37 protein-coding genes (2 of these 37 cut by a window edge) are annotated in these 57,671 nt (G+C 41.1%); 17 read left to right on the top strand and 20 right to left on the bottom strand.

The features are described 5' to 3' along the window. The 13 genes from HC965_RS20925 to HC965_RS20865 form a co-directional block, all read left to right on the top strand. Positions 1-424, top strand: the 3' end of a protein-coding gene (locus HC965_RS20925; protein WP_223854968.1) for a hypothetical protein. 794 nt of this gene lie to the left of the window's left edge; 424 of the gene's 1,218 nt are visible here — the last part of the coding sequence; the start codon falls outside the window, past its left edge; it ends in the stop codon at positions 422-424. 39 nt (positions 425-463) lie between these two features. Beyond that, positions 464-1,012, top strand: a complete 549-nt coding sequence (locus HC965_RS20920) for a hypothetical protein (RefSeq protein ID WP_191033278.1) — start codon at positions 464-466, stop codon at positions 1,010-1,012. Between the two features lie 366 nt (positions 1,013-1,378). Next, the gene (locus tag HC965_RS20915; RefSeq protein ID WP_191033277.1) at positions 1,379-2,590 is read left to right on the top strand and encodes a radical SAM peptide maturase, CXXX-repeat target family; all 1,212 of its coding nucleotides are present in this window, start codon (positions 1,379-1,381) and stop codon (positions 2,588-2,590) included. A 4-nt stretch (positions 2,591-2,594) separates the two neighbouring features. Continuing rightward, on the top strand, positions 2,595-3,536 hold the full coding sequence (locus tag HC965_RS20910; RefSeq protein WP_191033276.1) for a CXXX repeat peptide maturase: 942 nt from the start codon (positions 2,595-2,597) through the stop codon (positions 3,534-3,536). Next, positions 3,533-3,805: a CXXX repeat peptide modification system protein gene (locus HC965_RS20905; RefSeq protein ID WP_191033275.1), complete on the top strand. Its 273-nt coding sequence runs from the start codon at positions 3,533-3,535 to the stop codon at positions 3,803-3,805. The genes HC965_RS20910 and HC965_RS20905 overlap by 4 nt, the downstream gene beginning before the upstream one ends. Before the next feature lie 68 nt (positions 3,806-3,873). After that, complete coding sequence (locus tag HC965_RS20900) at positions 3,874-4,347, top strand: lipocalin family protein (RefSeq protein ID WP_223854967.1); 474 nt, start codon at positions 3,874-3,876, stop codon at positions 4,345-4,347. Positions 4,348-4,592: 245 nt separating this feature from the next. Beyond that, the gene (locus HC965_RS20895; RefSeq protein ID WP_191033274.1) at positions 4,593-5,120 is read left to right on the top strand and encodes a hypothetical protein; all 528 of its coding nucleotides are present in this window, start codon (positions 4,593-4,595) and stop codon (positions 5,118-5,120) included. Between the two features lie 22 nt (positions 5,121-5,142). Beyond that, positions 5,143-6,093: a DUF6175 family protein gene (locus HC965_RS20890; protein ID WP_191033273.1), complete on the top strand. Its 951-nt coding sequence runs from the start codon at positions 5,143-5,145 to the stop codon at positions 6,091-6,093. A 12-nt stretch (positions 6,094-6,105) separates the two neighbouring features. Next, entirely contained in the window at positions 6,106-7,026 is a 921-nt protein-coding gene (locus HC965_RS20885; RefSeq protein WP_191033272.1) for a hypothetical protein, read from the top strand. Positions 7,027-7,061: 35 nt separating this feature from the next. Beyond that, complete coding sequence (locus HC965_RS20880; RefSeq protein WP_191033271.1) at positions 7,062-9,125, top strand: WG repeat-containing protein; 2,064 nt, start codon at positions 7,062-7,064, stop codon at positions 9,123-9,125. 63 nt (positions 9,126-9,188) lie between these two features. Then, complete coding sequence (locus HC965_RS20875; RefSeq protein ID WP_223854966.1) at positions 9,189-10,406, top strand: hypothetical protein; 1,218 nt, start codon at positions 9,189-9,191, stop codon at positions 10,404-10,406. A 509-nt stretch (positions 10,407-10,915) separates the two neighbouring features. Further along, positions 10,916-14,056 carry a TonB-dependent receptor gene (locus HC965_RS20870; protein ID WP_191033270.1) on the top strand — a complete coding sequence of 1,047 codons (3,141 nt, stop codon included), beginning with the start codon at positions 10,916-10,918 and terminating at the stop codon, positions 14,054-14,056. 13 nt (positions 14,057-14,069) lie between these two features. Beyond that, positions 14,070-15,593 (top strand): RagB/SusD family nutrient uptake outer membrane protein, encoded by a 1,524-nt coding sequence (locus tag HC965_RS20865; protein ID WP_191033269.1) that lies wholly within the window; start codon positions 14,070-14,072, stop codon positions 15,591-15,593. A gap of 83 nt (positions 15,594-15,676) precedes the next feature. Here HC965_RS20865 and HC965_RS20860 read toward each other — a convergent pair whose 3' ends face one another. The 17 genes from HC965_RS20860 to HC965_RS20780 form a co-directional block, all read right to left on the bottom strand. Continuing rightward, positions 15,677-18,295, bottom strand: a complete 2,619-nt coding sequence (locus tag HC965_RS20860; RefSeq protein WP_191033268.1) for a DUF4962 domain-containing protein — start codon at positions 18,293-18,295, stop codon at positions 15,677-15,679. A 2-nt stretch (positions 18,296-18,297) separates the two neighbouring features. Beyond that, positions 18,298-19,566 carry a sugar MFS transporter gene (locus tag HC965_RS20855; protein ID WP_191033267.1) on the bottom strand — a complete coding sequence of 423 codons (1,269 nt, stop codon included), beginning with the start codon at positions 19,564-19,566 and terminating at the stop codon, positions 18,298-18,300. Continuing rightward, entirely contained in the window at positions 19,563-20,534 is a 972-nt protein-coding gene (locus HC965_RS20850; RefSeq protein WP_191033266.1) for an ROK family protein, read from the bottom strand. The genes HC965_RS20855 and HC965_RS20850 overlap by 4 nt, the downstream gene beginning before the upstream one ends. 29 nt (positions 20,535-20,563) lie before the next feature. Further along, the gene (locus HC965_RS20845) at positions 20,564-22,192 is read right to left on the bottom strand and encodes a Tat pathway signal sequence (RefSeq protein ID WP_191033265.1); all 1,629 of its coding nucleotides are present in this window, start codon (positions 22,190-22,192) and stop codon (positions 20,564-20,566) included. Positions 22,193-22,294: 102 nt separating this feature from the next. Next, entirely contained in the window at positions 22,295-23,905 is a 1,611-nt protein-coding gene (locus HC965_RS20840) for a sulfatase (protein ID WP_191033264.1), read from the bottom strand. Between the two features lie 161 nt (positions 23,906-24,066). Continuing rightward, complete coding sequence (hepC, locus tag HC965_RS20835; RefSeq protein WP_191033263.1) at positions 24,067-26,067, bottom strand: heparin-sulfate lyase HepC; 2,001 nt, start codon at positions 26,065-26,067, stop codon at positions 24,067-24,069. A gap of 28 nt (positions 26,068-26,095) precedes the next feature. Next, positions 26,096-27,382 (bottom strand): DUF4995 domain-containing protein, encoded by a 1,287-nt coding sequence (locus HC965_RS20830; RefSeq protein WP_191033262.1) that lies wholly within the window; start codon positions 27,380-27,382, stop codon positions 26,096-26,098. A 230-nt stretch (positions 27,383-27,612) separates the two neighbouring features. Then, positions 27,613-29,295 (bottom strand): RagB/SusD family nutrient uptake outer membrane protein, encoded by a 1,683-nt coding sequence (locus tag HC965_RS20825; RefSeq protein ID WP_191033261.1) that lies wholly within the window; start codon positions 29,293-29,295, stop codon positions 27,613-27,615. Positions 29,296-29,313: 18 nt separating this feature from the next. After that, complete coding sequence (locus tag HC965_RS20820; protein ID WP_191033260.1) at positions 29,314-32,466, bottom strand: TonB-dependent receptor; 3,153 nt, start codon at positions 32,464-32,466, stop codon at positions 29,314-29,316. Positions 32,467-32,497: 31 nt separating this feature from the next. Continuing rightward, on the bottom strand, positions 32,498-34,597 hold the full coding sequence (locus HC965_RS20815; protein ID WP_191033259.1) for a surface glycan-binding family protein: 2,100 nt from the start codon (positions 34,595-34,597) through the stop codon (positions 32,498-32,500). Positions 34,598-34,613: 16 nt separating this feature from the next. Further along, positions 34,614-36,752, bottom strand: a complete 2,139-nt coding sequence (gene hepC / locus HC965_RS20810) for a heparin-sulfate lyase HepC (protein WP_191033258.1) — start codon at positions 36,750-36,752, stop codon at positions 34,614-34,616. Positions 36,753-37,042: 290 nt separating this feature from the next. Then, positions 37,043-39,181: a heparin-sulfate lyase HepC gene (gene hepC, locus HC965_RS20805; protein WP_191033257.1), complete on the bottom strand. Its 2,139-nt coding sequence runs from the start codon at positions 39,179-39,181 to the stop codon at positions 37,043-37,045. Positions 39,182-39,785: 604 nt separating this feature from the next. Continuing rightward, entirely contained in the window at positions 39,786-43,847 is a 4,062-nt protein-coding gene (locus HC965_RS20800) for a two-component regulator propeller domain-containing protein (protein WP_191033256.1), read from the bottom strand. 98 nt (positions 43,848-43,945) lie between these two features. Next, positions 43,946-44,353 carry an ATP-binding protein gene (locus HC965_RS20795; protein ID WP_191033255.1) on the bottom strand — a complete coding sequence of 136 codons (408 nt, stop codon included), beginning with the start codon at positions 44,351-44,353 and terminating at the stop codon, positions 43,946-43,948. Positions 44,354-44,362: 9 nt separating this feature from the next. Next, positions 44,363-46,294, bottom strand: coding sequence for a SpoIIE family protein phosphatase (locus tag HC965_RS20790; protein WP_191033254.1), 1,932 nt, complete (start codon positions 46,292-46,294; stop codon positions 44,363-44,365). 9 nt (positions 46,295-46,303) lie between these two features. Then, entirely contained in the window at positions 46,304-47,251 is a 948-nt protein-coding gene (locus tag HC965_RS20785; RefSeq protein WP_191033253.1) for an ABC transporter substrate-binding protein, read from the bottom strand. 10 nt (positions 47,252-47,261) lie between these two features. Then, entirely contained in the window at positions 47,262-47,996 is a 735-nt protein-coding gene (locus HC965_RS20780) for an anti-sigma factor antagonist (RefSeq protein WP_223854965.1), read from the bottom strand. A 210-nt stretch (positions 47,997-48,206) separates the two neighbouring features. Here HC965_RS20780 and HC965_RS20775 point away from each other — a divergent pair, with 210 nt between their 5' ends. Continuing rightward, the gene (locus HC965_RS20775; RefSeq protein WP_191033251.1) at positions 48,207-49,352 is read left to right on the top strand and encodes an AraC family transcriptional regulator; all 1,146 of its coding nucleotides are present in this window, start codon (positions 48,207-48,209) and stop codon (positions 49,350-49,352) included. Between the two features lie 65 nt (positions 49,353-49,417). Here the strand turns inward: HC965_RS20775 and HC965_RS20770 are convergent, their stop codons facing one another. Beyond that, the gene (locus tag HC965_RS20770; RefSeq protein ID WP_191033250.1) at positions 49,418-50,788 is read right to left on the bottom strand and encodes a TrpB-like pyridoxal phosphate-dependent enzyme; all 1,371 of its coding nucleotides are present in this window, start codon (positions 50,786-50,788) and stop codon (positions 49,418-49,420) included. A 131-nt stretch (positions 50,789-50,919) separates the two neighbouring features. On the opposite strand from HC965_RS20770, the gene HC965_RS20765 reads away from it, so the two are divergent. From HC965_RS20765 to HC965_RS20755, 3 genes are read left to right on the top strand one after another with little or no spacing between them, the layout of a single operon-like run. Beyond that, positions 50,920-52,749 (top strand): TrkH family potassium uptake protein, encoded by a 1,830-nt coding sequence (locus HC965_RS20765; RefSeq protein WP_191033249.1) that lies wholly within the window; start codon positions 50,920-50,922, stop codon positions 52,747-52,749. Positions 52,750-52,753: 4 nt separating this feature from the next. Further along, positions 52,754-53,440, top strand: coding sequence for a TrkA family potassium uptake protein (locus tag HC965_RS20760; RefSeq protein ID WP_191033248.1), 687 nt, complete (start codon positions 52,754-52,756; stop codon positions 53,438-53,440). A gap of 29 nt (positions 53,441-53,469) precedes the next feature. After that, entirely contained in the window at positions 53,470-54,501 is a 1,032-nt protein-coding gene (locus tag HC965_RS20755; RefSeq protein ID WP_191033315.1) for an endonuclease/exonuclease/phosphatase family protein, read from the top strand. A 122-nt stretch (positions 54,502-54,623) separates the two neighbouring features. On the opposite strand, the gene galB is transcribed toward HC965_RS20755, so the two are convergent. Next, positions 54,624-57,074 carry a beta-galactosidase GalB gene (galB, locus tag HC965_RS20750; RefSeq protein WP_191033247.1) on the bottom strand — a complete coding sequence of 817 codons (2,451 nt, stop codon included), beginning with the start codon at positions 57,072-57,074 and terminating at the stop codon, positions 54,624-54,626. 65 nt (positions 57,075-57,139) lie between these two features. Beyond that, positions 57,140-57,671, bottom strand: the 3' portion of a protein-coding gene (locus HC965_RS20745; protein WP_191033246.1) for a glycosyl hydrolase 53 family protein. 551 nt of this gene lie beyond the right edge of the window; only the last 532 of its 1,083 coding nucleotides appear in the window; the start codon falls outside the window, past its right edge; the stop codon is at positions 57,140-57,142.

Here is a 57,671-nt window from a genome sequence, read left to right as displayed (position 1 = left end):
AGTGGAATCCAGCGGTGCTAAAACGTCTTTCTTGGGAATAAAAGAAGAAGAACCCTTACAGATGATTCGTAAAGCCTGCCAACGGGCTATTGATGAAAATGTGGCAGACTTACAAAAGAAATATGAGCAATTTAAAATAAAAGCCCCAATATTGAATGTAGAACCTGCTATTACTGTGCAGATAGGACAGAAAGAAGGTGTCGGAAAAGATTCCAAATTTGAAGTTCTTGAAGCCAGGGAAGTTGAAGGCAAGATTGAATACAAACGGATGGGTATTATTAAACCTGTTGCTAATAAGATATGGGACAACCGTTATATGGCTGCGGAAGAAGGTGCTTATGGAGCAGATTTGAAAGCTACAACTTTTGTTAAAGTAAGTGGTGGTAATTTTTATCCGGGGATGCTTGTTCGAGAAATCAAATAGGATTTGACTCTCTTTAATATTCACTTAAATTAATTATTTATGAAAAAGAATCAAAAGCTGAGAAGCGGCTTATATAGTCGGTTCTTAAAGAAAGTAGGATTGTTTTGCATCGCGTTGGCTTTATTACCTTCGTTGTGCTACGCAATTGATTGGACACCTAAATATGCAGGAGGAATGCATATTGGTTATGGAACGAGTTCGACAGTGAACGATGCGAAGACCTATTCTGCCCGTGCCATGTTGGGAATGCTACATGGAATTATGTGGGGTGATTATCTTCAAACATCTATTGGTGTAGATGCCCACATGCTGACGCATTATTACAAAGGTCAGGGTTTGCGTTTTGCCATGACGGGTTACGTTGATTTGCGGGGCTTTTATCCTGTGACCTCAGATTTTTCACCATTTCTGGATTTAGCATTGGGTGCAGGACACTCGCTGAAACCGTCAGGTGGTAAAACTTCTTTCTATTGCGAATTCGGGCCGGGAATAAAGTATAAAAAGTTTACTCTTAGTTGCGGCTTACAGAAATTCGGGAAAGACAAAGGTTCTTCTCATTTTTATGTAAAGACAGGTTTTTATTTCTAACATTTAAAGGATTATATTTATGAAAAAGAAAAATAATAACGACGAAATAATTTCTAGAAGACAGTTCTTTAAGAAAGCGGCAGGTTTTGTCCTTCCGGCAATAGCATTAGTTGCATTACCCAATGTTCTTACATCGTGCGAGATTGACGAACCACCTTTGGATGATGTTAATGGTGGCGGAGGTTGTTCTGATTGCAGTGGTAAATGTAAGGATGCCTGTAGCGGATTGTGTACAAGAACTTGTGCGTCTACGTGTGTGGCGAATGCTGCGAATGTACCTACTAATTGTAATCATACCTGTAAGGGAAAATGTTTTGTAGGTTGTTCGAACATATGTTTACATACAAGTAAATGATAATTGAACAGATGAAGATAAAGGAACAAGATGCAGGTTGGCAGTCTGGCATGGACAAGAATATCACATTCATTGTAACAAAGGACTGTCAACTAGCTTGTAAATATTGTTATCTCGTAGGTAAGAATACTAAAGAACGTATGCCTTGGGAGATAGCCAAACAGGCTATTGACTATATTTTGGAACGGGAAGATGAATTCCGGGAAGAATCCGTTGTATGGGATTTTATCGGAGGAGAGCCTTTTCTGGAGATAGACTTGATAGATAGGATTTGCGACTATATTAAGATAGAAATGTTTCGACGGAATCATCATTGGTTCAACTCTTACCGTTTCTCATTTTCAACTAATGGGATTAACTATCATGAAACGAAAGTACAGAATTTCATAAAGAAAAATAGAGAGCATTTAAGTATTGGCATTACTATAGACGGTACGGAGATGAAGCATGATTTGAATCGAGTTTATAAAATAACGGGTAGAGGTTCTTACGCTGATGTGGTGCGTAATATCCCATTATGGCTGAAACAATTTCCTAATGCAGGAACGAAAGTTACTATCAGTAGTGCGGATATTCCTTATATAAAAGAAAGTGTACTCCACTTATATAGTCTTGGCATTCATGAAGTTAATATTAACTGTGTTTTCGAGACTGTTTGGAAGCCGGGAGATGAGCATCTTTTTGAAGAGCAGCTTATACAATTGGCTGATACGATTATAGATGAAGGATATTATCAAGATTATGCGTGTTCATTTTTTACAGAACATATAGGTAAACCTATGGATTGTGTATTGGACAATCAGAATTGGTGTGGAGCCGGCATGATGCTTGCTGTGGATGCTGCCGGTAACTTCTATCCCTGTACTCGTTTTGCCCAATACTCTTTACGTAATAAGAAAGCATGGATTATCGGAAATGTTCATGAAGGCATTGATAAGAACAAACTTCGTCCATTCTTGACTCTTGACCGTTGTACACAAAGTACACAGGAGTGTATTGATTGTGAGGTGGCTAACGGCTGTGCATGGTGTCAAGGAGAAAACTATGATGCTGCTGATACGCCAACTATTTATCAGCGAAGTACAGCTATCTGCAAAATGCATAAAGCACGCGTTCGCGCCAATAATTATTATTGGAACAAGCTCTTCCGTAAGTTAGAGCTAGAAAGTGGGTGTGATGTGGAAGAAAAAAAGCATAAGAAGTCAAACAATGTAATCTGTTGAGACTATGATTCAATACTTGATTATACAATTAGATGACACGAGTGTCTCCTTTTGTCATTACGCTAATTCTAGAAGAATATGCAAGCTGATTGCTTTGGATGATTTGAAAGCTGGTATTCTTTTTGCCATGAAAGAAAATCTGTCGATTCAGTTTGTGTATCCTGATTATGCGCTGCCCGATGAGTATAAAAAGACAATAGGAACGATAGATCATAGTAAAATTGTTCCTGCTGGTTACCAAGGGGAAGCGGACGTGGTTGTTTTCGAGGACTGGACAAGCTTTGTGAACTATAATTTTAGTTTGACTCAGACTTATGTACTTCGAACATCGAAGAGTGCTCTCTTTAACAATTATTCTTCTTTAGCTGATATTTTGGTAAAGATATATCGTTTAAATATCGTTTTTACTGATATTGCTGATTTTACTGAAGAGGATTTCAATGTTTATGCGCAAGTGTTACAATCCATTTCGAAAATGATCGATGTATGTTTTCAACAAGGTAAGAGCCCGCAGCTAAATTTATTGACTGACCGCATGATGCTGGATAGGATGAATAACTGCAATGCCGGATGGGAAAATATAACGTTAGCTCCTGATGGGAAGTTCTATATTTGCCCGGCTTTCTATTTGGAAGATGGAGTAACTGCTGTAGGGGATTTGCAAACCGGACTTGACATCAAGAATCCACAACTTTACCGTTTGGATCATGCTCCTTTGTGTCGTATCTGTGATGCTTATCAATGTAAACGTTGTATTTATTTAAATAGGAAATCTACATTGGAAGTAAATACTCCTTCACATGAACAATGTACCATTTCGCATATAGAACGAAATGCAGCCCGTTCATTATTGGCTGTTATCCGTCAAACTGAGAATACTTACATGAAAAATGTAGAAATAAAAGAAATAACATACATGGATCCTTTTGATATAAGAAAGAAATGAAAAAAGTAATTGGAAAAGTGACGGAGGAAGAGAAGTGTGAAGTTCAACAACTCTTTGAACGTCAGAATGGCTTGAATGAATTGGCTAAAATTGTATCTGTTGATAATGAAGCTTTATATGAGAAATTGGTAAAAGACTTAGGTGAGACTGGAGTCAAATTTCAAGACTGGTGGAATCGTATGGCGGATTATTATCAGTGGGAGAACCGAGAAGGCGCTCATTGGGAAGTTGATTTTGTGACTAATGATATTTATTTAGTTTATGAATGAGGTCTTCTTGAATTAATATTGGGAATGAGTGATTATTTAGTATAAACAATTAGTAAAATTAATGTGTTATGAGAAAAGTTTTATGGAAAGTGGCCACATGTATGGCTGTAGTGCTATTATCGTTTGGTGTATGTTCTTGTGGCGATGACGACGAAGATTCGGTTGGCTCACGTGATTTGTTAATCGGAACTTGGAATGGAGTGTACTATCTAGATCAGGAATGGGAAGATGGCGAAATGGTGAATAACCATAAAGAGGATTTTGTAAACGGTACCAACCGCTATTCTATTGAATTCAAAGAAGATGGAACTTACGTAGAGAAAGATGTTTATAATCTTTCAGGTGGTACTAACTATTATCATGGTACATGGACATATTCAGGTAATAAGCTTACCATTATTGATACCGACGACGAAGGATATACAGAAGTTTGGACAGTGACCAAGATGACTGAAGCGGAGTTAGTTTATGAACTTCGTGAAAAAGAAAAGGAAGATGGAAGTGTGTACGAATATTATGAGCAGCATGCTTTTGTGAGATAATTTTTACTCGGAAAAGGTGCTCTTTGCATTCTTATAGGAGGAAAATAGGGGAGTGATGATAAGCTCCCCTATTTTGATGCTAAAAAAACATATCATTATAATCACTATTTTTTAATGTTTAAACACACATTTATACAGTTTATGTTCAAACTCGGATTTTGTGTACTTTTTTGTTTAAACAAATTGGATACCTTTGCCATATAGCAAAAGGTGCAAAACAAGAATACAAGCTAAATTTGAATATTATGAAGAAAGTATTATTAAAACCGGTTCATTACGCAACCGAAGTCTTACCATTATTAATTGTCGTATTTTTTTCTTTTCTTTCCACTTCACTATGTGCACAGAATGTGGAGCAAAATATAGATAGACGATATGATGTAATTTGTGAAGGAAATGGAGTCGAAGGCACTTATTTAGTTCGTGTCTGGGTGTATGCAAACAAACAGAATCTTAAGCCGGAACAGATACGGAAATATGCTATTCATGGAGTTATTTTCAAGGGTATTACAGGCAGTTCGAAATGTAATGGGCAGAAACCGTTGGCTAAGAGTCTGTCTGTAGAAGAAGAGAACGAGAAGTATTTCGATGAGTTTTTTGAAAAGAAAAATGCCTATCTCAATTTTGCCACTATTGTTGAAGGTACATTTGAACGGGTGAAAGTTACCAAACGTCAATATAAAATAGGTGCCGTTGTTTCTGTTTCTAAAGATCAACTACGTAAGCAACTGGAAACAGATGGTGTTATCAGAGGGTTGTCTACTGGTTTTTAATATGTGATAAAACTATTGGAATATGAAAAAGATATGTTATGTTCTTGTTTTGCTGATTTATTCGATTAGTATGTTCGGGCAAGCTAAGAAGCCTGAATTAATGGTTGTTCCAAGCCTGCCATGGTGTAATGAAAGAGGGTATGTGATGGAAATGAACGCTGATTTGGGTAGTGAAATTCTGCCGGATTATAAAAAGGCGCTTGCACAAGATAAAGATTTGATGAATGTTATTTCCAAAATTGGCATTTTAATGGCTGATAAGGGATTTCCATTGAAAGATCTTTCTGCTTCAATAAAAAATATGGAGATAATCAATGCACAGAATACTATGACATTGAGTAAGAATTCCGGCGCAACATTGGTAGAAAGCGCTCTCGATATGTTGAAACGGACAGCTAAATGCGATATTATTTTGGAAGTCGATTGGAGCGTTAATACGATGGGGCCGAAAAAGTCTGTTACGTACAATCTTCGTGGAATTGATGCTTATACTAGTATGCAGGTAGCTGGTGCGCAGGGAACAGGCACACCTTCTTTTTCCGCAGAAGTTCCGGTATTGGTGGAAGAAGCAATTTTGGCTAACATGGATAACTTTACATCACAGTTGCAGACTCATTTTGATAATCTTTTTGAGAATGGCAGAGAAGTAGCTATTGATATAAATGTGTTTGATACTGGACAAGGTATTGATTTAGAAACAGAATATGGAGATAACGAACTGATAGACGTGATAGAAGACTGGTTGGAGAAACATTGTGTGAAAGGACGTTTCAGTAAAGCGGAAGGATCGGAGAATTTCGCAATGTTCAATCAGGTCAGAATACCGATGATGAGCGAAAGCGGGAAAGCAATGGATACCGAGGATTTTGTGAAAGAACTTAGGAAAGTATTACGGAAACCTCCTTATAATCTAACTTGTAAAGTTGTTCCTCGCGGATTGGGAAGATGTCAACTGATAATAGGTGATAAATAAAAAAGAAGAATCATGAAAAGATTTATAAGCATATTAATTGTATCGCTGATATTTTTTAAAGGAATGTCTGCGCAAGAATGCGATACTCCCATAACTGTAGTGATGCCTGAACATATTGAAGGATTAAATGAGGCGCAAATAGACTATTTACGTTCTAAGATGGAGCAACTGGTTGTTTCGCAAGGAGTTTCTGCTGACTTTTCTTATACTCAGTTTGTTTTGACGGCTGATGTGGCGGGTATGCAGAAAGAAGTCGTACCTACCGTACCTGCTAGTGTAACTTGCCAATATGATGTTATTATCAAATTGATTGATAGGGCAGGGGCGAAAACGATGGCAATCCAGACCGTGAATGCGAGAGGGGCCGGTAATACAGAAGCGAAAGCTATGCAGAATGCCCTGCGACTTGTCAATCCTCAAAACAGGAATTTGATTGATTTTATAAAGGGAGCAAAGAACAAGGTACTCACATATTATAATGAACATGCAACACAAATTGTATCTCAAGCACGTCGATTGGCTAACCTTGAAAAATATGAAGAAGCATTTAATTTATTGGCTTCTGTTCCTGAATGTTGCAACAAGTACAATGAGGTGACTCGTGAGATAATAGCCATCTATCCGAAAGCACGGGATAAGGTCGGTGAAAAGTTCTTGAAGGAGGCACGGCGGATATGGACCGTAGATCAGACGGGTGCAGCAGCGGAAGAGGCTTGTTATTGGTTGTCGTTGATTGATCCGAAATCTTCTGCTTATGCTGGTGGAGAAAGGCTTTATGCAGAAATCAAAGACAGAGTGAAGGTGGAAGTACAACATCAGATGAAGATTTATGATGATAAGGTTGATCTGATAAAACAACAGATAAATGCTGCGAAGGAAATAGGAATGGCTTATGGCAAAGGGCAGCAAACAGAAATTAATGTGATAAAATAAACAAGGATTCATTGAACTAAAACATTTATGACGAAATGAAGAAAAGCGTATTGATAGGTTTGATAACTCTCATCATTATGGGAGGAACGGGTTCTCTATCTGCTCAGGATTTAACGCTTCAGCGGGATAAGAAAGGTAAGGTAGGGCTTGTGGACGCAAAAGGCAAATTTGTGGTTAAGCCTAAGTATGATGAGATAGGTAATTTTGAAGGCGGACTGGCGAAAGTGCGTATTAAAGATAAATTTGGATTTATCAATGAAAAAGGAGGAATTGTACTGAAATTGCAATACTCGGTGATTGAGGACTTTGTAGATGGTGTAGCCAAAATCTGTATCGGCGCAAAATATAATAAGAAAACAGATGATCTGGAAGGTGGTAAATGGGGATATGTGAAAGATAATGGCGAAATCCTCATAAAGCCGGTGTACGATGATATAGAGTATTTTAATAAGTTTAATATCGCTAAGACCAAGAAGGGAAAAGTGTATGGCTGGGTTTCCAGATATGGAAAAGAGTTGATTAAACCGGAATATACAGAAATAGGAGAGTTGATTGACGGTATGGCACGTGTTTGCAAAGGTGGCAAAATCGGCAAGAGTGGACAATTGGAAAATGGTAAGTGGGGATTTGTAGATGATGGTGGGCGTATCGTCATAAAAGTTAAATATCGTTCTGCCGGAGAATTCTGTGAGGGAGTGGCATGGGTAGGAACAGGACCTACGCAATATAGCTATATCAACAAGCAAGGGATGGTGATAAGTGAAGATTCTTATACTAATCACGATGCCCATAATGGCATTATTATTCAGCAGAAAATGCTGAAGAAAAAAGAAAGCAAAACTGGAAAGCGCGGGATATTCTATGGTATTTTGGACACGAGAGGAATGGTACTGGAAGATTTTGTTTATAATGCTATTGCTATGAACCAGTATAACTGGGCATCTGTTATGGATATGAGTACTGAAAAAACTTATTATTTGCATAATGAGAATGGTAAGATCGTTAAGCTGGAAGCGGGTACTTTGGACTTTAATTTTAATAATGAAATAGAAAGATATGTTATCGGTGACAAATCCGGCTATGTACGACGGGATGGAAAGATAATGATTGAGCCTAAGTATAAGCAATTGGGGGATTATTCCGATTACACTATTGCTTCGGAAAATGGTTCTAGCTTTGGATATTTGTCTAAAACCGGTGATGTTTTGATTCCCTTTGAATATACCAAAATTTCGGCTTTTAACGATGGATATGCATCAGTTTGCAAGCAAAATAAATGGTACGTTATTGATTCGAAGAATAATGTAGCTCTTACTACCGATATGGATTATCTGGGTATTTACTCTGAGGGATTGATTCCCGCAATGAAAGGTAGTAAAGCCGGATTTATCTCATTGGATGGAAAAGAAGCTATGCCTTTCGATTATGAAATGGTGTCATCCGTGCATAAAGGAAAATTCAATTTCAGGGAGAATGGCAAGTGGGGAGTTAAAGATGTCAAGGGAGCGGTCTTGTTGGCTCCGGTTTACGAGGATCTCTCAAACTTCTATGATGAATTAGGTAATAAAGTATTGGTGAATGCCGGGAAGTTCGGATTACTAAATTTTGAAGAAAAGGAAATCTTGTCTCCTACATTCGATTTTCTAGGACTGGATAGCCAGAATGGTATCTATATCGTTTCTCAAAAGATTGATCAGAGTAACTGTAAGAAAGCTGCTGATATTATGAAAGAATACATAATGAGTGAATCTCAAAAAGGCTTGCTTGATTCTAATTTGTTTGCTAATTTGGGAGTAGATGCTAATAAAGTGAAGAACAAAGTAGCGAAGAAAATGCAAAAGGATGGTGATTTTGCACCTGAAAAATTTATCGGTCAGTTTCTTTGGGGAGCTGTATCAAAAGAGGGAAAAGTTATTATCGAACCTTATTGTCCGATCTCTCCATTATCAGCCTATCAGGTTGTCATTGGACAGTATGGACAGAAAAAGGTATCTGCCGATGACATTGAATATCTGATGAAGCATCCGGATTATTATATTGTAAATTACAATCGGTTCAAAGTAAGTGAAGTTATCCCTGAAGAATTGTGGGATTTTTAAATGAGATAGCAGAGAACACAGTAATAAGAATTTTAATTTGTCAATATAAAGAATTAATCGGTTATGAAAAAGAATATATTCATCGTAAGTTGCCTTATGCTGTTGGTTAGCTCTACGATCGGAGCGCAAGAACAAAATGATGAGCAGACAGCTAAATATAGACGGAGTTCCATTTATTCGATGCTCGTGCGGCATACTGAAAAGACGTTTGGTAACGAAATTATGGAAGAATATCTAAAATTGCCTGTTCCGGACAAATATGATAATCATAATTTGAATGTGCGGTTGGTTGAAACAACAGATGAAAAGCAACAAGAGGAGGAGATTACCCGTTTTCTAGAACAGAATCAGGTTGCTAAAAGATTAGTAGCCAAGTGGTTTGAACGGAATAAAGAAACAGGAGTTTGCGATATGAAACTCATTTCGGAGAGGGGGCAGTATAATGCAACTGATCTGGATGTACGTTTGGCACGGAAGACAGCAAGAGGAGTGGCGACTCTTTCGGATGCCGGTGAAGAATTAATTGCTAATACGTTTATCATGGTGAATGATATTCGATATGTGGATAAAGAGAATACTTCGAAAGCATTTGGTATGGGGATACGTTTGTTAGGTAGTGTCGCTACTATTGCTACTGGAGTCAATTTCTCTGATATGGGTGATAATGTGGCTGCTTTGGCGGAAAGTATCAAAGGATTTAAGGTAATTGTAAACTCTTATCTCTATAAATTGGAATGGAATGACGATATCGCTAATAAATTCTATGCGCAATATTATTTGGATGGACCTGACAAGGTGAAAGCTGAAGAATTCTTGAAAGATAATGGGACTTTCAAACTTAAGTTTATAGGGAAGCAGTCGGTACGTTCTAATAAAACAACGATGTCCAGTAATTATGAACCGGCTGATATGATTCGCAAGGTGGTTTGTCGTGCATTGGATGAATCTGTATTGGAGCTTCAGCGTAGTTTTGATGTCTTTAAAGTTAAAACTCCACTTTATGGCGTTAATGGGAAAGAAATTTATGCTCAGGTAGGATTGAAAGAAGGGGTCAGTCAGGAATCAAAATATGAGGTGTTGGAGAAGAATCTGGATGAAAGTACAGGAAAGACAACCTATAAAAGAGTAGGAGTGATAGAACCAGTATCCGGAAAAATTTGGGATAACCGGTATATGGCTGCCGAAGATCAGACGCTTAATTCAAAATTAAAATATACCACTTTCAAGAAGGTTAGTGGTAGCGATTTTTTCGAGGGCATGTTGATTAGGGAAATAAAGTAGAGGGGAACTTAGTAGTTGAAAGGAAAGGTGCCAAAAGTCTGATGAAATGAAATCGACTTTTGGCACACTTTTTTTGTTATTATGTTTATATATAAAGTCTTGGAAAAATTATATAGCAGAAAAGAAACAAGAAAAGTAAAATAAAGTTTGTTGTTCTTAATCTAACTATTTATATTTGCAAAATCCAGCTAGCCCCAGAGGGGGCGGCGGGGTTATTTTTATTTAAGAAAGGCGTTTACCAAACGTTATCTTCTGAACTCAAATCTCGCAAATTTGAAATCTACAAGAAGATAAGGCAACGGAAGCGTCCACTTAGGATGTGTTATCAAACATTATGTTATGCATAGTGTTCTGTATATCTCATCTGGGCGTGGGCTAGCTGTGTTGCTTATCCTTGTAGATGGGCAATGCGAGAGCCTGAGTTCGGGATAAGCAGAAGTACAGACTCCCATGCCTTTTTTTTATTACCGCTCAATCCGGGGAGGCTATAAGCTATAAATAACACGCAAATGAATTACAATGCTCCCAATTCTTTATTTTATTGTCTGAATGTAGTCCCTATTAAGATTCTCGGTTCTTTATGTGCTCTTTTCTTGTGCGTGGCTACATATGCTCAAGATGTCACTGTGCGGGGTAAGGTCACTGCTCATGGAGAGGGAATGGCCGGTGTGACTGTGGTTGTGAAAAGTAGTAACGGACGATTGGGAACAATTACCTCAATCGATGGTAATTACTCATTAAAAGTAGACGGGAAAGCTACTCTTGCCTTTTCGTATATCGGTTATGAAACCATGGAAGTTCCGGTAAAAGGACGTGCGACCATCAATGTAGAGATGAAAGAAACTTCTCTGGCTGTTGACGAAGTAGTCATTACCGTACCTTATGGTACTACTAAAAAATCCACCTTCACAGGTTCGGCCGGAGTGGTTGATAAGAAGTTGATTGCATCGTCTCAGGTTAGTAGTGTATCAAAAGCTCTGCAAGGTAGTGTAGCAGGCTTACAATCGTTTTCAACGAGCGGACAACCCGGCGAAGATGCCAGTATCTATATTCGTGGTATCGGTTCGGCCAATGCATCTACTACGCCACTTTACGTAGTGGACGGTGTTCCTTACGATGGTGCTTTGTCCTCCATCTCTTCACAGGATATTGCTTCTATTACTGTGTTGAAAGATGCTGCGGCTGCTACGTTGTATGGATCACGCGCTGCAAACGGTGTAATTATGATTACCACCAAACAAGGTGTTGATTCTGCTCCGGTTATTGAACTGTCTGCCAAGTATGGTTTTTCAAGTCGTGCGGTAAGAGATTATGACCAGTTGGGTACCAATGATTATTTCATGCTGCAATGGGAGGCTATGCGCAATAAGTATATGGATGACGGTCATTCGGCAGAAGATGCTGCGCAAAGATCTTCATCCGAGTTGATCTCTACTATCGGTATCAATCCTTATGGAAGCAAATATGGACAGCCGGTGGGTATAGACGGCAAACTGGTGGCAGGAGCTACGCCCTTGTGGGACGATAGCTGGGAGGACGCTTTAACGCAAGACGCCCACTATACGGATTTAAGCGCCCGAATCTCAGGTGGAAGTAAGAAGACGAAATATTATTTCTCGTTGGGGTATCTGGATGATCAGGGGGCATATATCTGTTCAGGTTTCAAACGTTATACATTGCGTACTAATATTACTTCCGATTTGCGCGGCTGGTTACAGGTCGGCTTGAATGTTTCGGGAACTCATTCTATTCAGGATTATCCGAAGCAGAATGATACCGCAATCGGTAACATCGTATTGGCAGCACGTTCATTACCTTCCTTTTATCCGGTATATGAACGGAACGCTGATACAGGCGAATATTTGCGGGATGACGATGGAAATAAAATCTATGACTACGGGAATTATCGTAAGAGTTCTTATCGCGGGTATAATTTTGCCCAATCCATGCCTTATGACAAAAATGAAATAAAGAGAGATGCGGCTTCGGTACGCGGATATTTGCAGGTAGCTCCACTTAAGGGGTTGACTTATAAGATGTCCTTGAGTATAGATTACAATAGTAAGTTTTCGCATGATTATACAAATCCCACTTATGGAAAAGAACCTTTGGTAGGCTCGGTGAGTAAGCGTAATTACCGGACTACAGGTATGACATTCAATAATGTGGTAAACTGGGAGCGTAATTTTAAGGAACTTCACAATATTCGTTTGATGGCAGGTCAAGAGTATTATGAATACAACACCTCCAACTTCGGAGGATCACGTTCTGGTGTCATTACTGATGGCTTTTTTGAGCCGGACGCAGCTTCTACATTGACAGGTTTCAGTGGAAATAGCGATCAGTATAAATTGCTCAGTTATTTCGGTAGTGCCGAATATTCTTTTAACCAGCGTTACTTTTTATCGGCATCCATGCGTACTGACGGTTCATCCCGTTTTCATCCCGACAACCGTTGGGGAACATTCTGGTCGTTCGGTGCTTCCTGGAAAATCCATCAGGAATCTTTTATGAAAAATGTCGCCGACAGATGGTTGTCAAATTTAAGCCTTCGTGCCAGTTATGGTGCTCAGGGCAATGATAATGTGGGTTATTATGCTTATCAGGAATTATACAGTATCGGTAGCTTTCTGGGTGAGACTACTCTTCACACTTCCCGTCTGGCAACTCCTGATTTGTCATGGGAAACGAACTTGAACTTTAATATCGGTTTGGACTTCGGTTTCCTGAATAACCGTATCAATGGTACGATTGAATATTTTAACCGTGCGTCTAAAGATTTGCTGTTCAGCCGTGATTTAGTACCTTCTTCCGGTTTTAGTTCCATTGACGCCAATATTGGTAAATTGAAAAATTACGGTTGGGAATTTACAGTGAATGCTACGCCAGTATTGACCCGCGACTGGACATGGCGGTTGTCGGTAAATATGACGACTTATAAAAACAAAATAGTGCAGCTACCTACGGAAGTAATGTGGCAAGGTAGTAAGAAATGGGTGCAAGGCGGTTCATTGTATGACTTCTGGCTGTATGAATGGGGTGGCGTAGATTCTGAGACAGGAAGTGCACAATGGGCTTATTATGACGCTGACGGTACAAGGCATTTGACCGATGACTATTCGGCCCTGACTTCTGATAAGAAAGTGAAAGCGGGTAGCTCTTTGCCGAAATTGAGTGGCGGTTTCCAGTCAGACCTTACATGGAAAGACCTGTCATTATCTATGTTGTTCTCTTATGGTATCGGTGGAAAAATCTATAATAATGATATAACGATGCTGATGAGGGTAAACGGCGGCAACGGGGATAGCATGAGTAAAGAACTCCTGAACCGCTGGACACCGGAAAATACAAATACAGATATTCCCCGGTTGACACAGGATGGTACAAGCAAGTTCACTTCCTCGTCTACACGTTGGTTGGTAGATCGTTCTTTCCTTCGTTTAAAGACAATAACACTCAACTATAACTTACCGAAGAAATGGTTGCACCCGCTGACTTTGAAGGATGCAAGCGTGTTTGTTCAAGGTGAAAACATGCTGACATTCAGTAAACAGCAGGGACTTGATCCGGAACAGCCGGTCAGTGGTATGGCTTCTTTCCGTTATCCGGCTATGAAGACAATTTCATTTGGTATCAATGTAAAACTTTAAAATGAATACAACAATGAAGATAAACCTTAAAAATGTATGTGGAGTTATTTTGATGGTATGTGCGGTAGTATCATGTGATTTGAATACTACTCCTACCACTTCATTAGACGCTCCGAATGTATATAAAGATACGAAGAATGCGGAACGTGTGTTGAGGGGTGCGTGGAACTATATTTTTAATTCGGGTTCCACTTATGCGTCTATTGGCATGGGTTCCATAATGCTGAATGATGATTTTGCCGGTTCGGATGCTGTAAGGACAAGAAGCTACGGTTTCTCTGGAAGTTATAACCTGACAAACGGATATTCGCGCGGCGAATATAATGGTGTGCTTTGGGATTTGATGTATGATCCGATTAATAATTGTAACGGTATATTGAAGTACATAGACGATGTGGCGGGTACTAAAGAAGATAAGGCTAGAATCAAAGGACAGGCTTTTGCTACCCGTGGTTATGCATATATGATTTTGGCCACTCATTATTCTTTTGCTATTGATAAAGACCCGAATGCAGTTTGCGTTCCAATATATACAGAACCAACAGATAACGAAGTCGCCTTGACAGGAAAACCGGCTTCCAGTGTATCTGAAGTATTTGCCCAGGCTTTGAGTGATTTGGAAGATGCCTTGTCGCTTATTCCGGAGAATTATTCACACGGAAATGATGCAAATGCTCAATATCAGATTGATTATTCTGTGGCGTTGGGTTTGTTGGCACGTACTCATTTGTATGCTCGTAATTGGCAGAAAGCTTATGACTATGCTTCAGATGCTTTGGCTATCAATTCTTATTTGATGAATGAGAATGAATATAAAAGTGGTTTCAATGATTATACTAATAAGGAGTGGATGTGGGGTTTATCGTGTACGATTGATGACAATATGCCCTGTTATCTGTTTTATTTCAAAGACTGTACATCCGATGCTTATACAAGCCTCAATGCCGATCCGTATTTCAAGGAAGAGTTTGAGGAGGGGGACTACCGTAAAGATTTGTTCGATTGGGGACAGACGGCTTATGGAGACTGGGCTATGTTGAATAAGAAGTTCATATTTAAAGACCTCGACAATATGTTGGCGGATTTAGTCTTGATGCGTACTTCGGAGATGTATCTGATTAAAGCTGAAGCGGCTGCTCATCTGGCAGGTAAGGAAGGTGAAGCACAACAGTTATTGCAGACTTTGCGCAATGCACGTATGAAAGAGGGTAAAACAGCATCGGTAGTTACAGAAACCGGTGATGCATTGATACTGGAAATATGGAAAGAACGTCGTAAAGAATTATGGGGTGAAGGTTTTGCGTTGACTGACCTCATCCGTAACCAGCAATCGGTAGAACGTAAGGAATATGACGGAAAGATTACAGTAGGGGGGAAAGAAATATCTGTTAAGGGACATACTATTATCAGTCTGCCGGATAATACTCCCTTTGTCCCGAATAGTAAATATTACTTGTTCCGTATTCCTGAAAAGGAAGAGTTGCAGAATACCGGACTTTATTCTAAATATCCGAGATTGTCTATTTATGATTTATAAAATCATCTATCTATAGAATTGTCCCATTATTCTTTTACTGTCAAAAGAATAATGGGACAATTTTTTGGTTTAAAGGATGTTGATTATATCTCAAAATCAGGCAAATAGTCTGTCAGAACCTTACTGACTTGTTTACCTTTCACTTGGTCAGTTACAATCGTTGCACCTTCCTTCTTACCGGCATCATAATTCAAGGAAACTTTCTCTGCTTTATTGGTGACATTGATAGCGGCTTTCCCTTTGTCTGTCAGATTACACGTGATAATCCAGTCGCCCACCTGCACAGTATTACCTTTACGAATAACTTTCATATCGGGACGATTATTTCCATGTGTATCCATAACCGTTAAGAAACGGGCAGTCTTGCAAGGAACTGTTGTAGAAGAGAAATGCCAGTGGTTTGGATATTTCAGAGCCTTACCTTGGGCATTCGTTACATTTTTCCAGTTGGTAGGAGCACAGAAGAAAGTATCTACAATGGCTTGTTCTGTCTTAGCTGAACTGAACAGATGAGCAACGGATATACCGCCGGCTTTATTCTTTCCGGTAACTTTTACCTCATTAGGTAATTCTTGCATTTCCATAGGAAGTTCTACCGTATGCAGAAGATAACTCCAGGTAACAGCTTCTTTACCTTCCAATTCATCATAGATTACATACACTCCGGTAGTTCCTAATTGAATACTGTGGCGGCGGAACATATCGACTTTGTTCTTATCCCAACCTTTTTCAGGCGTGTATTGAGTGTCGGATAGTTCACCGCGTTTCAGCCACAGGGGAGAAGTCACTTTACCATAAGCATTGGAAGCATCTCCGACCATATATGAAATCTTTTCCCCTTCATACCAGCGTGGAATCCATCCGTATCCTTCTGTCCCGATTTTCTGTGTCATTCCGTTGACTAGGATACTATTATGTGCACGTGTGTTACGATAGGAATACATACAATGATCGTCCGTGAATCCGGTACGGTGTCCGCTGCTGTAGAAGATTGCTTTTCCACCATAGAATGTGTTGAAAGCATTCTGATTGGCAAGCGCATGAGAAGTAGAACCGTAAGGACTGGAGCGGAATGAAAGCATTGCGTTCTTGTCTATATCTCCCAAAGAAGTATGCATCGTTGCAATTCCCGTTTCGTTGAATACTTTTGCCATGGGAAGTTCTGCCAATGAGCGTTCCTCTTTAGGCAAAGACTTCCTGGTAGTACAGCGATACCAGGTAAGGTCACCGGATTTCCCTAAGAATGTTTTCTTCATAATATCAGGTTCTTTTTCCAATATCGCGCGGGCATAAGCGGCTGCCCAAGGATTGTTACATTCACGAGCCAATGCATCTGCATAACCAACACGTGTACCATTCGGCTTCATTTTCGTCTCATGCGAATTACCTTGTCCGGCAGATTTTGAGAATGGTGGCTGCTGATAAATGACATAAAGTGCATTGTTATTGTACCAGGGTTCAGCAAAGAAATCGAACCCGCTGATACGTGAGTAGAAGGCGGGAACTTCGATTAATGTACGGAGATTGACATGGAAATAAGAATCACCGTTGTGCCATCCACCATCCGTGTTAAGTCCCGGCAGCCGGGATACCCATTCATTGTAGCAATAATCTACCCAGGTAGAAGACATCGGGAGTTCGCCATACGTAGCAAAGGCCGCCATATTCAGAATACGGAAAGTCATTTGCCAGACATGATTGTCCGCAATACGATTTTCAAGATGGTTGACATATTCGTGATAGAACTTCTTGCCGTTGTCGCGGATGGTTCTTAAAAGTAGCTTTTTCTCTTCCGGTGTCAGCAGGTTATACCATGCGTCATAAGCCGAAGTACTCATAGACAGGATGGTGGAGCGGTTGAAGTCTCCTGCAAAGTATTTACTGTTCTTCCATGAAAGGATTTCGGAAAGACGTTTGATACCCTCTTTATAATATACCTCATCTTTAGTCAGCAAATAAGCACGTACCATTGCTTCGATATTCGCTTCTTCACGGTCTACAATCTTCCGGCTTTCACGAATCAGAGCGGAACGATACTGCACAATATTTGTCAGTTTGACAACCTGTGTCGTATCAATCTCTTCTTCCAAATGTTTCAGCGGATGATTCAGGCATTTGTTTGCTTTCGTGATATACGCCTGTGCTTCCGGGTTATTCTTATTCCGTTCGATAATGTTATCCCAGTCGTTGGCATCGAGCAGAATACGGGGGTGGGCTTTAGGTAATTTGACCAATACTTCTTGTAGTGAAGGCGGGTTGAAAGTGCGTGTCTGACCATCTACATAGAAATGGTAAACAGGCGACCATTCTTCTTTGCCGTCTTTATCTACATAGGCATGTTGCCAATACCATTTCCCTTCCCCGAACAATTTGAAAGGATTGAAGAAAGCCCACTTCCTTTCGGCAGTAATCACCTCTGACTTAAATTCCGGTTCACGTGCAATACGGATGCGGTAAGTCACTTCCGGTTTGAAATCCTCTTCTTCTACACCGTCAAGTACGGCACCAAGGTGAGGAAATTTGTCCGGCCACATAAAGCGTGGGGGATTGACTGCAATATGCTGTCCATCCAGCGGGGAAGGCGTTTCGCGGACTTCGTGCATCAGTGTCTGTTGACTTAGATGCATGATGCCCTTTTGCGCATATCCGTTTGCAGACAGCAAGAGAGAGAACAAAAGACAAATATAGGTTCGTTGTTTCATAATCATACTTTTTTAAACAGCTCTTTCAATTTCACTGTCTTATTGTTAATCAACGGGCGAGCCCAAAAACCGATAAAGGTAATGTATCCTACAAAAATTAAAATGAACAGCATACCTGTGCGAAGAGAAGTAGCATCCGCTATCGTACTGACAATCATCGGGCCACCGGCTCCGCCTACGATTGCCGAACACAGAATACCGGCAAAGGAACCGTGATGTTGTGATGCTGAATTTAATGCTAATGAGAATACGATGGAATACATCATAGAAATACTGAATCCGACGGCAGGGAAAGCTATTAATGATACCTCTTTACTTCCGAATAGTGCAGAAAGTAACAGTACAATCGTCAATACGCCTGAAATCTGTAACAATCGTTTGCTGTCAATCAGTTTCAGTAACAACATACCTACCAGGCATCCGGCAGTCATCAATCCCCAAAAATAGCTTACTGCCTGTGCGCCGTCAGTTTGAGGATTTACCCCATGATATTGTTCGAGGAACGTACTCATAAAGATAGAAGTTCCCTGTTCCGTACTCACATAGCAGAAGATTCCCAGGAAGAACAGCCATACATATTTCTGCTTGAATAATGCCAGATATGAATCTTTTGAACCGCTTTTCTCGTCTTCTTTCAATTCGATTTTCGGGAAACGGGATGCGCTGACAGCAATCAACATGATTAGCAGAATCAAGGCAAATATCCAGTAAAGAGATACCCAGGGCATTTCTCTTGGAGTGACATCGGCCAGCAAATCAATAAAGAAACCTTTTCCAGCCGTATAAGTTACAGGATCGAGTTCCCGAATCAGGTATGTATATACCAATGGACTCAGAAAGGAAGCGATTCCAAACATGAACTGTGCCAGTTCGGCGACGAACGCATAGTTTTCTTCTCCGCCTACGGTGCGTTGAAGCGGATTCAATACGGTTTGTAGCATAGCCATTCCCAGTCCGATGATGAAAGAAGAAGCGAGTAACATCGGATATGTGTGCATGCAGGCAAAGAGGATAGTTCCGATAAATGGCATCAGGAATCCGCCGAATAGTACAGGCTTTTCACCGAAACGGTCGATCAGCAGTCCGGCAGGGATGGACATGATGGCGTAAGCCAGGAAAAAAGAAGTCGGGATAAATCCCGCCATTGCCAGGTCGCTCAGGTTGAAATTGTGAATAATGTCCGGAATGAGTGGTCCCAGGATATTAGTAATAAATGAAATGGTGAACCAGAACGCCATGATTAGCGCCAGCATTCCTAAATTTCTTTTCATAATCTGATTAAGTTGGGAGCGGAAAATTGAGTAAATACAAGTGAAGCGGCTCCGATACTTCCGGCTTTGTTGCCTAAGGCGGCAGCCATGATTTCCGTATTCACAGCACAGTCGGAAATGGCATAACGATGGGCTTTCTCACTTACTTTCTGAATATAAAAGTCTCCGGCTTCAGAAAGTCCTCCGCCTATCACAATCTTTTGCGGGCTGAAGATATTGATAAATCCGGCAATTCCATGTCCCAGGAAATCGCAATGTTCTTCCAGGGATTCGGTGGCAATCCTGTCGCCCTCTTTGTAAAGACGGACAATCAGTTCTCCGTTGATTTCCTCGTTCGGATAAGAGATACCCACTTCCGCTATTCGTTGGCTGAAACGGCGTACCAAAGCCGAAGTCGAAGCATAATGCTCCAGGCAGCCGACAGAACCGCAGGCACAAGGCTCACCATTGGCAATTAAAGGTACATGTCCCAATTCCGTTCCCCGGTTGGCATAACCGTTGAACAATTTCCCGTCGATAACCACTGCACCGCCGATTCCGGTTCCTACCGTTAAGAAAACAACATGAGTGGCGCCCTGACCGGCTCCGTACATAGTTTCGCCCAATCCCATCAGATTGGCATCATTTCCCAATAAAGCTGGGATTCCGGTTTCAGTTTCAATGCGGTCTGCCAAATGCAGATTTTCCCATCCTTTGATGTTTTCCGCTCCACCCAAAACGATGCGGTTCGTACAATCTACGATACCCGGTGTCCCGATTCCTATACCGTCAATCTTGAACTCTTGCTTTTCAGCAAAAGCCTTCACTTCATTGATGGCAGCAATCAACTGCCCGATGACAGCTTCAGCTGATACATCGGCTTTCGACGGCAACTTCCCTTGAAAATGAAATACGCCTTCATTATCAATAAGGGCGTATTTCACAGAAGTTCCGCCAAGGTCAATTCCTATAGCGTATTCTTTTTCCATATCACTAAGTAATATTTAATACTTGAAAATCACACTCTTTCTGCCCAAATCGGTGAACTCCAAGCCCATTGTCCGTCACGTTGGCGGGCGCGTACATAGTAATAATCCGTATCGCGTTGAGGCTCTTTGTCTTCCATATAGTGCTCTACTGTAAAGCAGCTTTCCGGCATGGCACGGTTGAAGAGGATTGCTTCGCTCAACCAACCTATCATAAAGTGTGAACGTGAACCTTCAAGTAATTCGCCCAATGTATGTTCAAACTTCTTGCCGTTGAATTCAGCAATAATCTTGCCGTCTTTCGGCATTTCCACGTCAAGAATTACAGCTTGCATAGCTGCTGTCGTAGTATTCGGATTCTTGCTGCTGTACATATCCAGTTCGGTTTCCTTGTCGCCAACAGACAATATACGGTTGACGTGTGTGTGGAATTCAGTCTCACCTTCCTGCGGAGAAGTGAAGGCTGCGCCACGGAAACAAGGAGTCACTCCATGTAGCTGTCCTTTGTCTAATGACAATTTACCCTGCCAATGTACGTATTTCTCTTCACGATTCCAACCAAAATCAACTTTAACTTTGCAACGTACCGTATCACCTTCCGGAGCAACCGGAGTCAACGGTCCGTTCATACGAGCTAAAATCTGACCGTTCTTTACAATATCTACATAGTCGATGCAGCTTTCACCTGTTACGTTCAGATAGATACGACGGCTGTTTCCACGAACTACATCTCCCATAAGAGCGTCATTCAGACGGAAATCTATAAGAATCTTATCACCCGTTGCGGCACATACGTGGCGGTTACGGAGAGCTTCCCAAAGAGCGTCGCGAGTCAATGACGGAGCCAGTACACCAATACGTCCGTCGCCATAACTTCCCGGATAACCGGAGTGCTGGTCGGTAGAAGCCATGATACCAAACTTATTGCCTAATTCAAGGCCATACTGGATCGTTCCTTCCCACTGACGTGGTCCCATATCGTGCAGATAAGGATAATCTCCCTGGTCGCTTTCTGCCAAACCGTGGCGGGAATACATTTCTACGAATGGAGTAATATCACCTTCAGTAAAGCAATTCCAGTTGTAACCGCGATAACCGCCCTGATAACCCATGTGGTGCGGAGTAACGAATACTTTGTGTCCTTTAGCTTTTTCTTTCCAGTCTTCGATAGAAGTACATTCTACAAGCGGTGCATCCAGGTCATAGTTCAGTGCAACATGGTCGCCATGCTCCATGCTATGGGCTTCGTATCCGACGAAAGTCAGGAATTCACCTTCCTTGTTATACTCATTAGTCATTCTTACATATTTCTCGTAGCCGCCTTCACGCAAACGCTTGAAAGCGCCCGTGTGGTAGTCGATTACCCATTTCAGACGAGGATCGTCTGCTCCGGGAATATCCGGCCACATGGCATGAGGGGTTACACTGACAAAATCCAATTGTCCTTTCGCTTCTTCAAAAGCATCGCGCATGTCGCCGTGTCCGTATGTGATGTTACAGTGGTTGTGTAAGTCACCCCAATACATTTTGAGGTTGCTTGCCGATGGCATGATTTTCTTGGCATCCTTGCTTCCCGGTGCACAAGAACCTAGTAAACTGCCTGAAGCTGCCAATCCGAGGAAAGACCAGCCTGTGTTTTTTAAAAACTTTCTTCTATCCATGGTTTTATCTAATTAATTCGGTTAATTCTTCTTTTTTGTAATTTGTACTAAATGTTATATTTCCCTCATCCGCAAGGAAACCTGGCTCCAGCGCCTCGCTGGCTAGCGGTTTTTCATTTGTCGACGGTCTCCTTTGAAAAGAACTTTCTCTTTTTCATCGGGGTCGGTGTCGTTATATTGTTTTTGGGTATCCTGAAGGAGTTGCATCAATTCTTTTTGTTTTTCTGCATATTCCGGTTTACCGAAGACGTTGTTCATTTCTCTCGGGTCGGCTTTCATGTCGTACATTTCCCATTCATCTATATCGTTGTAGAAATGGATGAGTTTGAAATCCTGGGTACGGATACCGTAGTGACGTTTTACGGAATGTTCAGCCGGATATTCGTAGTAATGGTAATAAGCAGCCTTTCGCCAGTCGGCGGGAGTTTGACCTCCGTTAACCAATATTGGTTTCAGAGATGCGCCTTGGATGTCAGACGGAATTTCCGCTCCGGCAAAATCAAGGAAAGTAGGAGCAAAGTCTACATTCATACTGATTGCGTTGCTGGTGCTTCCTGCTTTGATAGCCTTCGGATAGCGGATGATAAGCGGCATACGCTGACATTCTTCATACATGAAGCGTTTGTCAAACCAACCGTGCTCGCCGAGGAAGAAACCCTGGTCGGAAGTGTAGACAATGATTGTGTTGTCCAGTTCACCGATCTTTTCGAGATAGTTCATCAGTCGGCCGATATTTTCATCTACTGCTAATGTAGTAGCCAGGTAGTCGCGCATATACTGTTGATATTTCCAACTGATTAATGCTTTGCCTTTCAGGTCGCCTTTGCGATATTCTGCGATACGTTGTGCATATACAGAATCCCATTTGTCCTGTACTTCGGCAGGCATACGCTTATATACGCTGTAAAGACGGTTTGTCGTATCTTTCAACATCTCTTCGCGGGTCAGTAGTTTGAGGTCCCAATCATCGGTGAGCGTGTGTTCGATGGACATATCCTGTTCGCGTGCTGCCCTTCCGCGTCCTTCGTAATCGTCGAACAGGTTGGCGGGTTCGGGGAAAGTAGTATTGTTGAAGATACCCAGATAGCGGGGAGCAGGCATCCAGTTGCGGTGCGGAGCTTTCTGATGATACATCATACAGAACGGTTTGCTCTTATCCCGGCCTTCGAGAAACTCAATGGCTTTATCAGTGATAATATCCGTTGCATATCCTTTTTCTACGATATGCTTGCCGTCTTCCCAAAAGTCGGGGTCGTAGTAGTCACCTTGTTCGTGCTGACCGCTAAGGATGCTCCAATGATCGAACCCTTGCGGCTCACTGATAAGATGCCATTTACCAATCATGGCAGTCTGATAACCGGCTTGTTGGAGGAGTTTGGGGAATGTCTGCTGGTCACCGTTGAATGTACTTGCATTGTCGGTGAAACCATTTTCGTGACTGAATTTGCCGGTGAGGATACAGGCTCGTGAGGGGCCGGAAAGGGCGTTGACTGCATAGCAGTTATCCAAACGAATACCTTCGTTGGCAATCCGGTCCATGTTGGGAGTCTGAATCAAGTTGCCGCCATAGCAGGACATGGCTTGGGTGGTATGGTCGTCCGTCATCATAAAGATGATGTTCGGTCGTTTAGTTTCTTCTTTCTTCTGATTGCCGCAGGAAGCAAGGCTTAATGCAGCTAATGGAAGGAGTAGGGTAGAGGGATTGTTTCTCATAATAAAGAGTGTTTTTGAGGAGAATGTGATATTAATAAACGAATAATAGCCGGATATGACTGCCATTCAGGGATGCGTAGTGACGAAAAATCTCCTCTCTTTTTAACGTAGAGAGGAGATTCTTCGCTACGCTCTGACCGACACTGAAGAATGTCTTTTTATCAGAGTTTATATTTTAGTGACTGTTTCTTTCCGTTTACTTTCACTTCTATTTCCAATCCGTTTTCGTCGAACGCTTTGTTCTTGAATTTAGCGTCAAATTTAGGGGCATCTGCGCTCTTCTTAACCGGGTAGATAACAGTGATATAACGTACAGCTTCTTCGCCGTCTTTCTTTACGTTGAATGATACATTCATACGTTTATAACGTTTGCGATAAGCAGTTGAACACCATCCCGGTTCTTTCTTCATGCTCATGCCGGCAGGGCCGAAACATTGCAGTTTCATGTTGCTTCTATCCTCAAATTGAGTAAGGAATGTCATGTCTTCGCGGCTGTTGGCGATTTCACCTTTCGGCATTTGGTAATGAAGATTGATAGAACCTTTAGCGCTACCTGTCATTTCGTCTACGATTACGAAGTAAGTGTTATCGACGAAGAATACGGAACGGCGATGCTTCAAGTTCTTGTAACTTGGATTTTCGGTAACCAAAGTTTGGATAGCACCTTCCGGCTGCCACAGTTTGGTAACTGATTCTGTAGTATCCAGGTTCTTGTTGTTCAGGGTTACAGTGTTGTGTACACAAGTCTGACGGTGCCAGTTGCGTTGTTCCATCACTTCGCCTTCGCCTGCATATACATACGAACCTGAATCTGGGAACAAGTTCTTGCCGTTGAACCAAAGTTCGAATGTACCGTTGTCCGGCTGACAGTGCCAAAATGCTTTCGGACCAGCCTTAACGACCATTTGAGTAGCATCCATTCCCCAGGAATTACGGAATACGAAGAAACCTGATTTCAAGAATCCCTTAGACATATAATCCGGCAATGCGCCTTCTTTACCTTCTGTTGCAAAGTATTTGATAGCCTGGTTTTTCGGGAACAGTTTGCTCCATGACTTGTAGTTCTTCACCATTTCTTTCTTAGTTGTCAGTTTGGCGTCACTGAAACATGGGTTTGTGTAATCCGGGAAAGAAATGTTTGCATAGAACATAATCATGCTTTCGATTGTATCCAAATAGTCCTGTGGGAATTCCTTACGGAATCCGTTAGCGTCAGCGATACCTAATGCCTTGCAGAAAATATTGATAGCAGCGAGGTGATAGTGCGGGTCGAGTTCGAACTGTCCGCCATCTTCATATACCTGTACATGAATTTCACGGTTCAGGATGTCGATACCACTTTTTCTCCAAGCCGGAGCATCTTTGAATTCCGGGAAGAAAGCACCGGCATAAATCATACGTTGAGCTTCGAACAGCAAGTGATTACCCTGGTCGGAGTAATTGCCTAAGATATGTATGGCATGCTTGTAATAATTCACTAAGAACTCAGTCAGAAAGTCCGGAGTGAAAGAAGGAGAAGGCAGGAACAACTGGAACTGCGAAGTCTGGTCTTGCAGACGGTTGCTTACTTCCAGAGGACGCCATGCGAAACGTACGTTTTCTACTTCGCCCTTGATTTTTCCGTCGCTAACCATTTCATATTCTTTCTTGTCCATTTTCACCAGCGGATTCTTTTTAATCCAGTCGATGTATTGGTGTGCCCATTCTTTGGCGTATTTCTCGTCACCGGATACACGGTAAGCCTTACCCATCGGAGTGAACCATTTGTGACGGTGCAACTGCCAGCGAAGTTCGTTGTCTTTTACCGGCCAGTATTGCCAGTTGATGTCTTCTCCGTAATTGTAAGAAGGCTGATAACCTTTGTGAACGAAGAAGGTATGCTTCAGTGCATCGTCTGCCCACTGCTGTTCTTCTTTGCCGATAGTGATTTTATTCAGATTGATATCCGGAGTTTTCACGTTGGTACGTGCGCGGTAGTAATCGAGCAATGCTTTTGCGGCATCTTCGTCTTTACTTTCCTGGTGCAGCGTTTTCACTTTTTCCAGTCCCGGGTAGTCCAGGTTGAGAAGTGAAAATACTTCGCTTTTCAACTCCTGGGCATAACCTTTACCTACGAAACATGCAAATGTCAGCAGGACGATATACTTTAATTTTTTATTCATGATAGATTCGGTGTTATGGTTTTATGTCTTAGATATTTTTGTAATTGATACCTTTCAGATCCATGAATCTCTTCAATGCTTCCAAATAGTAGTAGTCAGCATAATTCAGCGGAGTGTCAATTTCAGAACCGTTAGGCAGTGAGCCTACAGAGTGCATCAGGATGAATCCCTGGTTGTCGCCAACCTTTGCAAGGTATGCGTCACTTGACAAACTCTTCAGAATCTTTTCAGCATAATCCAGGTATTTCTTACCATCAGGAACCATTGTGCTAAGCTCTATCAATGCAGAAGCGGTAACAGAAGCGGCAGATGCATCACGCGGAGTTTCTTCCGTCACAGGAGCATCATAATCCCAGTAAGGAATAGCGTTGTCTGTTTTCACACGTTCCATAATCATATCGGCAATCTTCACTGCAAAGTTCAGGAAAGTGCTGTCATTGGTTTCACGGTAGCAAGAGGTATAGCCATATACAGCCCATGCCTGGCCGCGTGCCCATGAAGAATCGTCATTCTTGCCTTGGTGAGTCTGCTTACGTTCAACAGTTCCGTCGTTGTTGTAGCTCACTACATGCCAGCAAGTATAATCCGGGCGGAAGTGATTGTGCATGGTAGTCATGGCATGTTTGATGGCAACATCTTTATATCTGCTGTCACCCGTTGCTTTGGCTACGTTGAACAGAAGGTCAAGATTCATCATATTGTCAATGATTACCGGGAAGTTCCATGTACCGAAATCCCAGGAACGGATAGCTGCGATAGAGTCGTTGAAACGTCCGCAAAGATTGTCGGCAGTTTCTCTCATTACTGCTACGATGGTATCGTTGGGAGCAAGACGTTCTGCGTTGCCATAGCTACAGTTTATCATAAATCCTAAATCGTGCGTACCTTTATAATAGCGTACCGGATTCAGAAGATTAGTATATTGAATGGCTTCAGCTTTCAGTGTGTCGTTTCCTGTCAGCTCGTATGCGTACCATAAAGAACCGGGGAAGAAGCCGCTTGTCCAGTCATGGATGCCACAAAGACGACGTTTGCCCAATTGTTCTGCGGTCGGTTGTGCGCGAAGTGAATCTTTAAATGTCAGTGAATCTCTTTCCAACTGACGGCAAAGGAAATCCATATCATAACCTGTGCGGATAGAACGTGGAAGCATACCTGTGTTGCTAACTTCTTCAGCAGAAAGTTGCAACTGGGCAGAAGCTACATCCAGTCCTTTTTTAATCCAACTGTAGTCTTCCTTTGGAGCTGTCTGGCACGATGCAAGTGCGATAGTAACCGAAGCAAAGAGAACAAGTTTCTTTTTCATGTTATTCATTTTAAGTGATTGTTTTTAGAAGTTTTGTAACTGATGCAAAAGTAGCCGAAAGGTCTAATTTTGTGTTACAGGATTGTCGAAAAGGCATTTAATTAGAGCTTTTCAAGTTTTGATTTTGTTGAAAAAGGTTTTAATATTCTCCAATATGCCTTGATTTATGAACCAGTCTTGTAATGATTCATTTGTTTGACAAGACTTATTGGAGAATATCGAAAAGCTCGTTTAACGATTTATTTCCAGCCTGGGTTTTGCTCGAAAGAGGTCATTAATTTCATGTCACGTTGTGGAATCGGTAATAATTCATGTTTACCTTTCTTTGTGAAATCCACACATATATAATTAGGATCGCCGCACCAATCAATTAAGTTTTGTGCTGTTTTGCGGATACTTTCATAATAGATTCCCCAACGAATCAAATCCTGACGCCTGTGACCCTCATAAGCCAGTTCATAAGCGCGTTCATCACGAATCGCTTGTTGGAATGTATCGTGATCCATTCCAGTGGCAAGATCAGACAGACTGCTTGCAGTGTTTACAGATAAGCCAAATCCACGACGACGTACCATATTGATCGCTTCGTAAGCTTCTGTAGTAGGACCACCTTTCCATTCATTTAAGGCTTCTGCATAAAGCAGCAATACATCTGCATAACGTAATACATACCAATTGATATTTGAGTAGTCTGCATTGACCAGGTAGTTGCTGGCATTTACATACTTTTCGGTATCCCATTTTGCCGGGCAACATCCATTGTCATAGGCTTTTTTTGCTTTTGCAGTTCCAGCATCGGAAATAGCCGTTTCGAAAGTTTCAGCATTAATGGCTATTTTTACTCCGTCTTCACCAGTTGCTTCTTTTTTTCCATATCTATAATCTGAGAAGGAAATAGCCCATCGTTTATCGCTTTGACGATCTTTCCAGTCACGCAGGAATGTACTTACCACTCTCCAATTTCCTGCATTGCGTACACCTCTGATACCAGATGCAGAGACGCCATTCCATTTGCCGATGCGTCCACAAGGGTCTTGAGAAGAAGTTCCTGTTACTGTAGGGGCGTAGAAACTGACTTCTATCAAACTTTCGTCCGGATTCCATATCCCATTGCAGGTGTTACGCCAAAGTTGTTCGTAATCATCTAATAGATGATGTTTGCCCGATTCTACTAGAATTTTAGCTGTCTTGGCTGCTTCTTCCCATTTGCTTTTATCATTGATCGGACTTCCTGCCCATGTGGCATATACTTTAGTCAGCAAGCCGAGTGCAGCACCTTTTGAGAAACGGAAACTATTGTTGGAACGTATTTTGTCATCTTGTGCATAAGGCAAGTTGCTTATCGCGAATTTTAGATCGGCTTCGATGAATTTATACACATCTTCCGGTGCAGCTTGTACAAAAGTAGAAGGGTGTTGAGAAGATTGAGCAGTGTTGGTCATCAATGCAATGTTTCCGTACCAGCGAACCAACTCAAAATAATACAATGCGCGTAGTGCACGTGCTTCTGCCATATAAACAACAGCTTTCTGTTGGTCGTCGTCTCCAAATTGATTCACATTGCTCTGTAAAGTTTCCATAAAGTCATTTGCATCATAAACGGCATTATAAAGTGCTGACCAGGTACTTTGTACTTCTGATTGAGTAGCGGTGTATGCATTAGCCGGAACCAGGCGGAAGCCATTGGTGCTGTTTCCTTCGCATTTGGCTAAATCAGTGGGAATCGTGAACAGAAGTGATAAATGATATCCATATATGCCTCCTTGAATCATATCCCTGTAGACGCCTAACAGTACGTTTTGCGCTTCAGAAGCATTTCTCATATAAGTTTTTTTATCCACTTCCGTGTAAGTTTGCTCATCTAGTGAACAGGATGAAAATACACAGCTTAGAAATAGTATATAGTATATTATTTTTTTCATTTTTACTGTTTTTATAGATTAGAACTGAATTTCAAGACCGAATGTATATACTCTACTCTTTGGGTAAGCTCCCCAGTCGAGTCCAGGAGTCATCGGATTATTAGCCCCCATAGATACTTCCGGGTCATATCCGCTGTATTTGGTTATACAGAACAGATTCTGTGCGGAGGCATAGGCGCGTAGGCGTGATATGTAGAATTTTCTAGTCCATTTGCTTGGTAGTGTATAACCTAAGACAACGTTCTTCAAGCGAAGGAAAGAACCATCTTCAATAAAGCGTGAATACAATTCATTCTTCACATAACCTTTGGCCGAAGGAACCCGATTGGATGCATGTGTAGGCGTCCATCTGTCCGCTACTTCTGCTAACTGGTTATAACGTTCGTCTTGTGTTTGTGTACTAAAAAGACGAGTTGCGTTATAAACATCATTTCCATAGTTGAATTGGAACATAAAACTAAAGTCTATCTGCTTGTAATTGAATGTATTGGTAATACCTCCATACCATTTAGGAATACCATTCCCAATTACCGTAAGGTCCTTGGTGGTGATAGAACCGTCTCCGTCAATGTCTTTATACTTCACCATACCCGGTTCTACAGGTCTTCCCGCATGTTCGCTGATATCGGTAATTCCGGGTTTTAATATCATTTTACCATCCGGAGTTACATTAAAATCGGACGTTTGGTATACGCCGTCGTATTTATAGCCATAAATTTGTCCTAAAGAAGAACCGATTGTTGCTATATAATCATAGTCTGTGAAGTCTGAACTAAATCCTGTGCGAGCATACATCGTAGTAGTACCCGGCTGTAAAGATTTCAAGGTATTTGTAAGGAACGAGATATTGAAATCTGTTTGCCATAAGAAATTTTTAGTTTGGATGTTCGTACTGTTCAGATTCAGCTCGATACCTTTATTTTGTATTTTACCGATATTTTGGTATTGAGAACCGAATCCTGTAACATATGCCAGACTTTGAGCCAATAGTAAGTCTTTCGTGTTTTTCACGAAGAAGTCTGCGGAGAAATTCAGCCGATTTTCAAATAATCCTAAGTCAATTCCTAGATTGGTGGTTGTCGAACCTTCCCATTTTAGGTCAGGATTAGGCAATTGTTTCGGATTCAATACTGTAATCAGTTGGCTTCCCAATCCATATTTACTCATCGTATATAAATCCATTGACAGATTATTGGCAATGCGGTCGTTACCTACCGTACCCCATCCGAAACGGAGTTTCAGGTTTGAAATAGGTTTGATCTCTTTCATAAACTTCTCTTCGGAAATACGCCATGCGGCAGAGAAAGAAGGGAAGTAACCCCATTTATTATTTTTGGCAAATACGGTAGAACCGTCTGCACGTACGGTCGCTGTAAGTAAATAACGGTTGTCAAAGTTATAATTACCACGGGCAAAGAAAGAAAGCAGTTTTTTTTCGCTTCTATAAGTATTAACTTTACTGGGAGTGGCACCGATGCCTAAGTTATCACTTCCTAGATTGTCAAATGGAAAATCTTTGGCTTGACCTTGCAGGTATTCACTGCTATTGAAAGAAAATTCATGTCCCAGCATGACATTGAGTGTATGCTTTTTCTTGAATTTCTTATTGTATGTCAAGGTGTTATTGTTAATCCAGCGTAATGCTTTTGTCATTTGCGTCTGTCCATAAGCGCTGTTACCGTTACGATATGCTTCACGAGATGATTCAGTATAGAAAACATCATCGCGAGTGTTGGTTGTATTGTAAGTTCCGGCAGTTTTGAATGTAAGGTCCTTAGTCAGTTTAACGGTAATGGCAAGGTTTGTTCCCCAAAGTTCTGCTTGTCTCCGGCTATTGACAGATTTAGCTTGAACGATAGGATTTACTTGTGAGATACTTTCTGTATCTGAGAGAATCAACGGGTCGATAGCGGCAGCTAGAAATTCTTCGTTGGTCATGCTATTACCTGGAGTAGGACGTGCGCGTAAAATCATGGAAAGCATATTAAAACGTCCATTGTCGCCTGAAGTTCCCACCCCTTTTTTCACTGTGTTGGCATAATTAACAGTTGCATCGAATGATACTGCCTTGGTTACTTGTTGGATGAGACGGAGTTTTCCTGTTGTTTTTTGGAAACCGCTGTTTGTAAAGATACCATTTTCGTTATAATGTGAAAAAGAAGCAGAATATTTGCTTTCTTTATTACCACCGGAGATAGACAGGCTATGGTCTTGTGACCATGTCGGGGCAAAAGATTCTTTTTGCCAGTCTACTCCCGGGTCAGTCAGATAGTCGTCAATCGTTTGGTGAATGTATGGTTCTCCATTTTTATCATTACCTTCCTGATAGTAAGTCGTTGCATATTTGGATGGATTGATTTCCATCTGTAATTGTACGAAATCATATGGAGATAGTTGATCCAGCATTTTTGAGATTTTACGATAACTGGCTGATCCATTATATGTGATAACCGGTTTACCTTCTTTTCCGGATTTGGTCGTAACCAATACAACACCGTTTGCTGCACGGGCTCCGTAAATAGCGGCAGCAGATGCATCTTTCAGAAATTCCATATTTTGAATGTCGGAATTGGAAAGATGGTCGAGACTACTCACTTCAAAACCATCGACAATGAAAAGTGGCGAAGCGTCTCCAGTTACAGTACCTACACCACGAATCTTGATGTCGAAACCTGCTCCCGGTGTTCCATCAGTTGATGTAACTTGTACACCGGCAACTTGTCCTCCCAGGGTTCCCATTACAGAGCCGGTTTTGAAGCCCTCTATGTTTTTGGCACCTAGGGAAGCGACCGAGCCAGTCAAGTCATTTTTTTTCATAGTTCCATATCCGACAACGACAACCTCGTCCAACATGGCGTTATCAGGAGTCAGTTTTATAGACAATTTGTTTTTTCCCTGAATTTTAACATCCTCGGTTTTGTAGCCTATATAGCTGATTGACAAAGTTCCATTTTTAGGAGCATTTATCGTGAAGTTACCGTCAAAGTCTGTAATTGTACCTGCTTTGCTTCCTTTCACTTGTATTGTTGCTCCAATTAAAGGAGTATCTGTTTCATCCAGCACCACACCTTTTACATTTATATCTTGTGCAAACGTGGTGAGGGTGATCAAGAGAGCCAAGAGGGTGAAATACCCTCTTTTGCTCAACGTGTTGTATCTTAATTTAAACATATTCATTGTGATTTATATAATTCATTAGTATTTAGAAGTTTGGATCAAACCAAATGATGAATGGGAATACCTGAGTGCCACCATTGATACTATTAGCACTGAAATCTCCATTAGTAACGAGTGTCATCTGCCCAATCATTGCCCCATCAGCATATACTCCGTCGGTATTTTTCCATTTTCCCGGATTCACTTTTACGGCCCAGTTTGCAGTCTGGTCGACATATGCACAAGCCTGACTGAGATTAGTACTGTTACTGTAGTAAGACAGCGGATCTTTTGAACCGTAATTTGGGTTCTTGTCACCATAATAAGCTCTGAAGACTTCGGCTAGGAATGTATTTGTAACACTGGCACTTACTGTTCCTTCCACAAGTTCACCGTTTACATTGTAATAGTTGAAAGTTCTTCTATAATCCATAGCGAATTTAGCAGGGTCACTTACGCCTTCAAGAGTTGGTTCTTTAGAGATTCCACCCTTTGCTGGATTCACTCTGAATGCAAATGGAGAATATAGCACTTTAACTCCACTTGTAGCAGGGAAGTTGAAGAATACGGGAACATTGACAGAGACTTCAGCAGGTGTTCCTTTTCCAGCTGTTGCAGTTACAATAATGACACCACATTGGTTGGCTTTATAGCCTTTCAGAGACAATTTACCGGTTGCAGAATCTATTGTCGTTCCACTCATTTGGTGTTTGGTGACTACGCTCCATGTGAGCTGAACACCGTTTTTGGCATCGGTTTTAGGTTCGAGACTTAACCCTTGCAGTTCATTAGCACTGTTTACTCTATATTGACTTGCTTCTGCGGCTTCGTCTAATCCTAAGTTGTTTCCGTATCGGATATAAGTGAAATAATTCTCATTCTCCTTAATATTCAGGTTGAAAGAAGTAATCTTTTCGCTTTTAGCATTATGAGCTTTTACTTGAATAGTATAATTCTTTATTTGAATAGTATTACCTTTTTTGGCAGAGATTACTCCTAAGTGTTCATCTATATTCAGCTTCCCATTCAGTTCTGCCGGAAGATTCACAAATTCATAGCTAACTTGATCGCCATCTATTTCGGTAGGAGAGAATGTAAATGCTGTACCTTGAACCTCTTCTTGATTATCATAAGAGAAGGTGGTGATAGGATTAATGAAAGCTACAATATTAATAATGAATGCTTCGTCGAAATCTGTACTTCCATATTTGTTAGTAACGGATATGCTAACTTTACATTCGGTATCGATTTCCAACCCATTGTTTTCGCTTAATGATAAGACACCTGTTGTCGGATCTATGGTGATAGGTGCGTTTTCCGGTGTCACGGATTTGATGCTGTAAGCCAGTTCTTCTAGTGAACCCTTCAATACAGGTACAGTAGTAACGTATGCACTATTTTTTTCTGCTTTGACTGAATTGGGAGTGTATATTAATGACAATGGTTTAGATATAATATTGAAAGTCACTGCATTTTCAAAGATGCCTGCTCCTGCACCAGTGGTCAGTTTCAGATTCAGTGTGTATTTTCCTGGAGGAATTTCACCTTTATAATTCTTATTGATGCTGATCTTTCCGGTCTGTGTGATAGCAAAGTATTCATATCCTTCTTCTTGAATTATTTCATATTTAGTGATGGATACATGAGTACTATTGTCTGTTGTCACTTGAGCGGTTGCATCTTCATTATCGATATCCGTAAAGTCAACTGTCACTTCGTTAGGTTCCACAGTAATACCGTCAGGCACGGGTGCCAGCATATTTACTGTTACCGCATCCTTAAACTCGTGACGATTGCCGTTTGATGTACAGGCTATTGTTAGTTTATACGTACCTACAGGCAATTTTTCAGTATTTTGCAAGGAGATAGATCCGCTGTTTGTGTCAATGACAAAACAGTCTGTACTATATGTTTCATTGTCAAGCGTAATCCCTGTGATTGCAAAATCTGAGGGTGCGGCACCGATGTATGTCGGTGAATTAAGGTTAAAGTTCATGGAAGGACCTATATCTGTCACTCCTGAATAAAAGATGGCAAATTTGGTAGAATCTGTCGTTTCTGGGTCTGTACAAGAGGTGACGAAATGTCCCGACAAGATGATCACTAAGAGCATCAGTCCCTTGCTAAGTAATGTTTTAAGGTTCATATTTACTATTTTAAGTTTATTGGATTTGATAATTCAACTCATAAGTTTTGCCAGCAACGGTTACTGAACAGGAAACTCCGTTGTCGTTGTAGCCTCCAGCGATAAATGAACCGGATATTTCCGTTGCATCCGTACTTCCCTGCACAGGATAGATGACAGTGAGAAAACGCGCTGCCTTTCTTCCACTTTTTGCAGCCATATTAACAGAATAGGCTTTACGTTCGAAGGTTGCGTTGTCATTGGTATCATAAGAGACTCTTCCTGCAAAAGGAGTGAGAGTCACTTTTCCGTCATCATTTGTTTTCACTGTGCGGATTATGATATTGTTACCGTCGGCGAAATTAGTGTGTGCTCCGTGGAGATCTTCGTCAATAATTACTTCACTATCATTTCCCTCGCATAAATTGAAATTGATGTTGACAGGAGTGGTAGTCGTACCTTCTCCTATACCTTCGTCTACGATTACAAAGAATTTCTTTTCGACGAAGAATACATAGCGTCTATGAGTAAGGTTCTTATATCCGTCATTTTCCGTCACTAGCACTTCTGTGGTACCTTCCGTACTGCATTTAATCAGTCTTCCCTGAGTGGTGGTATAACTGGCTCCGTCTTTCAGGTCTGTATGATTCGCTCCCAAAGTAAGTGTGTTGTGCACTTCAGATTGGCGGAACCATTTGCGATTGTCGTTGCTGCCCCCAGTTGTGTTGGTATAGGCATAGACGCCAGAGTCGGGGAAGAAATTACGCCCGTTATGATAAAGTTCGAACGTACCGTTATCCGCTTGGTTATGTGACCAGATATCCGGTGCTGTTTCCGCATAGTTATTGCTTAGGATAAACATCGTGGATGCTTTATCCCATCCGTTACGCAATACATAATAGCCGGATGTAGAGAATAGCTTCGGTGTAACATCCGGGCGTGTACCCTTGCCATAAGTTGCCATATATTTGATATTAGCATTGTTGGGGAACATCTCTATATATCTATTGAAATTTTTATTAAGCACACTACGGCTCCACGAAGCTTGACGGGTATCGTTGAAACCCGGTACGAAGTATTTTCCGATTCCACTGAAATAGCTCGGATAAGTAAAGTTTATAACTACTTCGGCAGCTTTTTCCAGAGTTTCTTTCAATGTAGCGGGTAGTTTATCTGTAATGTTGTTAGCTTCGGCTAGCTTGATAATTTCATAATAATCGGCAATTGCAGATATATGATAACTGAGGTCTAGTTCATAGTGCATTCCATCTTCCAGAAATTGTTCCTGGACCTGTTGGCTTAGAATGTTGAATCCGGTGTTTTGCCAAGTCTGAGCATTTTTTAATTCGGGGAGAAGTGTTCCTGCCGTAGCCAAAGCCGCTCCTTGCGAAATCAGAATATTACCTGCCTGTTCATAAGGATATTGTACTAAGAAATCTGCTTGTTCTGCAATTTTGACTAAAAATGCAGAAAGCCATTCAGGTGAAAAGTTGACAGAATTCTTGAAATATTCCAATAACTTGACTTGGTCATTGATGCGGGTAGCCACTTGCAATTGCCACCAACTGGTTGTGTTTGGACCACTTGTAGGTTGTGGATTTTGTGTCATCCAATCACTATAGACACTTATCCAGTTAGTAGCGTACTTCTCATCATTGCTTGTGCGATATGCTTTTGCTTGTGGAATGAACCATTGGTGACGATGCAGCTGTTTTTGATATTCGTCAGAAGCACCTTCGGGAGAGAAGGTCCAGTCTATCTTACCATCTTTTTTTAATGACCAAGGTTGTTGCGTGTCATTGTTCTGATAGAAGTTCTTAACGTAAAAGCAAAAGTCTGTTAATGCATAGTCTGCGATAGATTTTTCGTTTTCTGTCACTGTTACGTTCATTAAAGAAAAATTCGGATTGGTTACGTTTGTACGCGTACGATAGTATTCTAAAATTTCTTTTGCTGCCCAATAATAGTTTCCAGTTTCATAATGTGATTTAGCTTTTTCTAGTCCGGGATAATCCAGGTTGATCACCTCGAATAACTTTTCGTTGATTACATCGTTGGGTAGAGAAGGACCGTTGATCTCCAAATCTCCACCATCAGTGATAAGTTCGTTGTCGTCATCTGTACATCCGATGCATGCAAAGAATGCACACATGCAAATAAAGAAGATGTTCTTCATACTTTATTAGGTTTTAATTATTAAAAGTTATATTTTACTGTTTGCAAATGTAGCTTGTTTATTTTTTAATGTCAGCTTATGTTGTTCAAGCTTTGTTCAAAAATGATTTTTTTGATATTAATATTGTTGAATCAAATGCTATTCTTGTTTAAAAAGCCTGCTATGCTTCTGATTCCCGGCTTTTTATATATCATAATGTAATCTACTCCTGTTATACTCATGCGATGGATTTTGTACATTTTTAGATGTTTCATTGGATGATTTTTAGTCTGAAATGAATGTTGGAAGTTTCAGTTTTTAAGTTGATAATTCAAATCGTATGACTTATTATCAATAGTCACTTTGATAGAAACATTAGTAGAGTTTGCAGGATTGTCGGTGAATTCTGCGTGAATCTTATGATTAGATGCTGTTGTTACCGGATATAATATAGTAATGAAGCGTACAGGAGTATTTTTGTTTTTCTTCATGACAACGGAATAAGCTGTTCTTTTTTCATATTTTCTATCTGTCTGATAAGAGATTCGTCCATCAAAAGGTTTTAGAGTCATATCCTGACTTCCAAAACTACGGATGAACAGGTTATTATTATCTCCAAAGGTCGTATGTGCACCGAACTCTTGAGTATCCAATATGACATTGTTGACAGATGTTTCGTCACAAAGGTGGAAATACAACTTGGCATAACCTGTTGCTGTGCCAAATCCTTCATCTATGAATGCAAAGAACTCAATAGGCTGTTTCACATAAAAGATGGAACGGCGGTGTTTAAAATCACTGTATCCTTGATTTTCGGTGACTATTAATTGTTGGTTATCATCTTCTTTAGAAAGCAGTAGGGTACCTTGTGCTTTATTGATATTTTCAGATCCTATATCTTCGTGTTCTTCAGATTTGCCTAGAACCATCGTATTATGAGCTTTGGTTTGGCGGAACCATCTGCGAAGTTTCATCACTTCTTCATCATCTTCGTTCATATATGCACATACACCGGAATCGGGGAAGAAATTGCGTCCGTTGTGATATAATTCAAATGTTCCGTTATCAAGTTGGTTATGGCTTGAATCATTCAATTTGGAAGATATATTATTGCTGTGTACCAGCATGGTCGATTGTGGAGTCCAATCGTTGCGTAATACATAAAATCCGGAATTTTCGAATGTTTTGATTTTTGTGTCAGGTTGAGTGCCTTCTTTCCCATATGTCTTCATGTAGTTAAGTTCTGAATCATTCGGGTACATATCCGTGTATTTGACGTAGTTTTTATTCAATACACTTCGGGTTTTGATCCATGAGTCGTTGAATGCAGGACTACAGTCTTTGCTTCCTTTGATAAAGTAGCTGGGATATGTGAAGTGCATGACTACTTTGGTCGCTTTCAACAGAACTTCATCAAGTTCCGGTGAAAGCAAATGTTCCGGTAATTCATTTAATAGAATCAGTCTTTTTAAATCATAGAGTCCATCTACGATACCTATATGATAATGGAGCGAGAGATCATTAGTCATCCCATCTTTCAAAAACAACTTAGAGGTTTGCTCATTAATGATGTCGCAGCCAGTCTTTTGCCATTGTGGGGCGTCTTTCAATTCAGGAAACAAGGTACCTGCAAAGACCAATGCTATGGCTTGGCTCAATAGAATGTTATTTTCTCCTGCATATTTATATAAAGATAGATAATCAGCATGCTCCGCAAAATGAATCAGAAAAAATGAAAGCCATTCGGTATTAAAATTGGCAGAAGATTTAAAATACTCGAATAATTCTGTTTGCCCCATGATACGATTGGATACTTGTAACTGATACCATTTGAATTTATCCGGCTTTCCATCCGGCTTTGGATGCTTGGTAACCCAATTGGTATATACTTCTTTCCATGAAAGTATGTATTCTTCGTTGTGAGAATGTTGATAGGCTTTTCCTTGCATCGGCATCCAATTGTGGCGATGCAATTGTTTCTGATATTCATTATCGGCACCTGCGGGAGCAAATTCCCAATTAATCGTATTGTCTTTGTTTTGTAGCGAATAAGGAATCTTTTCGTTTTTGTCTTCCAGGTAATTATCGTTAACGTAAAAACGATATCCGTTCATGGCATAGTCGGCATAGCCCTGTTCAGCTTCACTGAGAGTTGAAGATAAATTGGGATTTGTTATTCCTGTTCTATTTCTGTAATAAGTAAGCAGCTTTTCCATGGCTGCGTTGTCTTTTTTTGCTTCATGCAAAGATTTTACTTCTTCCAAACCCGGATAATCGAGGTTGAGAATTTCAAATAAATCTGCTTTAGTATCGTCTTCCGGTGGTGTCGGATCATCTTCTGATGGAATATCTTCAATGTCTTTGATGAGAGTATCCTTGTCGGTACACCCTGTGAGTATGATGGTGAGTGATAGTAGCATGCATAAGTAAAAACTGTTTTTCAAATTCATAGTAAAGACGTTTTAGTGGGTTCTTAGATTCAATATCGGGTGCAGTTACACACCTTTTCGCAAAGATATGGGATAAAGCACCCTCGCTGCATTAGTTTTATTGAATTGTATATCAATTTTGTATAATGATTCTGCTGCATATACATAAAAAGACCGTATCCTTTTCTTTAATCATATAGAAGCATTATGGAATTCTATTAGATGATTTAAGCAATTTACCGTATTCTATTAATTACTTCTTCTAATACAATTAGTGGAATGCAGTTGAGCAACTTACTGGTTGCACTTGTGCAACTGTAAAGAAGGATAAGTGCGACTTGACGGTTGCACAACTGTAACCTATTAATAAGACGCAATGGAGTCAGAAAAGACTTAATTTGTTGCTAAATAGAATGTTATGAGAAAAATGCACTTTTTCATCAGAAAAACCTAAAAACATCCTATTGTTTTTTGTAAACTTATCTTAAAATAGCCCTGTTTTAAGAGGTAATGTGTTGATTATAAGCTCTGCAACATTTTTGTATTTCCCCCTATAATACTTAAAATAAATACAAAAATGTCACAGATAATATGGATAGCTTTTTTATTATGAAATAGTTTTCACTTATCCTTTTGCTTTCTTGATATACTCAGTAGGCAAGCATCCGAAATACTTCTTGAAACTTGTAGCAAAGTAAGACGGTGTATTGAATCCTACCATCGTGCTGACTTCCGCAACTGTATAGCGACCATCTTTCAAAAGTTTGGCAGCCTCATTAAAGCGAATCTTGCGTATAAAGTCGATAGTCGATTCGCCTGTGATGGCTTTCAGTTTCAGGTGCAGATTGGAACGGCTCATATTCATTTCTCTGGCAAACTCGTCGGTAGAGAATTCTATATTATCCATGTTCTTTTCTACAATAGTCACAGCACGTTTCAGCAGCGCTTCATCCATAGCGTTGAACGTAATCTTCTCCGGTTCCACTTCCAGAGACTTGGAATAACGCTCGAGCATACGTCTGCGGGTACGCATCATGTTCTGAATCTTCGTAGTCAGTATGGCAAGAGAGAATGGTTTGGGGATATAATCATCCGCACCCATTTGCAAACCTTCCATTTGATCCTTGATTTCACTTTTGGCTGACAGGATAATAACCGGGATATGACAAGTACGGATATTCTGCTTCACGTTCTTACATAGTTTGATACCATCCATTACAGGCATCATCACATCAGTAACAATGATATCGACCTCATTATCTTTCAGTTTTTCCAGAGCTTCCTCACCGTTTCCGGCTTCCAGTGTATTAAACAGCTCGGAAAGTCCACTGCTGAGGTAATGTCGGATTTCATTATTGTCTTCTACGATAAGAATCGTTCCCCGTTTCTTGTCACCTGATTCTATGGCTTCATTTTCCACCTTTTCCGTATCAATGAAATACATCTCTTTGGAATTAGTGGAATACACCTGTTCTTCCTCGTTCTTGGCGTCATTGGAAGCTAATTCAGATGGCTTGTAGGTATTTATATCCTGCGGAAGATATACGGAGAATGTACTACCTTGTCCCTCTTCACTATCCAATTCGATACGGCCATGATGCAACTCTACCAAACGTTGTACCAATGAAAGACCGATACCACTTCCTACATGCTCACTCTCAACCTGATAAAACCGTTCGAATATCTTTCCCTGCTTGTTGATAGGAATACCGATACCTGTATCGCTGACTTGCAGTACCAGCCAATTATTTTCCTCTTTCAGGGTTACAGTGATACTTTGCCCGCTTTCGGTATATTTGAAAGCATTTGAAAGCAGGTTATTGACAATTAGTTCCAGATAATTAGGATCGAAAAGTACCTCTTTGTCTTCCAATTCGGAATGAAGAGTATAAGTTATCTTTTTGTGACGTGCCAGCTTATCATAGAACAGAAAATTGTCCTGTATCAATTGATGGGCATTTTCTTTCTTGACTTTCAATTCGAATACTCCGAGCTCGGCACGGCGGTAATCCATCAACTGATTGACAAGATGCAACAGACGATTGGCATTTCGTTGGATATATTCCAGTTGATTACGTGTCCAGCGGTCGCTTATCTTATTGATGATTTCCTGTAAAGGAGCTAAGATGAGAGTCAGTGGAGTACGCAATTCGTGAGAAATGTTGATGAAGAAACGCATCTTCATCTGATTGATTTCTTCCTGGTGCTCCTTGTCCCTGCGTTCTATTTCCAGTTCCGCTTCCATGCTTTTACGCATCCAGAAGAAACGGAACACGAAAGTGATAAAACCGATGAAGGTAGCGAGGAAAAGAAGTATTGCCCACCAAGTCTTGTACCATATGGGAAGAACGATGATTTCGAGAACAGTAGGAGTCATATTCCATTTCCCGTCACTATTGGCGGCTTTTACTAAGAAATGATACGTTCCTTGCGGTAGGTTGGAGTAGGAGACAGTACGTTTATCTGTCAGATAATACCATTCTTTATCATATCCTTCCAGTTTGTAAGCAAAGGTATTGTGCTGTCCTGAAATATAGTTGGATACAACGAACTCGATAGTAAAAGCAGTTTGCCATGATTTCAATGTAATACTTTCCGTTTCATTGATATTTTTTGTCAAAATACCAGTTTCGTCATCCGGGCGGACAGTTTTGTTGAACAGTTGCAGTTTGGTTATTACTACGGGCGGAGTATAAGGGTTGTCCAATAATAATTCAGGTCTGAAAGTTGTGATACCGTTGATACCACCGAAATACATTTGTCCGCTGGCAGTACGGCAGTACGAGGAAGTATTAAATTGATTACTTTGCAAACCATCCGATTCAGTAAAGTTACGGAACTTTTCAGTCTCCGGGTTAAAGCAGGAAATGCCCCGATTAGTACTTAGCCAAAGCCTCCCGAAGGTATCTTCCAAAATACCATAGACTACATTATTAGGCAGACCATTGGACGTAGTATATCGTTTGATTTTCTTCTCTTTCTCATTAAAGCAATAAACTCCTTCGCGCGTGCCTACCCAAACGATACCGTTGTTGGCTTCGTAAATGCAGTTGGTGAACATCTTGGTGACAGGAGATGCGGGAAGAACAGAATCTTTTTGTATCTCTAACCCTTGTTGTTGAAAGACCGATACGCCTTCCTCGCCACCAATCCAAAGCCGTTTGCGTGAGTCTCTGAATAAAGTCGTGATTTGTTGTGAAGTGAATGGAGTACCATCCTTTTCTTTATCTATGGTAGTAAAACTTCGTTTTTCAGGATTGAAGCTGACTAAAGCGCTCAATGTACCTAACAGGAGATTGCCCCCTTCGTCAGGAAGAATGGCATATACGTTCTCATTAACCAGTTGACTGTTAATCTGATTGAAACTTTCCATTCGCCCGCTGTTGCGGTGGAGAACAGACAGCCCTCCGGCATGTGTACCTATATAAACAAGTGATTTTTGCTCGTCTACATATACAGCCTTGATATTATTGGAGCCAATTCCTATTTCCCGTTCACTTTCCTGCAACGCATAATGAGTAAACTGTTGCGTTTTAGTGTTATACAGATTCAGACCGCCGTCATTGGTTCCTATCCACAGATTCTTGTCCTTATCTTCCACAATGCAGCTTACCACATTGTCACTCAATGAGTTCTTATAAGGAATACGTTGTATATTCTTGAACCGGTTCCGGATGGGATGGTAATAGTTCAGTCCCCCGAAATAAGTCCCAAGCCACATACCCCCTTGTGAGTCCATAAAAATACTGCGCACCGAACGTTGCGACAGACTACCACTTTCTACCGGACTGCTGCTATATGAAATAAAAGAGTCATTTACTTCCCGATAAATATTCAAATCATTGAACGTACCTATCCACAAACGATTTTGTGAATCCAACGCCAAAGAACGAATATAATTGGAACTGATACTTTTCGGATTGGAAGAAGAGTGTATATACGTCTTCACCTCTTTGGTCTTCGGATTGAGCAGAAGCAGACCTGCTCCCTCGGTAGCCACCCATATACGGGTAGGGGATTGTTGCAGAATAGCCTGAATCCGTTTGGTATCTAATATCGGAGACACCTTTTCAAGATTCTTTTGCGTAATGGAATAACTGTAAAGTCCGTTTTCCATTGTGCCGATATAAATCACATCACCATGCCGGTAAAGAGCGGAAGCTATAATTTTATGCATAGCCGTACTAAAAGAATCATCCACAAATTTAGATTCTTTTATGTCGAACATAATCAGACCTTCCTGTGTACTGATGAGTAATTGTTCCGGTGATATTTCAGCGATACCATTAATCTGTTGTCGCTTGCCTTTCTTCTCGTAGAAAAAGTTCTTGAATTGGTCTTTTTCTTCATCATACCATGACAGCCCGTCCCGTGTACCTATCCAAACCCGTCCCTGGCTATCTGTCTTTACGATTCGTGAGATGTCATTGGCGATACTGTTAGGATCGTCTTCGTTATGCTGGTAAACCGTAAATGCATACCCGTCATATTTATTCACACCATCATAAGTAGCAAACCACATATTGCCACGCTTGTCCTGATCAATGGCGAATACGGTACTTTGCGACAATCCTTCATTGATGGAAATATAGGAAAAATTGATTTGCTCCGGAATTTGAGAAAAGGCAGAATTAGTTCCTATACACAGAAAGAACAAACAGATTACTATATTTTTAAGGTAGCTCATTATTAGGTCATAAGATTAATAATGGCACCAAAGATAATAAAATCTTTTGTATGCTGTGTAATTTGGCCGGGAAACTATACTATTTTTCCTGGATTATGTTAAATATCTTTTTTCATTATAAGTCGATTTTCGTTGTCGATGCGTTGGTAAGATATTTCATTCATAATGCTGCGAATGAGAAATATTCCTAAACCACCGATAGGGCGCTCTTCGATAGGGAGTGTGATATCTACATCTTCTACTTGCGTAGGGTCAAAAGAAGCCCCTTTGTCCGTAAGAAGGAAAATAAGCTGCTTGTCGGTAGCGTTCACTTTCAACAGAATCGTGTGCTGTTCCTGAGGTGGATAAGCATACATAATAATGTTAGCTACGGCTTCTTCCAATGCGAGATTGATATTCATGGTCGTTTCGGCGGATAAAGACAATTCTTCGCCTACTTCTTCTATAAAACTGGCTAAAACAGTAATTTCGTTCAGATCGTTTGAGATTCTTATTTCTTTTTCCATAATAGTGTGTTACTTAACTGTTTTTTCTTCGGGTTCATATTGAATGAGTAAAATGGTCAGGTCATCGCTGGCTTCAGCTTCTTTGACATGATCTGCGATAGAGCTGACAATAACGTCAACCGTGGTACGTACATTCGACGAAGTATTAGCGGATAGGACTTCTAGTAATTTGTCGTCTCCATATAATTCTTTTTCTGTATTTTCGGCTTCTGTTATACCATCGGTATAAAGGAATAATTTGCTCCCTTTTTCCAGTGTGATTTCCGCGTCCGTATAGGTGAAATCCTCAATGACCCCGACAAATATCTGAGTAGGGAATTCCAGGAATGACACATGTTTGTCAGGATGAATAAGTATAGGCGGGTTATGTCCGGCATTGCAAAGTTTCATCACACCTGTTTCCAAATCAAGTATCCCAACAATAAGTGTGACAAACATATTGGATTCGTTATTATCGGAAATGGAGTTATTCATCTCAGTCACGATCTTGGCCGGTGAAAGCACCTGATGGGACAGGGTGCGGAATAAGCTGCGGGTAATAGCCATAAACAGAGAAGCGGGTACTCCTTTCCCGGACACATCACCAATCAGGAAATAAAGACGGTTGCCATCCATATAGAAGTCATATAGGTCACCGCCGACTTCCTTGGCAGGTTTCAATATGGCATGTAAGTCCACATCATTGCGGTCGGGATAAGGTGGGAATATTTTAGGAAGCATCCCCATCTGTATATCCCTGGCTATGGAAAGTTCACTCTCGATCCGTTCTTTGCTGGCAGTTGTTTCTTTCAATTCATTGACGTAAGTAGACAGGGATTTTTGCATATAGGCCAACGAATCATGTAAATCTCTGATTTCATCTTTCGAATGTACCTGCGGTAATGTTACATCAAATCGTCCGGTCGCAATTTCACGGGCTGATTCGGAGAATCTCTTCAGTGGGCGGACAAGCCGGTGAATAATGCTATATACAATCAAAAACAACACCAGGATACCGGCTGAAAAAGTATAAATGATATTGCGTGAAGTACTGTCCAGCTCCTGAAGAATAATCTTGCTCGGACAGACTGTACATACCGACCAGCCTATTTCCGGGATAGCCGTGTAAAAAGCATACGAGTCCGTTCCTAAATTATCGAAACGTACTGTTCCGGTTTTTCCTGCCAGCATCTCGCGTCCGATACGTTCCTGTGTCTGGTTCTCTGTAGAGAAAGCTTCGGTGAATACCGTCTCATTCAGAATCTTACTTCTGTTTTCGTGCGTCAGAAAACTTCCGTTACGACTAAGCAGGTACGTATAACTGGCAGAGTAGGGCTTCATCAAACTGATATTGTCTGTGAACTGTGACAAGGATATACTGGCAATAAAGATTGCATAAAGTTCCCCCCGATTATTATACAAAGGTTTTGAGTAAGTACTCATAATGATGTTTCCTCCACCGTCATCGTAATAAGGTTCGCTCCAATGATCCTGTTTCAGCATCTTGGGAATAAGATACCAGTCCATACATGGATAATCATAGTTTTGACTCCCTAATACCTGATAGGCTATTTTATTGTTACGGAAAGAAACATAGGGCATGAAATATTTCCCCTTTTCTTTATAATAATCCGGTACGAAAGCTATACCACTTCCGACAATGAGCGGGTTGTTTTTTATAATGGAAGTAATGACATGATGCAAAGAATCCGGCTGATTTATATTCTTTTCCAGCACCCATACGGATTGGTTAATGGTCGTTTCTACGGACCTTAGCTGACTGGTTATTTCCGTTGTGATGTTGCTTAACAGTCCGTGAGTGCGTTCAATAGCGAAATTTGTAACTTTTTCATGGCTATATTTATAGAATAATCCCATGATTACGGCAAAAACAATCAGTATGAATGACAGTACATAAACACTGAGCCGGGTTGCAAAAGAGCGGGAATATGTGCGTTTCATGTCGTTTGGTTATTTAACAAAGCTCTCATAACGGAGATTATTTGCCTTTTGGGTATCGGCAGGTAGTAAAATATCAGTAGCCAAATCAAATCCTTCGCGACTTAATCGATAGGGACGTTGACCGTTTTTGTCTATTTGCAGACGTAATATTTCGTCCAGCATTTTGCTTTGATGGTATCGGTTGGTACCTATATTATGGCGACGTACCTGTTCCATAACAATATCCAGTGTTTCTTCACGGTGTTCATATGCCCAGTTCCATCCACGAATAGAAGCCCGTACCAACTTCTGCACAGTTTCCGGATGCTTCTTGTAAAACTGTTCGGTGACGTAAAGTCCGTCCTCGGGCAAATTGTATCCATAATCGGCAAAACGCATGATATGGGCAGAGTCGATTTGCATACCACATTCTGTCAGTAATGGAAACTCATTATAACTACCTACCATGCAAATATCCACTGCCTTTGAAAAAAAGAGATTGATACCGCTGTTAAAGCGTATCCAGTTAACCCTAAGTAGATATTTGTTAGCTATTCGATCCAGTAATTCCTGACTGAGATGGTTCCATACTGCTATTTCTTTATATTGCAAAGATGAAACTCCTTTTAGTGGTGAATGACTGACCAGCATCAAACTGTTCTCCTGCGAAGTTTGCATCACATTGACAATTTGTTTACCAGCAAGACATTCCATGAAAGCTTGTGACAGGTTTGTGATAATTGCTTGTGGCTCTTCTTCTTTAAGATATAGGAATGAATTCTCGGAATGAGATGGATGTTTGATATCTACATCAAGCCCTTCCTCCTTATAAAACCCCATTTTTTCAGCTACATAATAGCCGGCAAATTGTGCTTGTGCCGTCCATTTGGGTATTAAGGTAATGGATTGCGCATTTGCCATCACTGTCAGCGAAAACACAACTGACAGTACAGTGCTAATGATATAAATAGCTTTCATATTGCCGGAATTAACGGATGGTGAAAAGACTGGAACAGCCTGTCATATCGAATATTTTCCGTATTTCCGGTTTCATAGCTTCCAGGACAAGTTGTCCGTTATGTTGCGTGATGCTTTTTTGGAGTGTAATCATACTGCGCAAGCCGGAACTGCTAATAAACGATAAAGCCTCGCAATTCACAATAATATTAGGATTCTCCATATTCAGAAGCGGCTGCATGACTGTATTGAATGTATTGGTATTGGCTGTATCCAATCTTCCTTCAACGGTAAGTATCGTCACTTCTTCTATTTTGCATAAGTTGGTTTTCAGAGTAGCTTCCGGTTCGAAATTCATATCTATGTTTTTAGTCAGAATCAGCTCATTGTGATTATCGACAGAGTGGTATTCTACTTTGTCCATCGTGCGCCGGATCAGGAAAAGTCCCAGTCCTTTTGTCAACTGTTGGTCGAGTGATTGCACATTGTCGGAAGATTCCTTTTCCGTAGGGTCAAATGAGGCACCTTCGTCAATGATACGGGCAACAAGCATGCCGGGAGCAACCGAAGTCCGCAGAGTGATTTCACTTTTTAGATTGGGAGGATACCCGTAGCGGATAATGTTGGTTACTGCTTCTTCTATGGCAAGGTTAATACTCATAGTAATACTTGCGGGGAGTTGTAGCGACATTCCAAATTCTTCTATAAACTGGGCGATTCTTGTAACTTCATCCAACTGATTGTCAATGATGATCTCTTTTTCCATGTTTTTTAAGTATCGTGTCATATATAATGGCTTTTGTTTTGATTGCAATGTTTCGACAAATGTAGGGCTTTATGTTAAGAATAGAAAATTAATTGGGTTGAATTTCTTCCCATTTTACCGAAAATCCTTAGAATGGGACATATTTTAGCTGATAAATGATTTTTGTTTTTTCCTGAAAAGATTTATTTTTGCTCCTCAAAACAAAAAAGAATGGTAAATGTAATTGTTCTCTCCGTTGAATTACTGCTGGATGTTGTTGGTTTGATATTAGGTATGCGTGTTTATTCGCGTTCCTCGGATAATGGGCTTCAGAAAGCATGGGGAGTGTTAGCCATTACTTTATCCCTTCTCTTGCTATGTGACAACCTTGAATGGATGTGGATTTTCAGTAAAGGCGGTGAAGAAACTATTCCGCGTTTCACAGAATTGCCTATGAATCATCTTTCCATTTGGCATATTGTCCGGGTAATTGTCTTTTTCCAGTTCTTCTCACTGTTTCCTATGGTCTCTTTGAAGCCGGGATGGATTACGTTGTCGAGAGTTGTCAGTTTATGTATTCCTATCTTACTGATAGTCTGTATAGCTTGTTGTTATCAGTTTTTCAATGGCAATTATACGGAACTGAAATCATTTGATGCCATTTGGGAGAACCTTGATAAACAGGATGTGCGGGTACGGTTGATGCTGTTTATAATAAGTGTCATTACCCCTTCGGTGAACTTCCTTTTCCCTTATATGAGACGATTGATACCTATCCGCCGAAAGCAGAGCAGGGCGATGGTGATTTATATGTGTTGTTTTGGAGTGATTATGTCCGGCTATATTTGGTTGATGTTAGGTACCGGTGGACTGTCCTTTAATGTATTCGGCTATATTGTTATTCTCCCGACCATTTTTTTAAATGTATTATACCTGCGCAATGAAAATCCGCTTTCACTTCCGCCGCAACCTGTCGAAGAATTGAAGAAGGAGGAAATAGAAGCCATACGGGAGATAGCTGTATCCCCTGTTGTACTGGATGTGTCCAGCCGGATGCAAAGGCTTATGAAACAGAATACACCGTTCACCAATCCTGAATATTCTTTGGAAGACCTTCTGAATGACCTGAATACCAATGAGCATCGGTTCAACAAAGCACTTCATTATGAAGGATTCTCCGGTTTCAGAGACTATATAAACTTTTATCGTTTGCAGTATTTCAAGGAACAGGCGCAGTTGCAGAAGGATTTGTCGGTGAAAGAATTAATGTATTTGAGCGGCTTTACCTCGCGTTCCAGTTTTTACCGCTATTTTGCCAATGTAGAAAAAATATCTCCGAGCGAATATATGGAGATGCTTACCAAAGAAAATAAATAAGCCCGGACAATGAATGTACCGGGCTCGTTCTGTATATGTATGATTGGCTTTTGAAATCAGAAAGACTATTTAGCTAAATCTCCTATTTCATCCAAATTCTTTTGAATATCTTCATCTGTCAATGCATAGTTGACCAAATCACCGGCTAAGTATTTGTCATAAGAAACCATATCAATCAATCCATGACCGGAGAGGTTGAACAGGATAACCTTTTCTTCTCCTGTTTCCTTGCACTTGTTGGCTTCACGAACAGCGGCTGCGATAGCGTGGCAAGATTCCGGTGCCGGAATGATACCTTCCATCTGTGCAAACAGACAACCGGTTTCGAATGATTCCAACTGTTGAATGTCCACTGCTTCCATCAATCCGTCTTTGAGCAATTGGGAAACGATAACACCCGCACCGTGATAACGAAGGCCACCGGCATGGATATGAGCCGGAGCAAAGTTGTGTCCTAATGTAAACATAGGCAGTAACGGGGTATATCCTGCTTCGTCACCGAAGTCATATTGGAATTTACCGCGTGTCAGTTTCGGACAAGAAGCGGGTTCGGCAGCAACGAAACGAGTTTTCTTTCCTTCCAGGATATTGTGACGCATGAAAGGGAAAGAGATACCGCCGAAGTTGGAACCACCTCCGAAGCATCCGATAACTACATCCGGATATTCACCGGCCATTTCCATTTGCTTTTCAGCTTCCAGGCCGATAATTGTTTGGTGCAGAGCCACGTGGCTAAGTACCGAACCGAGTGTGTATTTACAGTTGGGAGTCATTTGTGCCAGCTCGATAGCTTCCGAGATAGCTGTACCCAGCGAACCTTGATAAGTAGGGTTCTTGGTCAGAATATCTTTACCGGCACGGGTAGACATGGATGGAGAAGGGGTGACCTGTGCTCCAAAAGTCTGCATGATGCTGCGGCGGTAAGGCTTCTGTTCATAACTGACTTTTACCTGATAGACGGCAGCTTCCAGACCGAAGACTTTTGCGGCGTAAGAAAGGGCTGCTCCCCATTGTCCGGCACCGGTTTCAGTGGTGATATTGGTAACACCTTCCTGTTTACAGTAATAAGCCTGTGCCAAAGCTGAATTTAGTTTGTGAGAACCGATAGGGCTCACACTTTCATTCTTGAAATAAATATGTGCCGGAGTACCGAGTGCTTTTTCCAGTCCGTAGGCACGCACTAGCGGAGTACTGCGATAATATTTGTACATTTCGCGAACTTCTTCCGGTATTTCAATCCATGCGTCAGTCTGGTTCAACTCCTGGCGGGATAGTTCTTCCGCAAAGATAGGAAACAGATCTTCTGCTTTCAGTGGTTGCTTGGTTCCCGGGTGCAATGGCGGCATCGGTTTGTTTACCATGTCAGCCTGAATGTTGTACCAGTAGTGTGGAATTTCTTCTTCCGGTAGGATATACCGTTTTCTTTTATCACTCATAATATTGTGGTTTTTAATTTTCTGCTGCCAAATGTAGACAAAATTTTTAATATTCAGATAATTTTGTCAACAAAGAATCGGTTCCGATTGTTATTTTAGTTAAGTTTGCACGACGTTATAAAAAATATGATATGAAGATTTATCATAAATTTCTGTTATACCAAAACAAACTACTAAAACCTTATGTACGTATTATACTAGGCTTAGTAGAAGCATTAACCTACTTAGCGTCCCTTGCGCTAATTGTCGGAGTTATTTACGAACATGGCTTTCCGCTATCGGTAGATGAAATAGCGAAAATACAAGTCCTGTATAAAGCCGTATGGGTTATCTTTCTGATTGATGTTACGCTACACATCTCCCTTGAATACCGGAGCACCAAAAAGCAATATCGAAGGTTGGCTTGGATATTGAGCGGTTTGCTGTACCTCACTTTGATACCCGTCATCTTCCATCGACCGGAAGAAGAAGGGGCTATTTTACAACTTTGGGAATTTCTGCATGGCAAGTTTTATCATTTGGTATTACTGCTGATATTCTCTTTGTTGAACCTGTCCAACGGGCTGGTACGCCTATTAGGGCGTCGTACTAATCCGTCTTTGATACTGGCTGTCAGTTTTCTTGCTATTATCCTGATTGGTACAGGACTGTTGATGTTGCCACGATGTACGGTGAACGGTATTACCTGGGTAGATTCGTTGTTCACGGCTACGAGTGCGGTATGTGTCACAGGATTGGTTCCGGTGGATGTCTCCACCACATTTACTACCGGTGGTCTTGTTGTTATCATCTTGCTGATTCAGATAGGTGGCTTGGGAGTGATGACTTTAACCAGCTTCTTTGCGATGTTCTTTATGGGAAATACTTCCCTTTACAATCAGTTGGTTGTCCGTGATATGGTCAGTTCCAATTCATTAGGTTCGTTGTTGTCCACTTTATTATATATACTGGGATTTACTTTAGTAATTGAAGGCATCGGAATGATTTCTATTTGGTTCAGTATTCACGGCACGCTTGGAATGAACTTTGAAGATGAATTGGCTTTTTCCGCTTTCCATTCTATTTCCGCTTTCTGTAATGCAGGATTCTCCACACTTTCCGGGAATTTAGGAAATTCAATGGTAATGACTAATCATAATTGGTTGTTTATCTCTGTTTCCCTACTGATTATCCTGGGTGGTATCGGTTTCCCTATTTTGGTAAATTTCAAGGATATAGTATTGTATCATTTGCGCCATTTTTGGAAGTTTGTACGTACCCGTAAACTGGAAAAGCACAGAATGCTCCACCTTTATAATCTGAATACGAAGATTGTATTGATAATGACTTTCCTGCTGTTGGTTATCGGTACACTGGCAATTGCTGCTTTTGAATGGAATGCTTCTTTTGCCGGAATGCCCGTTGCAGATAAATGGACACAGGCATTCTTTAATGCAACTTGCCCCAGAACAGCTGGCTTCAGCAGTGTCGACCTTGCCTCTTTGAGTGTACAGACATTATTGGTTTACCTGGTACTGATGTGGATTGGTGGTGGGGCACAGTCTACTGCCGGTGGTGTCAAGGTAAATGCCTTTGCGGTAGTCGTTCTGAATCTTGTAGCCGTGTTGCGTGGTTCAGAACGGGTGGAAGTATTCGGCAGAGAACTTTCTCACGATTCTATCCGGCGTTCCAATGCTACAGTGGTCATGTCATTGGGTGTATTATTCCTCTTTATTTTTATATTGAGTATCCTTGAACCGCAGGCTTCGTTGATGGCATTGACTTTTGAATGTGTCTCGGCGCTTAGTACGGTAGGTTCCAGCCTGAACCTGACTCCAAAATTATGTGATGCAAGTAAGTTATTAGTAGCATTATTAATGTTTATCGGACGTGTGGGTTTAATTACGTTGATGCTTGGAATTGTGAAACAGAAAAAGAATACAAAATACCGTTATCCGAGTGATAACATAATCATAAACTAAAGATATGAAGTATATTATTATCGGTTTAGGAAATTACGGCTATGTGTTGGCCGAAGAATTATCAGCACTGGGGCACGAAATTATCGGTGCGGATATAAGTGAAAGCCGTGTGGACAGTATCAAAGATAAGATTGCCACTGCATTTGTGATTGACGCGACGGATGAACAATCTTTATCGGTACTCCCGTTGAATAGTGTGGATGTGGTCATTGTTGCGATTGGCGAGAATTTCGGTGCGTCTGTGCGTGTAGTTGCTTTGCTGAAACAGAAGAAAGTGGAACGTATCTATGCCCGCGCGATTGACGGAGTGCATAAGGCGGTACTGGAAGCTTTCAGCCTGGAGAAGATATTGACACCGGAAGAAGATGCTGCCCGCAGCTTGGTGCAATTGCTTGATTTCGGGACAAATATGGAAGGTTTCCGTATTGATTCGGAATATTATGTCGTGAAGTTCACTGTGCCGAAGAAGTTCGTGGGATACTTTGTCAATGAACTGAATTTGTATGAAGAATTCCACTTAAAACTTATCGGACTGAAACGGGCGGATAAAGTCACCAATTGCCTGGGCATCTCTCTAACAGAACTTCATGTGAAAAACGAACTGCCGGAGAACGAGAAAGTAGAAGAAGGCGATGAGTTAGTTTGCTACGGTAAGTACCGTGACTTCCAGTCCTTCTGGAAAGCTATTTGATAATTATTCATGTTAACTTATAAAATAAAATACGATTAAAAAGACTACTATTACCAACCCTTTTGTTGTTGGTCGCTGTTTTTGTGAAGGCACAAAAAAGCAATGAATTTACAGTGTTACAATGGAATGTATGGCAGGAAGGTACTATGATTCCGGGAGGATATGACGCTATCATCAATGAGATTGTCCGTCTGAAACCTGATTTCGTGACTTTCAGTGAGGTGAGAAATTATAATAAAACGAATTTCACGGCACGTGTATGCGCATCACTTCAGGAAAAAGGACTGAAGTATTATTCCTTTTACACTTATGACACGGGCTTACTAAGTAAACACCCTATCACGGATTCCCTGACTGTCTTTCCGGAAAAGGACGATCATGGAAGCATCTATCGTCTGACAAGCTCTGTGAATGGAAAGAAAGTGGCGGTTTATACTGCTCATCTGGATTATTTGGATTGTGCATATTACGATGCCCGTGGTTATGACGGCTCTACTTGGAAAGAAATTCCGCTGCCTGCGTCAGTTGAAGAAATTCTGAAAAGGAATGTAGCTTCACAGCGGGATGACGCAATTCGTATGTTTATAACCCAAGCTGAAAAAGACTTGGCAAACGGCTATCAGGTGATTGTAGGCGGTGACTTTAATGAACCTTCCCATCGTGACTGGATAGAGCAGAATAAGAACCTGTATGACCATAACGGATTTGTAGTACCCTGGACAGTAACTACGTTATTGGAAGAAGCCGGATTTACAGACAGCTATCGGAAAATATATCCTAATCCCCTGACGCATCCGGGATTTACCTACCCATCTGATAACTTGGCAAAAACTCCGGAAAAGATAACATGGGCTCCCAAAGCGGATGAACGCGACCGTATCGACTTTATCTTCTATAAAGGAAAAGGACTGAACGCAAAGAAAGCAATCATCTTCGGCCCACAAGAGTCTATCGTGCGTGCCCAACGTGTAAAAGAGACATCGAAAGATAAATTCCTGTTACCACTGGATGTATGGCCGACCGATCATAAAGGATTGTTGGTGACATTTACCACTAAATAAACATCAAAGTCATATTTTTTTAACTCCAAACGATAAATGAGAAAGCCGGATAATCAATCGGACTCTGAAAAGACTCCCGATGATTATCCGGCTTTCTTATGACATTTAAGAAGTAGCGTTAATTATTTCGTTTGAATACGAATATTTCCTGCTTTTACACCGTTTGCCTTTGCAGTAAGCACAATTTCACCAGTCGTTTCACCCGATTGTACAATGGCTGTCAACATTCCGTTGAAAGCATGCATTTTCGGAAGATGGAACTGCTCAAGGTTAGTAGGGTCACCGTTGGCGGCGGCACGATATTTACCGGCTCCTTTGGCGGAGAAGTTAATCTGACGGTTATCGGCAGGGCAGAGGTTTCCGTCTTTATCTACTACTTTTACAGTGATATAAGCCAAGTCTTTCCCGTCTGCTGTCAGTTCGTTCCGGTTGCTTACCAGTTCGATGTGATGAGGCTTTCCGGCAGTACGAACCACTTTCTCCGCTACTGCTTTTCCGTCTTTGTTATAGGCTACTACCTTTACTTCGCCTGGTTCATATACGGCATCCATCCACATCAAGCGGTAACGGCTTTTTAGTGAACTGTTGTTCTTGCTTTGCTTGCCGTAGCTCTTCCCGTTGATAAATAATTCAGCGGTAGGATAGTTGGTATATACAAATACAGGAGTGATTTCACCTTCGCGTCCCGGCCATGTCCAATGAGGCAGGATATGCAATGTTTCCACATTCTTGTTCCATACACTGCGATAGAGATAATAACGGTCTTTAGGCAGACTGGCAAGGTCTATAATACCAAACATGGAACTATGATTCGGCCATGAATCGACATCGTAAGGCGACGGTTCACCCAGATAATCGAATCCTGTCCAAACGAACTGTCCCATAGTCCAGTGATTATCATCCGCCAAGGCAAAATCTTCATCGGGAATATTCGACCACGGACAGGCTTCCACATCATACGAAGAACATTGATGGTCTTCATATTTAGCGCCTTTCTTATCCTCAACCGGGAATTTATAGACTCCGCGCGAGCTAACGGTAGAAGCTGTTTCGCTACCCAGAATCAGGTTCTGTGGAAGTTGGTCGTAAGACTCTTTATAACGTTGGGTGCGATAATTAAGCCCCGGTATGTCAATCATAGCCGCAAAGCCATTGGCAAGTACACAAGTCACTTGATCCATCCCGCAAGTTACGGGGCGGGTGGGATCTTCACGGTGGCAAATATCCTGCAAGAATTTAGCTACTTTATAGCCGACAGGACTACATTGAGTCGGTACCTCATTACCGATACTCCACATCACTACACAAGGATTATTGCGATAATTGTGAAGCATATTCACCATATCACGCTCCGCCCATTCATCGAAATAACGGTGATAACCGTTTGTACATTTGGCAATATCCCATTCATCGAACGGTTCAATCATCATCATAAATCCCATTTCGTCACACAAAGCAACAAGTTCGGGAGTCGGCATATTGTGCGATGTACGAACAGCGTCACAACCCATATCTTTCAAAAGAGTAAGTTGGTGACGAAGAGCCGCCACATTGATAGCAGCCCCCAACGGGCCTAAATCGTGATGATTGCATACTCCCTGGAATTTACGATGTTCACCGTTCAGGTAGAACCCTTTGTCGGCTATGTATTCAATACTACGGATACCGAAACGGGTGGTATATGTATCTACCAACTTATCATCCGCATAAATCTTTGAAACAGCTTTGTAGAGCGACGGACTTTCCGGCGACCAAAGTTCGGGTGCATTTACGATGAAATTCTGTTCAAACGGTTGCCCGTGATTGATTCGGCTTGTATTTTCTTTACGGGTAACGACCTTTCCTTCCGGAGAAAGAATTTCTGTCTCTACACGGATTTGCGTTTTCTCACCGGAATTCTCAATTTTCGTCTGAAGACGTACGGCTGCAAAGTCCTTGCTCACATGAGGGGTTGTAATTTGCGTGCCCCATACAGGCACATGTACTTTCTCCGTCACAATCAAGTGTACATTACGATATAATCCCGCTCCCGGATACCAGCGCGAAGACTGCGGACGGTTTTCCAAACGTACGGCTAATGTATTGCTCTTGCCGTCTTTATTCAGGAAAGGGGTTACATTGCAATGGAAAGAATTGTAGCCGAAAGGCCAAAAACATGCTTCTTTCCCATTCACATAGACACGCGCTTCACTCATAGCGCCATCAAAGAGTAATGTCACTTCTTTGTTGTCTGTGGGAGTGTCAAAACTGGTGCGATACCACCCGGAACCTACATAAGGCAGTCCCCCGGTACGCCCTGTCTTTAAAGATGCTTTTTTCTCGAAGTTCTGTGAGACAGCAACGTTCTGAAGGTCGTTGTTAAGGTCGAAAGGGCCGAAGATAGCCCAATCGTGCGGAATAACGACCGATTCCCATTTTGTGTCATTGAACTCCGGCTGGCTAGCCTCTTTAAAATCTCCTTTACTGAACTTCCAGTTCTTCTCGAGCAGTGTCTCACTTCGCTGCGCTTGCAGGCTGCAAGCGGCTCCCATCAAAAGTACAGTTATCAACTGTTTTTGGTGTTTCATGTTCATTTTCACTTTTCAGGTATAAATAATTTTGGATTCGGGGTAAAGATATAAAAAATGATCCAATAATATTATCTTTTAAAAGCATTAAATGCACTTGTGGGCTTGCCACTGTCGTCAAACATGCCTTTATGATATCCTTTCCAACCATTATAACATTGGGGCTCCCAAGTGAATACACCGAGACATTGATCTACTTGTTTGGCCTTCGTCATGAAGTCGGTAAAGAATTCTTCTGCCTTTTCATAATTCCAGTTTACGCCGATTTCACACATCATCACCGGAGTATTGTATTTGGCTATTAAAGCCTTCATATTGGCGATGCAATCATTATTCATCTGTTCCCAATCATCAGGTTCTCCCGTTTCGGGCATCATGTCAGGATAGAGTGACATTCCTATAATGTCCCATTTACCGCCATTTTGTTTCAGACCATCGAAGATATTGTTATATAAACTGGCTCTTTGCCCTTGATCCAAATGCACAATGACTTTAGCTTCGGGATAGATCTCTTTTACCGCATCATAACCGGTAGTTATGAATTGTGCGAAGTTTTTGCTTCCTTCCTCTGTTGTTGTCTGACCGGTAGGGAACAGCATACCC

The organism is Bacteroides sp. GM023, assembly GCF_014750685.1.
Lineage (GTDB): Bacteria > Bacteroidota > Bacteroidia > Bacteroidales > Bacteroidaceae > Bacteroides.
Note: the sequence above shows the minus strand (reverse complement) of the source record. Positions and strands in the feature narration are given on the sequence as shown.

Excerpts from the sequence above, each read along its gene's own strand:
- HC965_RS20855 (WP_191033267.1), bottom strand. The coding sequence starts at position 19,566 with ATGAAAAGAAATTTAGGAATGCTGGCGCTAATCATGGCGTTCTGGTTC.
- HC965_RS20825 (WP_191033261.1), bottom strand. The coding sequence starts at position 29,295 with ATGAAAAAAATAATATACTATATACTATTTCTAAGCTGTGTATTTTCA.
- HC965_RS20885 (WP_191033272.1), top strand. The coding sequence starts at position 6,106 with ATGAAAAGATTTATAAGCATATTAATTGTATCGCTGATATTTTTTAAA.
- HC965_RS20915 (WP_191033277.1), top strand. The coding sequence starts at position 1,379 with ATGAAGATAAAGGAACAAGATGCAGGTTGGCAGTCTGGCATGGACAAG.
- HC965_RS20820 (WP_191033260.1), bottom strand. The coding sequence starts at position 32,466 with ATGTTTAAATTAAGATACAACACGTTGAGCAAAAGAGGGTATTTCACC.
- HC965_RS20845 (WP_191033265.1), bottom strand. The coding sequence starts at position 22,192 with ATGGATAGAAGAAAGTTTTTAAAAAACACAGGCTGGTCTTTCCTCGGA.
- HC965_RS20775 (WP_191033251.1), top strand. The coding sequence starts at position 48,207 with ATGGTAAATGTAATTGTTCTCTCCGTTGAATTACTGCTGGATGTTGTT.
- HC965_RS20870 (WP_191033270.1), top strand. The coding sequence starts at position 10,916 with ATGAATTACAATGCTCCCAATTCTTTATTTTATTGTCTGAATGTAGTC.
- HC965_RS20895 (WP_191033274.1), top strand. The coding sequence starts at position 4,593 with ATGAAGAAAGTATTATTAAAACCGGTTCATTACGCAACCGAAGTCTTA.
- HC965_RS20815 (WP_191033259.1), bottom strand. The coding sequence starts at position 34,597 with ATGAACCTTAAAACATTACTTAGCAAGGGACTGATGCTCTTAGTGATC.
- HC965_RS20785 (WP_191033253.1), bottom strand. The coding sequence starts at position 47,251 with ATGAAAGCTATTTATATCATTAGCACTGTACTGTCAGTTGTGTTTTCG.
- hepC (WP_191033263.1), bottom strand. The coding sequence starts at position 26,067 with ATGAATAAAAAATTAAAGTATATCGTCCTGCTGACATTTGCATGTTTC.
- HC965_RS20830 (WP_191033262.1), bottom strand. The coding sequence starts at position 27,382 with ATGAATAACATGAAAAAGAAACTTGTTCTCTTTGCTTCGGTTACTATC.
- HC965_RS20920 (WP_191033278.1), top strand. The coding sequence starts at position 464 with ATGAAAAAGAATCAAAAGCTGAGAAGCGGCTTATATAGTCGGTTCTTA.
- HC965_RS20795 (WP_191033255.1), bottom strand. The coding sequence starts at position 44,353 with ATGGAAAAAGAAATAAGAATCTCAAACGATCTGAACGAAATTACTGTT.
- HC965_RS20865 (WP_191033269.1), top strand. The coding sequence starts at position 14,070 with ATGAAGATAAACCTTAAAAATGTATGTGGAGTTATTTTGATGGTATGT.
- HC965_RS20880 (WP_191033271.1), top strand. The coding sequence starts at position 7,062 with ATGAAGAAAAGCGTATTGATAGGTTTGATAACTCTCATCATTATGGGA.
- HC965_RS20860 (WP_191033268.1), bottom strand. The coding sequence starts at position 18,295 with ATGAAACAACGAACCTATATTTGTCTTTTGTTCTCTCTCTTGCTGTCT.
- HC965_RS20890 (WP_191033273.1), top strand. The coding sequence starts at position 5,143 with ATGAAAAAGATATGTTATGTTCTTGTTTTGCTGATTTATTCGATTAGT.
- HC965_RS20760 (WP_191033248.1), top strand. The coding sequence starts at position 52,754 with ATGAAGTATATTATTATCGGTTTAGGAAATTACGGCTATGTGTTGGCC.
- HC965_RS20900 (WP_223854967.1), top strand. The coding sequence starts at position 3,874 with ATGAGAAAAGTTTTATGGAAAGTGGCCACATGTATGGCTGTAGTGCTA.
- HC965_RS20780 (WP_223854965.1), bottom strand. The coding sequence starts at position 47,996 with ATGGAAAAAGAGATCATCATTGACAATCAGTTGGATGAAGTTACAAGA.
- HC965_RS20850 (WP_191033266.1), bottom strand. The coding sequence starts at position 20,534 with ATGGAAAAAGAATACGCTATAGGAATTGACCTTGGCGGAACTTCTGTG.
- HC965_RS20910 (WP_191033276.1), top strand. The coding sequence starts at position 2,595 with ATGATTCAATACTTGATTATACAATTAGATGACACGAGTGTCTCCTTT.
- HC965_RS20765 (WP_191033249.1), top strand. The coding sequence starts at position 50,920 with ATGAAGATTTATCATAAATTTCTGTTATACCAAAACAAACTACTAAAA.
- HC965_RS20905 (WP_191033275.1), top strand. The coding sequence starts at position 3,533 with ATGAAAAAAGTAATTGGAAAAGTGACGGAGGAAGAGAAGTGTGAAGTT.
- HC965_RS20790 (WP_191033254.1), bottom strand. The coding sequence starts at position 46,294 with ATGAAACGCACATATTCCCGCTCTTTTGCAACCCGGCTCAGTGTTTAT.
- hepC (WP_191033258.1), bottom strand. The coding sequence starts at position 36,752 with ATGAAGAACATCTTCTTTATTTGCATGTGTGCATTCTTTGCATGCATC.
- hepC (WP_191033257.1), bottom strand. The coding sequence starts at position 39,181 with ATGAATTTGAAAAACAGTTTTTACTTATGCATGCTACTATCACTCACC.
- HC965_RS20800 (WP_191033256.1), bottom strand. The coding sequence starts at position 43,847 with ATGAGCTACCTTAAAAATATAGTAATCTGTTTGTTCTTTCTGTGTATA.
- HC965_RS20875 (WP_223854966.1), top strand. The coding sequence starts at position 9,189 with ATGAAAAAGAATATATTCATCGTAAGTTGCCTTATGCTGTTGGTTAGC.
- galB (WP_191033247.1), bottom strand. The coding sequence starts at position 57,074 with ATGAACATGAAACACCAAAAACAGTTGATAACTGTACTTTTGATGGGA.
- HC965_RS20840 (WP_191033264.1), bottom strand. The coding sequence starts at position 23,905 with ATGAGAAACAATCCCTCTACCCTACTCCTTCCATTAGCTGCATTAAGC.
- HC965_RS20770 (WP_191033250.1), bottom strand. The coding sequence starts at position 50,788 with ATGAGTGATAAAAGAAAACGGTATATCCTACCGGAAGAAGAAATTCCA.